At 42.9% G+C, this 57,671-nt stretch carries 60 protein-coding genes and 4 tRNA genes (1 of these 64 running past the window's edge); 19 read left to right on the top strand and 45 right to left on the bottom strand.

Annotation, left to right across the window (positions count from 1 at the left end):
- From rplB to L3J70_01320, 22 genes are all read right to left on the bottom strand, one after another.
- On the bottom strand, window positions 1-652 hold the 5' portion of the coding sequence (rplB, locus tag L3J70_01425) for a 50S ribosomal protein L2 (protein MCF6235031.1). It extends 176 nt beyond the left edge of the window; 652 of the gene's 828 nt are visible here — the first part of the coding sequence; the start codon lies at window positions 650-652; the stop codon falls past the left edge of the window.
- 53 nt (window positions 653-705) lie between these two features.
- Entirely contained in the window at window positions 706-999 is a 294-nt protein-coding gene (gene rplW, locus L3J70_01420) for a 50S ribosomal protein L23 (GenBank protein ID MCF6235030.1), read from the bottom strand.
- Window positions 996-1,568, bottom strand: a complete 573-nt coding sequence (gene rplD / locus L3J70_01415) for a 50S ribosomal protein L4 (GenBank protein MCF6235029.1) — start codon at window positions 1,566-1,568, stop codon at window positions 996-998. Before rplD ends, rplW begins: the two co-directional genes overlap by 4 nt.
- A gap of 60 nt (window positions 1,569-1,628) precedes the next feature.
- Complete coding sequence (gene rplC, locus L3J70_01410; GenBank protein MCF6235028.1) at window positions 1,629-2,273, bottom strand: 50S ribosomal protein L3; 645 nt, start codon at window positions 2,271-2,273, stop codon at window positions 1,629-1,631.
- A 45-nt stretch (window positions 2,274-2,318) separates the two neighbouring features.
- Window positions 2,319-2,630 carry a 30S ribosomal protein S10 gene (gene rpsJ / locus L3J70_01405; GenBank protein MCF6235027.1) on the bottom strand — a complete coding sequence of 104 codons (312 nt, stop codon included), beginning with the start codon at window positions 2,628-2,630 and terminating at the stop codon, window positions 2,319-2,321.
- Between the two features lie 6 nt (window positions 2,631-2,636).
- The gene (gene tuf / locus L3J70_01400; protein ID MCF6235026.1) at window positions 2,637-3,827 is read right to left on the bottom strand and encodes an elongation factor Tu; all 1,191 of its coding nucleotides are present in this window, start codon (window positions 3,825-3,827) and stop codon (window positions 2,637-2,639) included.
- 50 nt (window positions 3,828-3,877) lie between these two features.
- The gene (gene fusA, locus L3J70_01395) at window positions 3,878-5,932 is read right to left on the bottom strand and encodes an elongation factor G (GenBank protein MCF6235025.1); all 2,055 of its coding nucleotides are present in this window, start codon (window positions 5,930-5,932) and stop codon (window positions 3,878-3,880) included.
- Window positions 5,933-5,989: 57 nt separating this feature from the next.
- The gene (rpsG, locus tag L3J70_01390; GenBank protein MCF6235024.1) at window positions 5,990-6,463 is read right to left on the bottom strand and encodes a 30S ribosomal protein S7; all 474 of its coding nucleotides are present in this window, start codon (window positions 6,461-6,463) and stop codon (window positions 5,990-5,992) included.
- A 25-nt stretch (window positions 6,464-6,488) separates the two neighbouring features.
- Window positions 6,489-6,863, bottom strand: a complete 375-nt coding sequence (gene rpsL, locus L3J70_01385) for a 30S ribosomal protein S12 (GenBank protein ID MCF6235023.1) — start codon at window positions 6,861-6,863, stop codon at window positions 6,489-6,491.
- A gap of 278 nt (window positions 6,864-7,141) precedes the next feature.
- Window positions 7,142-11,359 (bottom strand): DNA-directed RNA polymerase subunit beta', encoded by a 4,218-nt coding sequence (gene rpoC / locus L3J70_01380; protein ID MCF6235022.1) that lies wholly within the window; start codon window positions 11,357-11,359, stop codon window positions 7,142-7,144.
- Between the two features lie 130 nt (window positions 11,360-11,489).
- Entirely contained in the window at window positions 11,490-15,569 is a 4,080-nt protein-coding gene (gene rpoB / locus L3J70_01375) for a DNA-directed RNA polymerase subunit beta (protein MCF6235021.1), read from the bottom strand.
- Between the two features lie 137 nt (window positions 15,570-15,706).
- A complete protein-coding gene (gene rplL / locus L3J70_01370) occupies window positions 15,707-16,081 on the bottom strand; it encodes a 50S ribosomal protein L7/L12 (protein MCF6235020.1) in 375 nt (124 codons plus the stop codon).
- A 52-nt stretch (window positions 16,082-16,133) separates the two neighbouring features.
- Window positions 16,134-16,658 carry a 50S ribosomal protein L10 gene (gene rplJ, locus L3J70_01365; protein MCF6235019.1) on the bottom strand — a complete coding sequence of 175 codons (525 nt, stop codon included), beginning with the start codon at window positions 16,656-16,658 and terminating at the stop codon, window positions 16,134-16,136.
- A gap of 324 nt (window positions 16,659-16,982) precedes the next feature.
- Window positions 16,983-17,678, bottom strand: a complete 696-nt coding sequence (rplA, locus tag L3J70_01360; protein ID MCF6235018.1) for a 50S ribosomal protein L1 — start codon at window positions 17,676-17,678, stop codon at window positions 16,983-16,985.
- Entirely contained in the window at window positions 17,678-18,112 is a 435-nt protein-coding gene (gene rplK / locus L3J70_01355) for a 50S ribosomal protein L11 (protein MCF6235017.1), read from the bottom strand. The genes rplA and rplK overlap by 1 nt, the downstream gene beginning before the upstream one ends.
- Window positions 18,113-18,216: 104 nt before the next feature.
- Window positions 18,217-18,750 carry a transcription termination/antitermination protein NusG gene (gene nusG / locus L3J70_01350; GenBank protein MCF6235016.1) on the bottom strand — a complete coding sequence of 178 codons (534 nt, stop codon included), beginning with the start codon at window positions 18,748-18,750 and terminating at the stop codon, window positions 18,217-18,219.
- A 3-nt stretch (window positions 18,751-18,753) separates the two neighbouring features.
- Window positions 18,754-19,101, bottom strand: coding sequence for a preprotein translocase subunit SecE (gene secE, locus L3J70_01345; GenBank protein MCF6235015.1), 348 nt, complete (start codon window positions 19,099-19,101; stop codon window positions 18,754-18,756).
- A gap of 36 nt (window positions 19,102-19,137) precedes the next feature.
- Window positions 19,138-19,213 (bottom strand) — tRNA-Trp (locus L3J70_01340).
- Between the two features lie 61 nt (window positions 19,214-19,274).
- Window positions 19,275-20,465, bottom strand: coding sequence for an elongation factor Tu (tuf, locus tag L3J70_01335; protein ID MCF6235014.1), 1,191 nt, complete (start codon window positions 20,463-20,465; stop codon window positions 19,275-19,277).
- 60 nt (window positions 20,466-20,525) lie between these two features.
- A tRNA-Thr gene (locus tag L3J70_01330) sits at window positions 20,526-20,601 on the bottom strand.
- Window positions 20,602-20,684: 83 nt separating this feature from the next.
- A tRNA-Gly gene (locus L3J70_01325) sits at window positions 20,685-20,758 on the bottom strand.
- A 5-nt stretch (window positions 20,759-20,763) separates the two neighbouring features.
- Window positions 20,764-20,848, bottom strand: a tRNA-Tyr gene (locus L3J70_01320).
- 171 nt (window positions 20,849-21,019) lie between these two features.
- On the opposite strand from L3J70_01320, the gene galE reads away from it, so the two are divergent.
- Window positions 21,020-22,009 carry a UDP-glucose 4-epimerase GalE gene (gene galE / locus L3J70_01315; GenBank protein ID MCF6235013.1) on the top strand — a complete coding sequence of 330 codons (990 nt, stop codon included), beginning with the start codon at window positions 21,020-21,022 and terminating at the stop codon, window positions 22,007-22,009.
- Window positions 22,010-22,049: 40 nt separating this feature from the next.
- Here the strand turns inward: galE and L3J70_01310 are convergent, their stop codons facing one another.
- From L3J70_01310 to L3J70_01290, 5 genes are all read right to left on the bottom strand, one after another.
- Window positions 22,050-23,438 (bottom strand): undecaprenyl-phosphate glucose phosphotransferase, encoded by a 1,389-nt coding sequence (locus L3J70_01310; GenBank protein ID MCF6235012.1) that lies wholly within the window; start codon window positions 23,436-23,438, stop codon window positions 22,050-22,052.
- A 92-nt stretch (window positions 23,439-23,530) separates the two neighbouring features.
- Window positions 23,531-24,292, bottom strand: coding sequence for an MBL fold metallo-hydrolase (locus L3J70_01305; GenBank protein ID MCF6235011.1), 762 nt, complete (start codon window positions 24,290-24,292; stop codon window positions 23,531-23,533).
- 35 nt (window positions 24,293-24,327) lie between these two features.
- Window positions 24,328-24,693 carry a roadblock/LC7 domain-containing protein gene (locus L3J70_01300; GenBank protein MCF6235010.1) on the bottom strand — a complete coding sequence of 122 codons (366 nt, stop codon included), beginning with the start codon at window positions 24,691-24,693 and terminating at the stop codon, window positions 24,328-24,330.
- Window positions 24,694-24,805: 112 nt separating this feature from the next.
- On the bottom strand, window positions 24,806-25,687 hold the full coding sequence (locus tag L3J70_01295) for a c-type cytochrome (GenBank protein ID MCF6235009.1): 882 nt from the start codon (window positions 25,685-25,687) through the stop codon (window positions 24,806-24,808).
- Window positions 25,688-25,689: 2 nt separating this feature from the next.
- Window positions 25,690-26,520 carry a c-type cytochrome gene (locus L3J70_01290; GenBank protein MCF6235008.1) on the bottom strand — a complete coding sequence of 277 codons (831 nt, stop codon included), beginning with the start codon at window positions 26,518-26,520 and terminating at the stop codon, window positions 25,690-25,692.
- A 156-nt stretch (window positions 26,521-26,676) separates the two neighbouring features.
- On the opposite strand from L3J70_01290, the gene L3J70_01285 reads away from it, so the two are divergent.
- Together L3J70_01285 and L3J70_01280 are read left to right on the top strand one after the other, a co-directional pair.
- Complete coding sequence (locus L3J70_01285; protein MCF6235007.1) at window positions 26,677-27,420, top strand: cytochrome c3 family protein; 744 nt, start codon at window positions 26,677-26,679, stop codon at window positions 27,418-27,420.
- The gene (locus L3J70_01280) at window positions 27,420-28,511 is read left to right on the top strand and encodes a 6-bladed beta-propeller (protein MCF6235006.1); all 1,092 of its coding nucleotides are present in this window, start codon (window positions 27,420-27,422) and stop codon (window positions 28,509-28,511) included. Before L3J70_01285 ends, L3J70_01280 begins: the two co-directional genes overlap by 1 nt.
- Window positions 28,512-28,655: 144 nt before the next feature.
- On the opposite strand, the gene L3J70_01275 is transcribed toward L3J70_01280, so the two are convergent.
- The 14 genes from L3J70_01275 to ccmA all read right to left on the bottom strand — a co-directional run bounded on the left by L3J70_01275 (window position 28,656) and on the right by ccmA (window position 41,059).
- Window positions 28,656-30,632: an EAL domain-containing protein gene (locus L3J70_01275; GenBank protein MCF6235005.1), complete on the bottom strand. Its 1,977-nt coding sequence runs from the start codon at window positions 30,630-30,632 to the stop codon at window positions 28,656-28,658.
- Between the two features lie 200 nt (window positions 30,633-30,832).
- Window positions 30,833-32,065 carry a regulator gene (locus L3J70_01270; protein MCF6235004.1) on the bottom strand — a complete coding sequence of 411 codons (1,233 nt, stop codon included), beginning with the start codon at window positions 32,063-32,065 and terminating at the stop codon, window positions 30,833-30,835.
- Entirely contained in the window at window positions 32,062-33,225 is a 1,164-nt protein-coding gene (locus L3J70_01265; GenBank protein ID MCF6235003.1) for a regulator, read from the bottom strand. The genes L3J70_01270 and L3J70_01265 overlap by 4 nt, the downstream gene beginning before the upstream one ends.
- Entirely contained in the window at window positions 33,225-33,542 is a 318-nt protein-coding gene (locus L3J70_01260) for a c-type cytochrome (protein ID MCF6235002.1), read from the bottom strand. The genes L3J70_01265 and L3J70_01260 overlap by 1 nt, the downstream gene beginning before the upstream one ends.
- 15 nt (window positions 33,543-33,557) lie before the next feature.
- Window positions 33,558-34,046 carry a TlpA family protein disulfide reductase gene (locus tag L3J70_01255; GenBank protein MCF6235001.1) on the bottom strand — a complete coding sequence of 163 codons (489 nt, stop codon included), beginning with the start codon at window positions 34,044-34,046 and terminating at the stop codon, window positions 33,558-33,560.
- Window positions 34,047-34,081: 35 nt separating this feature from the next.
- Window positions 34,082-35,347, bottom strand: coding sequence for a c-type cytochrome biogenesis protein CcmI (gene ccmI / locus L3J70_01250; protein ID MCF6235000.1), 1,266 nt, complete (start codon window positions 35,345-35,347; stop codon window positions 34,082-34,084).
- Complete coding sequence (locus L3J70_01245; protein MCF6234999.1) at window positions 35,344-35,835, bottom strand: cytochrome c-type biogenesis protein CcmH; 492 nt, start codon at window positions 35,833-35,835, stop codon at window positions 35,344-35,346. The genes ccmI and L3J70_01245 overlap by 4 nt, the downstream gene beginning before the upstream one ends.
- Window positions 35,832-36,365, bottom strand: coding sequence for a DsbE family thiol:disulfide interchange protein (locus L3J70_01240; GenBank protein ID MCF6234998.1), 534 nt, complete (start codon window positions 36,363-36,365; stop codon window positions 35,832-35,834). Before L3J70_01240 ends, L3J70_01245 begins: the two co-directional genes overlap by 4 nt.
- The gene (locus L3J70_01235; protein MCF6234997.1) at window positions 36,365-38,362 is read right to left on the bottom strand and encodes a heme lyase CcmF/NrfE family subunit; all 1,998 of its coding nucleotides are present in this window, start codon (window positions 38,360-38,362) and stop codon (window positions 36,365-36,367) included. The genes L3J70_01240 and L3J70_01235 overlap by 1 nt, the downstream gene beginning before the upstream one ends.
- On the bottom strand, window positions 38,359-38,805 hold the full coding sequence (gene ccmE, locus L3J70_01230) for a cytochrome c maturation protein CcmE (protein MCF6234996.1): 447 nt from the start codon (window positions 38,803-38,805) through the stop codon (window positions 38,359-38,361). The genes L3J70_01235 and ccmE overlap by 4 nt, the downstream gene beginning before the upstream one ends.
- Entirely contained in the window at window positions 38,795-38,968 is a 174-nt protein-coding gene (gene ccmD, locus L3J70_01225) for a heme exporter protein CcmD (GenBank protein MCF6234995.1), read from the bottom strand. Before ccmD ends, ccmE begins: the two co-directional genes overlap by 11 nt.
- Entirely contained in the window at window positions 38,961-39,716 is a 756-nt protein-coding gene (gene ccmC / locus L3J70_01220) for a heme ABC transporter permease CcmC (protein ID MCF6234994.1), read from the bottom strand. The genes ccmD and ccmC overlap by 8 nt, the downstream gene beginning before the upstream one ends.
- A gap of 53 nt (window positions 39,717-39,769) precedes the next feature.
- Window positions 39,770-40,438: a heme exporter protein CcmB gene (gene ccmB / locus L3J70_01215; GenBank protein MCF6234993.1), complete on the bottom strand. Its 669-nt coding sequence runs from the start codon at window positions 40,436-40,438 to the stop codon at window positions 39,770-39,772.
- A gap of 3 nt (window positions 40,439-40,441) precedes the next feature.
- Window positions 40,442-41,059, bottom strand: a complete 618-nt coding sequence (gene ccmA, locus L3J70_01210) for a cytochrome c biogenesis heme-transporting ATPase CcmA (GenBank protein MCF6234992.1) — start codon at window positions 41,057-41,059, stop codon at window positions 40,442-40,444.
- 138 nt (window positions 41,060-41,197) lie between these two features.
- Here ccmA and L3J70_01205 point away from each other — a divergent pair, with 138 nt between their 5' ends.
- The 3 genes from L3J70_01205 (at window position 41,198) to L3J70_01195 (ending at window position 43,507) form a co-directional block, all read left to right on the top strand.
- On the top strand, window positions 41,198-41,881 hold the full coding sequence (locus tag L3J70_01205; GenBank protein MCF6234991.1) for a YggS family pyridoxal phosphate-dependent enzyme: 684 nt from the start codon (window positions 41,198-41,200) through the stop codon (window positions 41,879-41,881).
- 220 nt (window positions 41,882-42,101) lie between these two features.
- Window positions 42,102-42,929, top strand: coding sequence for a pyrroline-5-carboxylate reductase (gene proC / locus L3J70_01200; protein MCF6234990.1), 828 nt, complete (start codon window positions 42,102-42,104; stop codon window positions 42,927-42,929).
- A gap of 5 nt (window positions 42,930-42,934) precedes the next feature.
- Window positions 42,935-43,507 (top strand): YggT family protein, encoded by a 573-nt coding sequence (locus L3J70_01195; protein ID MCF6234989.1) that lies wholly within the window; start codon window positions 42,935-42,937, stop codon window positions 43,505-43,507.
- A gap of 30 nt (window positions 43,508-43,537) precedes the next feature.
- Here L3J70_01195 and L3J70_01190 read toward each other — a convergent pair whose 3' ends face one another.
- Both L3J70_01190 and L3J70_01185 read right to left on the bottom strand, forming a co-directional pair.
- Window positions 43,538-43,969 (bottom strand): polymer-forming cytoskeletal protein, encoded by a 432-nt coding sequence (locus L3J70_01190; GenBank protein MCF6234988.1) that lies wholly within the window; start codon window positions 43,967-43,969, stop codon window positions 43,538-43,540.
- The gene (locus L3J70_01185) at window positions 43,891-44,805 is read right to left on the bottom strand and encodes a peptidoglycan DD-metalloendopeptidase family protein (protein MCF6234987.1); all 915 of its coding nucleotides are present in this window, start codon (window positions 44,803-44,805) and stop codon (window positions 43,891-43,893) included. The genes L3J70_01190 and L3J70_01185 overlap by 79 nt, the downstream gene beginning before the upstream one ends.
- 228 nt (window positions 44,806-45,033) lie before the next feature.
- On the opposite strand from L3J70_01185, the gene pepN reads away from it, so the two are divergent.
- The 7 genes from pepN (at window position 45,034) to rpoH (ending at window position 52,907) form a co-directional block, all read left to right on the top strand.
- Window positions 45,034-47,688, top strand: a complete 2,655-nt coding sequence (gene pepN / locus L3J70_01180; protein MCF6234986.1) for an aminopeptidase N — start codon at window positions 45,034-45,036, stop codon at window positions 47,686-47,688.
- A 19-nt stretch (window positions 47,689-47,707) separates the two neighbouring features.
- Window positions 47,708-48,544 (top strand): sel1 repeat family protein, encoded by an 837-nt coding sequence (locus L3J70_01175; GenBank protein MCF6234985.1) that lies wholly within the window; start codon window positions 47,708-47,710, stop codon window positions 48,542-48,544.
- 4 nt (window positions 48,545-48,548) lie between these two features.
- Window positions 48,549-48,983 (top strand): YcgN family cysteine cluster protein, encoded by a 435-nt coding sequence (locus L3J70_01170; protein ID MCF6234984.1) that lies wholly within the window; start codon window positions 48,549-48,551, stop codon window positions 48,981-48,983.
- 125 nt (window positions 48,984-49,108) lie between these two features.
- On the top strand, window positions 49,109-50,113 hold the full coding sequence (gene ftsY / locus L3J70_01165; protein ID MCF6234983.1) for a signal recognition particle-docking protein FtsY: 1,005 nt from the start codon (window positions 49,109-49,111) through the stop codon (window positions 50,111-50,113).
- A gap of 6 nt (window positions 50,114-50,119) precedes the next feature.
- Window positions 50,120-50,794, top strand: coding sequence for a cell division ATP-binding protein FtsE (gene ftsE, locus L3J70_01160; protein MCF6234982.1), 675 nt, complete (start codon window positions 50,120-50,122; stop codon window positions 50,792-50,794).
- Window positions 50,791-51,858, top strand: a complete 1,068-nt coding sequence (ftsX, locus tag L3J70_01155) for a permease-like cell division protein FtsX (protein MCF6234981.1) — start codon at window positions 50,791-50,793, stop codon at window positions 51,856-51,858. The genes ftsE and ftsX overlap by 4 nt, the downstream gene beginning before the upstream one ends.
- Before the next feature lie 209 nt (window positions 51,859-52,067).
- Complete coding sequence (gene rpoH / locus L3J70_01150) at window positions 52,068-52,907, top strand: RNA polymerase sigma factor RpoH (protein ID MCF6234980.1); 840 nt, start codon at window positions 52,068-52,070, stop codon at window positions 52,905-52,907.
- Between the two features lie 36 nt (window positions 52,908-52,943).
- Here the strand turns inward: rpoH and bioD are convergent, their stop codons facing one another.
- Entirely contained in the window at window positions 52,944-53,624 is a 681-nt protein-coding gene (gene bioD, locus L3J70_01145) for a dethiobiotin synthase (protein MCF6234979.1), read from the bottom strand.
- 150 nt (window positions 53,625-53,774) lie between these two features.
- On the opposite strand from bioD, the gene L3J70_01140 reads away from it, so the two are divergent.
- The 6 genes from L3J70_01140 to L3J70_01115 all read left to right on the top strand — a co-directional run bounded on the left by L3J70_01140 (window position 53,775) and on the right by L3J70_01115 (window position 57,203).
- Complete coding sequence (locus tag L3J70_01140; GenBank protein ID MCF6234978.1) at window positions 53,775-54,041, top strand: transcriptional regulator; 267 nt, start codon at window positions 53,775-53,777, stop codon at window positions 54,039-54,041.
- Window positions 54,038-54,319 carry a type II toxin-antitoxin system RelE/ParE family toxin gene (locus tag L3J70_01135; protein MCF6234977.1) on the top strand — a complete coding sequence of 94 codons (282 nt, stop codon included), beginning with the start codon at window positions 54,038-54,040 and terminating at the stop codon, window positions 54,317-54,319. The genes L3J70_01140 and L3J70_01135 overlap by 4 nt, the downstream gene beginning before the upstream one ends.
- 264 nt (window positions 54,320-54,583) lie before the next feature.
- Complete coding sequence (locus L3J70_01130) at window positions 54,584-55,012, top strand: GNAT family N-acetyltransferase (GenBank protein ID MCF6234976.1); 429 nt, start codon at window positions 54,584-54,586, stop codon at window positions 55,010-55,012.
- 257 nt (window positions 55,013-55,269) lie between these two features.
- Window positions 55,270-55,647, top strand: coding sequence for a WYL domain-containing protein (locus tag L3J70_01125; GenBank protein MCF6234975.1), 378 nt, complete (start codon window positions 55,270-55,272; stop codon window positions 55,645-55,647).
- Window positions 55,648-55,725: 78 nt separating this feature from the next.
- Window positions 55,726-56,154 carry a hypothetical protein gene (locus L3J70_01120; protein ID MCF6234974.1) on the top strand — a complete coding sequence of 143 codons (429 nt, stop codon included), beginning with the start codon at window positions 55,726-55,728 and terminating at the stop codon, window positions 56,152-56,154.
- A 161-nt stretch (window positions 56,155-56,315) separates the two neighbouring features.
- The gene (locus L3J70_01115; protein ID MCF6234973.1) at window positions 56,316-57,203 is read left to right on the top strand and encodes a hypothetical protein; all 888 of its coding nucleotides are present in this window, start codon (window positions 56,316-56,318) and stop codon (window positions 57,201-57,203) included.
- A gap of 291 nt (window positions 57,204-57,494) precedes the next feature.
- Here the strand turns inward: L3J70_01115 and L3J70_01110 are convergent.
- A partial coding sequence (locus L3J70_01110; protein ID MCF6234972.1) for an IS1 family transposase occupies window positions 57,495-57,671 on the bottom strand: 177 nt, incomplete at its 5' end.

Genomic DNA, 57,671 nt, shown 5'->3' with positions numbered 1-57,671 from the left:
GACGTATACCTTTCCAACGTTTAGCGCCCGCCTTCCCGTAAGAACGCAAGCCATGCTCAGCATTACCCACACTTCCAATCACAGCACGACATTCAATGCGTATTTTACGCATCTCACCTGAGCGTAACCTCAAAGTAGCATGAACACCCTCTTTAGCAACCAGCTGAGCCGATGACCCAGCGCTTCTTGCAATCTGAGCGCCTTTTCCGACTTTCATTTCAACACAGTGAATGACCGTACCCAATGGTATGTTACGCAGGGACAGACAATTTCCTGTTTTAATAGGTGACTCTGATCCCGAAATAACCTCATCACCCACTTTCAATTTATCAGGCGCGACAATATAACGTCTTTCACCATCAACATACAAGAGCAAAGCGATATTTGCTGTACGATTAGGATCATACTCAATTCGCTCTACTTGAGCTGGGACACCGTCTTTAGTTCTTTTGAAGTCAATAATGCGATAGTGGCGCTTATGACCACCACCACGATGACGAACAGTAATGCGCCCCATATTATTGCGCCCACCACTTTTAGAGAGCTTTTCTAAAAGCGGTGCATGCGGTGCTCCTTTATGGAGATCAGGATTAACCACTTTAACAACAAAGCGACGTCCCGCAGATGTTGGTTTTACTTTGACTAGCGCCATTTTAAACTTCCGTAAATTTCAAATTCAACTTCTAAGCAGATATAAAACAAGTCTTATGTTAAAGAAAAATCTATATCCTGGCCTGGTTTAAGCTTAACAAAAGCTTTTTTCCAATTTGCGCGACGTCCTTGAATTGCACCAAAGCGCTTACGCTTGCCTTTTACGTTACTTGTAGATACTGACTCAACATCAACATCAAACAATAAATTTATTGCACGTTTTATTTCTGGTTTTGTTGCTTCTTTGGCTACTTTAAAAACAAAACGATTACTCGATTCTGCACAAATTGTACTTTTTTCTGAAACAACAGGAGCCAAAATAATACTTAACAAACGTTCTTTGTTCATGAGAACTTCTCCTCCACACTCTTCAGCGCACTGGCTGATACAAGAACATGATCAAAACCAATCAATGTTGCTGGTGAAAGTGACCTCACATTAGAGACCAAAACATTAGGAATATTCCTTGATGCCAACTCAAGATCTGCACTTTCGACATCCTGAACTAATAACACTTTACCTAAACCCATGCCTTTTAACTTTTCAATTAAAATCTTGGTTTTAGGTGCTTCAATTAAAAAATTTTCAACAACCTTCAAGCGATCCTGGCGAACCAACTCAGAAAAAATCGAACGAAATGCACGAATATACATTTTACGATTGACTTTCTGACTATAGTCACGCGGAGCAGCTGCAAATGTCACGCCGCCTGAACGCCACAATGGGCTCCGAATTGTTCCAGCTCGTGCACGACCTGTTCCTTTCTGACGAAATGGCTTGGCTCCACCCCCACTTACTTGTGAGCGTGTTTTTTGTGCCACAGTTCCACTTCGACCCGTTGCCAAATACGCAGTAACCACCTGATGCACCAATGGCTCATTGAAACTACTATCAAATACTATATCAGACACAGTCAACGCATCACCTTTTGCGCCACCACCAAAACTATGAATTGTTAATTCCACAGATAACTCCTACTATTTCTTAGCTTTAACTGCTGGCTGAATAAAGAGGTCACCATTCTTAGCTCCAGGAACAGCGCCTTTTACCAAAATAAAGTTTCGATCTACATCAACCTTAACAATCTCAAGATTTTGAATCGTACGTCTAACATTGCCCATGTGACCAGCCATTTTCTTTCCTTTAAATACTCGCCCAGGAGTCTGGCATTGGCCAATGGCACCAGCAGATCTATGAGAAAGCGAGTTACCATGAGTTGCATCACCCATAGCAAAGTTATGACGCTTTATTGTTCCTGCAAAACCCTTACCAATCGTTGTGCCAATCACATCAATCTTTTGACCAACCTCAAATTGTGTCGCATCCAGAGAACCGCCCACTTCAAAATCTGAAACCTCAGACTCATCAATACGAAACTCCCATAAACCACGGCCTGCGGCAACACCTGCTTTTGAATAGTGACCCGCCATTGGTTTTGTGACACGCGAAGCACGTCGCTCCCCTGTTGCCACTTGCAACGCATAATAACCATCATTTTCCAGCGTCTTAATTTGTGTTATTCGATTTAACTCAACACTTACTACCGTCACTGGAGTTGAAGCACCATTCTCAGTAAAAACCCGAGTCATTCCGAGCTTTCGCCCTACCAATCCGATCGCCATCGATCTAATCCTCTACAAACAATTCTGACTATTTTAAACAGTCAATTAATTGAGCTTAATACGAACGTCAACACCCGCAGCCAGATCAAGGCGCATCAGCGCATCAACTGTTTTTTCTGTCGGCTCAACGATATCAATCAAACGCTTATGAGTTCTAATTTCATACTGATCACGTGCATCTTTATTGACATGAGGTGAAATTAAAATTGTAAATTTTTCCTTACGAGTTGGCAAAGGAATAGGGCCCACTACGCGCGCACCTGTTCGCTTAGCCGTCTCCGCAATTTCTGCAGCAGAAAAATCGATCAATCGATGATCAAAAGCACTTAGGCTAATTCTAATTTTTTGGTTTGTCATTATCTATTACTCAATAATTTTTGCAACAACACCCGCACCTACGGTACGTCCACCTTCGCGAATTGCAAATCGCAATCCGTCTTCCATTGCAATCGGAGCAATCAGACTCACTGTCATTTGCACATTATCACCCGGCATGACCATTTCAACTCCTTCTGGAAGATCACAAGCTCCTGTGACATCCGTCGTACGAAAATAGAACTGCGGACGGTAACCATTAAAAAATGGCGTATGACGCCCTCCTTCATCTTTCGACAGAACGTAAACTTCTGCTTCAAATTTCGTATGCGGTGTAATTGACTCTGGCTTAGCCAATACCTGGCCACGCTCGACTTCTTCTCGCTTGGTTCCACGTAAAAGCACACCTACATTGTCACCCGCTCGACCTTCGTCAAGCAACTTGCGGAACATTTCCACTCCAGTACAAGTCGTGTTGACGGTGTCTTTGATACCAACAATAGCAATCTCTTCGCCTACTTTGACAATACCGCGCTCAATTCGACCTGTTACCACTGTGCCTCGACCTGAGATCGAGAACACATCTTCCACTGGCATCAGAAAGTCACCATCAATGGCTCTCTCTGGCTCCGGAAAATAGGTATCCATCGCTTCTACCAGCTTCATTATAGCTGGAACACCGATATCGCTGGTGTCGCCTTCAATTGCTTTCAGTGCTGAGCCGATAATAACCGGGGTGTCATCCCCTGGAAAGTCATAGCTATCCAGAAGTTCACGCACTTCCATTTCAACCAGTTCAAGCAGCTCTTCATCGTCAACCATGTCGGCTTTATTCAGAAACACGACGATATAGGGTACACCGACTTGGCGTGATAACAAAATATGCTCTCGCGTTTGTGGCATTGGACCATCGGCTGCTGAACAGACCAGAATGGCTCCATCCATCTGCGCTGCGCCGGTGATCATGTTTTTTACATAATCAGCATGTCCAGGACAGTCAACATGCGCATAGTGACGATTTGCAGATTCATACTCAACATGGGCGGTCGCAATCGTGATACCACGTGCGCGCTCTTCTGGAGCATTATCTATTTGATCGTAAGCTTTAAACTCACCACCATGCAGCTCTGCTAATACTTTTGTTAATGCCGCTGTCAACGTCGTTTTACCGTGATCTACGTGACCAATCGTACCTACGTTTATATGCGGCTTCGTGCGTTCAAACTTTTCCTTAGACACTGACTGTTACCTCGTTAATATTAATTTTCAACCCTGTTTTCACCTTTGTACTAGGCAAATCTCTCTAAAAATTCGCTGGCGATATTTGCAGGCACCTCGGCGTATTCAGAAAACTTCATACTGTAAGTCGCACGCCCTTGCGTTGCAGAACGTAAAGATGTCGCATACCCAAACATCTCTTTCAAAGGTACTTCTGCTTTAACAATAGTACCTGACGGTGAGTTATCCATCCCTTGAACCAGCCCCCTTCGGCGGTTCAAATCACCCATCACATCCCCCACATAATCCTCGGGACTAACAACCTCAACTTTCATAACTGGCTCCAGAAGCACAGGATTCGCTCGACTAACACCTTCTCTAAACGCCATAGAACCAGCAATTTTAAATGCCATTTCATTTGAGTCTACATCATGAAATGAACCGTCATAGAGCGTAACCTTTATATCAACAACTGGAAAACCGGCGACAACCCCGCCTTCCATCTGCTCCTGCACACCTTTATCCACTGCAGGAATAAATTCTTTAGGCACTGATCCAGCAACAATTTCATTAACAAACTCATACCCAGATCCAGACGGCAATGGCTCTATACGCAACCACACATGACCATATTGACCACGCCCTCCAGACTGACGGACAAACTTACCTTCTTGCTCTACTGACAAACGAACTGTTTCTCGATACGCAACCTGCGGCTCACCAATATTGGCCTCAACCCCAAATTCGCGACGCATCCGATCAACAATTATATCAAGATGCAACTCACCCATTCCTGAAATAATTAGCTGCCCAGACTCTTCATCTGTAGCGACTTTAAAAGTAGGATCCTCTTGGGCTAACTTACCCAGAGCGACCCCCATCTTTTCTTGATCTGCTAGAGTTCTTGGCTCTACTGCGACCGATATTACTGGCACTGGAAAATCCATTTTTTCCAGAATGATCGGCTTTCCTATTTCACATAACGTATCGCCAGTCGCAACACTTTTCAAACCAATTGCAGCGGCAATATCACCTGCACAAACTTCTTTAACATCTTCACGAGTATTGGAGTGCATCTGCACCAACCGTCCAATCCTCTCTTTCTTTCCACGAGTCGCGTTATAAATAGTGTCCCCAGCCTTTATAACACCAGAATAAACACGAAAAAATATCAACGTACCAACAAATGGGTCAGAAGCTATTTTAAAAGCAAGTGCCGAAAAAGGCTCAGCATCAGAGGCTTTACGCACAACTGGCTCATCATCAGAATCTTCAACAACTCCTTCAATTGCCGGTCTATCCACTGGACTCGGCAAATATTCTATACATCCATCCAGAACAGTTTGCACACCTTTATTTTTAAAAGCTGACCCGCACATCACGGGAACCACTTCAGCCTTAAGCGTACGGACTCTCAATCCAGCCTTTATTTCGTCAGCTGACAATCCACCTGTTTCCAGATATTTATCTATCAACGCCTCATCAGCTTCGGCCGCAGCCTCAACCAAACTTTCACGCCACTCCTGACATTCTTCCAGCATCGATTCTGGGATCTCACACTCTCTGAACTTCATACCTTGGGTTGAATCATCCCAATATATGGCCTTCATTTCAATAAGATCAACCACGCCCTCAAATTGATCTTCAGCACCAATCGGCAACTGCGTTGGCAATGGCTTTGCCCCAAGACGCTCTTCAAGCTGCCTAACAACTCGAAAAAAATCTGCACCAGAGCGATCCATCTTATTAACAAAAGCTATTCGCGGAATATTATACTTATTCGCTTGACGCCACACCGTTTCGGACTGAGGCTCGACACCACCCACAGAACAAAAAACAGCTATAACGCCATCAAGCACTCGCAATGAGCGTTCCACCTCGACAGTAAAATCTACATGCCCCGGTGTATCTATAATATTAATTCGATGCGACGAAAACTGCCCCGCCATACCCGACCAATAACAAGTTGTTGCAGCAGAGGTAATCGTAATCCCCCGCTCCTGTTCTTGCTCCATCCAATCCATGGCTGCCGCACCATCATGGACTTCGCCTATTTTGTGAGATACTCCCGTATAGTAGAGAATACGCTCTGTGGTCGTCGTTTTTCCGGCATCAATATGAGCCATAACCCCGACATTCCGATACCTATCAATAGGCGTATTGCGCACCACACAAACACCTTTCTACCAACGGTAGTGTGAAAATGCTTTATTTGCCTCAGCCATTCTATGTGTATCTTCACGCTTTTTGACCGCTGAACCACGACCTTCACAAGCATCAACAATCTCACCTGCCAAACGCAAACGCATTGTTTTTTCATTACGACGCTGAGAAGCATCCACCAACCAACGCATTGCTAGTGCCACACGACGATCAGCACGAACTTCGATCGGAACCTGATAAGTTGCTCCACCTACACGGCGAGATTTAACCTCAACCATAGGACTTATCGCCTCAAGAGCATTATTAAACAAAACAAGCACTTCATCCGTTTTTTTCCGCTCACTTACCACATCAAGCGCACCATAAACAATCTTTTCAGCAACAGACTTCTTACCGTCTTGCATAACGATATTTATAAATTTAGCTAAAACAAGATCACCGAACTTAGGCTCGGGAAGGATCTTACGCTTACCAGCAACTCTTCTTCTTGACATTCCGCTATATATCCAAAAAATTCATTTATGATTTAGGGCGCTTAGCACCGTATTTTGAGCGACCTTGACGACGGTCACTCACACCTGAGGTATCCAAACTCCCTCGAACAGTGTGATAACGAACACCAGGAAGATCTTTTACGCGACCTCCTCGAATCAAAATCACTGAATGCTCTTGAAGATTATGACCTTCACCACCAATATAACTGGTCACTTCCATACCGTTAGTTAAGCGCACACGAGCCACTTTACGCATCGCGGAGTTTGGTTTTTTTGGTGTAGTGGTGTAGACCCTCGTACACACCCCTCGCTTTTGCGGACAACCCTCAAGCGCAGGCACATTACTTTTTACCTTTTTGCGACTCCGAGGCTTGCGAACTAACTGGTTAATTGTTGTCATGAAATCTCCGACCAACTATAAATAGCCAAACGCTCACCTACCCAGACCTCACCTGATAATCCAGCAAATTAACGCCCAACAAACAATGTAAATTTTACGCTGACACCTGCCAACAAAGTCCGCAGATTCTAGTGATCTATTGCGACACTGTCAAGAAGAAATTATAAAATATAACCTCTTTTTATAACTTTCTTTTCAAACAGGCCGCAATAACAAAGAAGCAGCAATTTACTTGAAAGTAAAAATCAAGATAAATTGCTATTTCACAACTATTTAAACTATAACTCTGACGCATTCAAGGCTTGAGTAAGAGCCTCTTCTACTTCAGTCGTTGTAATCTTTCCTGGCGAATCAGACGGGCTACCTTTCCCCTTCAATTGATCCATTCGCTTCTGGCATTCATCATGATGAGCCATACCAGTACCGGCTGGAATCAATCGACCGACAATTACATTTTCTTTCAACCCTTGTAAATCATCCGTTTTACCTCGTACCGCCGCCTCAGTCAAGACCCGCGTTGTCTCTTGGAACGAAGCCGCAGAAATAAAAGACTCGGTTGCCAATGAAGCTTTAGTAATCCCTAACAATAACGTTTGATAGCTGGCTGGACGCTGCCCTTTCTTCAAAAGCTCGTTTGCTTCAAGAACACGCGGCCAATCCATCTGCTCGTCTTTAATAAAGCGGGTATCCCCTTCATCAGAAATTTCAACTTTCCGCAACATTTGACGAACAATACACTCAATATGCTTATCGTTAATCTTAACGCCCTGCAAACGATACACTTCTTGTACTTCATTAATAATATAGGTTGAGACCTCTGAAATCCCAAGCAGTCTCAAAATATCATGAGGGTTTGGAGAGCCATCAACAATAACTTCACCACGTTCAACCGTTTCACCTTCGAAGACAAGCACATGACGCCATTTTGGAATCAACTCTTCATATACTTCACCATCCTTAGGAGTAATCACAAGTCTGCGCTTACCTTTTGTCTCCTTACCAAAACTGAAAGTACCTGAAATTTCTGCCAATACAAACGGCTCTTTTGGCTTACGCGCCTCAAACAAATCGGCAACACGCGGTAAACCACCGGTAATATCACGTGTTTTTGATGTTTCTTGCGGAATACGTGCAATAACATCACCTACACCCACTTCCGCACCGTTATCAATACTAACGATAGCACCGACTGGTAAAAAGTATACTGCAGGAATATTTGTGCCTGCGATACACAAATCTTCACCATTTTCATCAACAAGCTTAACCATTGGGCGCAAATCTTTTGCCATACTGCCACGCTGTTTAGGATCAGAAACTACCAGACTTGAAAGACCTGTTATTTCATCTGTATGCCTTTCAACTGTAACACCATCAACAAAGTCACTGTATTTCAAATATCCAGCAACCTCTGTAATTACAGGGTGTGTATGCGGATCCCATGTTGCAACAACTTGACGTGACTCAACAGTATCACCATCACTAATTGATAAAATCGCACCGTAAGGCACTTTATAACGCTCTTTTTCTCGACCAAACTCATCGACAACAGTTAATTCACCTGAACGAGATACTGCAACATTATCACCACTGGCATGTTTAACCAGCTTAATGTTGTGCAGGTGGCCTATTCCAACAGTTTTAATTTCGATATTGTTATCAGCTGCCGCACGAGATGCCGCACCACCAATATGGAATGTACGCATTGTTAACTGCGTACCTGGTTCACCGATAGATTGTGCGGCAATAACACCCACAGACTCACCGCGATTTACTAAGTGACCACGACCAAGATCACGCCCATAACATTTGGCACAGATCCCATAACGTGTTTCACAAGTAATCGGGGAGCGCACAACAACCTGGTCAACACTTAATGACTCAAGATGATCAACCCACGCCTCATCAAGCAAGGTACCGACCGGCACAGCAACTTCATCTTCTGCACCTGGCGTCATAACGTCTTCTACAACAACACGACCCAACACACGTTCGCGTAATGGCTCAACAACCTCACTCCCTTCAACGAGCGGAGTCATCTGCAAACCATGAACCGTTCCACAATCATCTTCCGAAACAACAAGATCTTGAGCAATATCAACCAGACGGCGCGTTAAATACCCTGAGTTAGCCGTTTTAAGTGCCGTATCGGCCAGACCTTTACGAGCACCATGCGTCGAAATAAAGTATTGCAATACATTCAGACCTTCACGGAAATTTGCAGTAATCGGAGTCTCAATAATTGAACCATCTGGTTTTGCCATCAAGCCACGCATACCTGCTAATTGCCGAATTTGTGCGGCACTACCACGAGCACCTGAATCGGCCATCATATAGATAGAATTAAAGCTGTCTTGCCTAACGTCTTTACCATCTTTGTCAGCAACGATCTCACTACCCAATTTTTCCATCATTGCATTGGCAACTTGATCATTAGTACGCGACCAAATATCAACCACCTTGTTATAGCGCTCACCATTCGTCAGCAAGCCAGACGTATACTGACTTTCAATTTCTTTAACTTCCGTTTCAGCCGCATCAATAATAGATTTTTTTTCCTCTGGCACTTCCATATCGTTAGCACAGACCGAAACACCGGAAAGAGTTGCCTGCCTGAAGCCCATGTACATTAACTGATCAGCAAAAATAACCGTTTCTTTCAGTTCTAATTGGCGATAACAGGTATTAATTAATGCTGAAATATTTTTCTTAGTCATCCTTTGATTAACAAGATCAAAGGAGAGACCTTCAGGAAGAATGGATGACAATATCGCTCGACCTACGGTTGTTTCAATGCGGCGAGTACTTCTTGTTTTATGACCCGATTCATCTATCTGACACTCGGTAATTCGCACCGTTACTTTCGCTTGTGTTTCAACAACCCCTAAATCACGGGCGCGCTGAACTTCATCAACACCACTAAAGATCATTCCTTCACCTTTAGCATTAATGCGTTCTCGAGTCATATAATAAAGACCCAAAACAACATCCTGGCTAGGAACGATAATCGGCTCACCACTGGCAGGAGATAGAATATTATTAGTCGCCATCATCAATGCACGTGCTTCAAGCTGTGCTTCAATAGACAGCGGTACGTGCACGGCCATTTGATCGCCATCAAAGTCTGCATTAAATGCTGTGCAAACCAGGGGGTGCAACTGAATCGCTTTACCTTCAATCAAAATAGGCTCAAATGCTTGAATACCCAAACGATGCAAAGTAGGTGCACGATTAAGCATGACTGGATGCTCACGGATCACATCCTCTAACACGCCCCAAACTTCTGACCCTTCACGCTCAACCATTTTTTTAGCTGCTTTAATCGTTGTCGCCTTACCTAAGCGCTCAAGCTTGCCAAATACAAATGGTTTAAATAATTCCAACGCCATTTTCTTAGGCAAACCACACTGATGTAAGCGCAATGTCGGCCCGACCACAATGACTGAACGACCTGAGTAATCAACACGTTTGCCCAAAAGATTTTGACGAAAACGTCCTTGTTTGCCTTTAATCATATCGGCTAATGATTTTAACGGACGTTTATTAGAACCTGTAATCGCTTTACCTCGACGGCCATTGTCCAATAGTGCATCAACTGATTCTTGCAACATACGCTTTTCATTACGTACGATAATATCAGGAGCATTCAAATCAAGCAGACGTTTCAATCGATTATTACGGTTAATAACCCGACGATACAGATCATTTAAATCTGATGTTGCAAAACGACCTCCATCCAACGGTACCAAAGGGCGCAATTCAGGTGGCAGAATGGGCAGCACCTTCATAATCATCCATTCAGGTTTATTATCTGACTCAGTAAATGCCTCAATCAACTTAAGCCGTTTCCGCATTTTTTTGATCTTGCTTTCCGAACCACTCGCTTCAATCTCTTCACGAAGTATTTCAACTTCCGCCCCAAGGTCTAATGAACGCAAAAGTTCAAGTATAGCTTCAGCTCCCATTCGAGCATCAAACTCATCACCAAACTCTTCAATCGCTTCAAAGTAAGTTTCATCCGACATTAATTGGCCACGCTCTAACGTAGTCATGCCAGGATCAATAACAACAAACCCTTCAAAATAGAGTACGCGCTCAATATCACGCAGAGTCATATCCAATAAAAGACCCATACGCGAAGGCAATGATTTCAAGAACCAGATATGAGCCACTGGACTGGCCAGTTCAATATGCGCCATACGCTCACGACGAACTTTAGTCTGTGTAACTTCTACACCACATTTTTCACAGATAACACCACGGTGTTTTAATCGTTTATATTTACCACACAGACACTCATAGTCTTTTATTGGGCCAAAAATTTTGGCACAAAACAGTCCGTCACGCTCTGGTTTAAAAGTACGGTAATTAATAGTTTCTGGTTTTTTTACCTCACCAAATGACCATGAACGAATCTTTTCTGGTGAAGCCAGACCGATACGAATAAGGTCAAATTCTTCGGGCTGCCCTTGTTGAATTAGCTTAAGTAAGTCTTTCAACGTCGTTTCTCCTGCGCGAGGTTATAAATCTTGTAACTATTCAGCTCACCTGAATAGTTACTAAATCTTTTAATAAATTTGTCTACCTGCCTTCACTATACTAATGAAGGCAGATATTTCACAATAGTCGCTATTTTTGTTCGAGTTCGATATCGATACCAAGCGCTCTGATCTCTTTCAGTAGAACATTAAATGATTCAGGCATGCCCGCTTCCATACGATAATCTCCGTCAACAATATTTTTATACATTTTTGTTCTGCCTGCCACATCATCCGATTTAACCGTCAACATTTCACTCAATGTATAAGCCGCACCGTATGCCTCAAGCGCCCAGACTTCCATTTCACCAAAACGCTGACCACCAAACTGAGCTTTACCACCCAATGGCTGCTGCGTAACCAGACTATATGGCCCTGTAGAGCGCGCATGCATTTTATCATCAACAAGGTGATTAAGTTTTAGCATGTACATATAGCCCACGGTGACCGGTCGATCAAATGCCTCACCTGTACGGCCATCATAAAGTGTCGTTTGACCACTCTCAGGCAAATCTGCCAAATTAAGCATATATTTTATTTCAGTTTCAGCCGCGCCATCGAATACTGGAGTCGCCATTGGAACACCACTACGTAAATTACCGGCAAGTGTCATCACTTCTTTTTTTGTTAATTCGCTCAGATTTTCTTTTTTACCACTTGAGTTATAAATACGATCCAAGAAACTACGTATATCTTCAGGGCTTGATTGCGTATCCAGCATTTTACCAATTTTAGCGCCCAAACCTTTGGCAGCCCACCCAAGATGGGTTTCAAGAATCTGCCCAATATTCATCCGTGATGGTACGCCTAGCGGATTCAAAACGACATCAACAGGTGTCCCATCTTCCATATAAGGCATATCCTCAACTGGAACAATCATGGAAATAACACCTTTATTTCCATGGCGACCCGCCATTTTATCACCTGGTTGAATACGACGTTTCACAGCAAGGTAAACTTTGACCATTTTCAATACGCCTGGAGCCAAGTCGTCTCCTGCACTGATTTTTTTACGCTTTTCTTCATAGCGCTCATCGAAGTTTTTCTGCTCTTGTTTCAACTGTTCATTCAACTGTTCGAGCTGTGTATCCAATGCATCATCACCCACACGGATTTCAAACCACTTGTCACGAGGAAGTTCAGCCAAGCCTTCCAGAGTAATTTTTGTACCTTTTTTAAATCCACGAGGGCCTTTAACTGATTTTTTCCCTAGCAGTATACTTTCCACACGCTGATAGGTATCTTCCTCTACGATACGGAACTGATCAGCCAAATCCTTCTTGATTTTTTTCAATTCAGCAGCTTCATTCGCCAATGCCCGACTGTCTTTCTCAACACCATCACGTGTAAACACACGAACATCAATTACTGAGCCAATTTTACCTGATGGAACACGCAAAGAAGTATCTTTTACATCAGATGCTTTTTCACCAAAAATAGCTCTTAGAAGTTTTTCTTCGGGTGTAAGCTGGGTTTCACCTTTTGGAGTCACTTTTCCAACAAGAATATCACCCGGATTTACTTCTGCACCAATATGAACAATACCCGTCTCATCCAGCTTGGACAGAGCACCTTCACCAACATTAGGGATGTCAGCGGTAATCTCTTCTGAGCCCAGCTTTGTATCACGAGCCATACAGGTCAGCTCTTCAATATGAATCGTTGTAAAACGATCTTCTTGAACGACTCGCTCAGAAATCAAGATAGAATCTTCAAAGTTATACCCATTCCAAGGCATAAAAGCGACGAGCATATTTTGCCCTAAAGCAAGATCGGCCATATCTGTTGATGGCCCATCAGCAAGCACATCACCACGAGCAATGACATCACCTGGATTAACCAAAGGTCTCTGATTAATACAGGTATTCTGATTTGAGCGCTGATATTTAGTCAGCGTATAAATATCGACACCAGCTTCTCCAGCCACCGCTTCTTCATCATTGACACGAACCACAATTCGCCCAGCGTCAACAGAGTCCACCAAACCACCACGCTTAGCTACAACAGTGACACCTGAATCTACAGCAACGGTGCGCTCCATACCCGTACCTACCAGTGGCTTCTCTGCGATCAAGGTAGGAACAGCCTGACGTTGCATGTTGGAACCCATTAGCGCACGATTAGCATCATCGTGTTCCAAAAATGGGATCAGTGATGCCGCTACAGAAACTATTTGACGAGGCGAGACATCCATCAATTGAACTCGATCCGATGTTGCAAAAATAGTTTCATTCTGATGACGACAAGAGATCATATCACTGACTAATTCACCATCATTATTCATCTCAGTACTGGCTTGCGCTATAACGTATTTACCTTCTTCAATTGCTGAAAGGTAACGCACTTCATCCGTTGTTTTGCAATCTTTTACAACCTGATAAGGTGTTTCAAGAAAGCCATATTCATTAGTTCTGGCATATACCGCTAAAGAGTTAATCAGCCCTATATTAGGCCCTTCTGGTGTCTCAATTGGACAGACACGCCCATAATGCGTTGTATGAACATCACGAACCTCAAAACCAGCACGTTCACGAGTTAAACCACCAGGCCCTAATGCAGAAACACGCCGTTTATGAGTGACTTCAGATAGTGGATTATTTTGATCCATAAACTGTGACAGCTGACTTGAGCCAAAAAACTCTTTAATCACAGCCGCGACGGGTTTTGCATTAATAAGTTCTTGTGGCATCAAACCTTCCGATTCAGCCAGACTCAAACGCTCTTTAACCGCACGCTCCACACGAACAAGACCGATGCGAAACTGATTTTCAACCATCTCACCAACACTACGGATTCGTCGATTTCCTAAATGGTCAATATCATCAACAATCCCTTTACCATTTTTGATGTTAATGAGCTCGGAAAGAACCGCAATAATATCTTCATTGGATAAAATTCCAGGCCCACTATCACCTTCACGACCCAATCGACGATTGAACTTCATGCGACCAACCGATGACAAGTCATACCGGTCAGAAGTAAAAAATAGATTTTTGAAAAGATTGACGGCAGCATCTTCAGTTGGTGGATCACCAGGACGCATCATCCGATATATTTCAATTTTGGCTTCCAACTCATTGGTTGCCTGTTCAATACGCAACGTATCTGAAATATATGAACCACGATCAAAGTCATTCGTATAAAGCACTTTGATTGTTTCTACTGTTGACTCTTTAAGTGCGGCCAAAAGCTCCTCTGTTATAACAGCATTAGCGTTGGCAATAATTTCACCGCTCTCCACATCAATAACATCATGCGATATGACTTTTTCGATAACAAATTCATCAGGAACGACAAGTGACGTAATGCCTTCTTTTTCAATTTTTCGTAGATGACGCGATGTGATACGGCGACCTGCCTCAACGACAACTTCACCACTGCTATCTTTAATATCAAATGATAGTGTCTCACCACGTAAACGCTCGACCACTAAATCTAATTTCACAAGTTCATGCGATAGATTAAGAGTATTCGTTTCAAAAAACATACCGAGAATATCTTCCGCAGTGTAACCTAAAGCTCGCAGTAAAATAGATACAGGTAGTTTACGGCGACGGTCAATACGAACAAACACACAATCTTTCGGATCAAACTCAAAATCCAGCCATGAACCCCGATAAGGTATAATACGGGCAGAATAAAGTAATTTTCCTGAAGAGTGTGTCTTCCCTTTATCATGTTCAAAAAACACACCTGGCGAACGATGTAGCTGCGATACAATAACTCGCTCGGTACCATTAATAATAAACGTACCACTATCAGTCATCAGCGGAAGTTCGCCCATATAAACTTCTTGCTCTTTTATATCTTTGACGGTGCGAGAATCACCAGAACCTTCTTTGCCATAGATAACAAGACGAATTTTAACTCGCAATGGCGCAGAATAAACAGCACCACGCATCTGACACTCTTTCACATCAAATGCAGGCTCACAAAGCCTGTAACTTACATATTGCAATTCAGCCGTGCCTGAATAACTTGAAATAGGAAATACCGAACTGAAAGCAGCTTGAAGACCTGTTTTGTCCCTTTTATCAGGTGATGTATCTGCCTGTAAAAATTTACGAAAAGACTCCAGTTGGGTTGCCAATAAAAAGGGCACGTCAAGTACACTTTCATGCACCCCAAAATCATTTCGAATACATTTTTTATCTGTGAAAGAATAGGCCATCAGGTTTCCTCAGCTTGATGTCATGAGTTATCAGAGCAATAACTTTATAAATAAACAAACGGCGAAAGGCCGGTGACTTTAAAAATCACCGACCCTGCTTCAAGGCAGGCAATACCTGCAAAGAAAATCTGTCAAAATCACTTAATTTCGACAGTTGCGCCAGCTTCTTCCAGCTGTTTAACAGTTTCTTCTGCTTCTTCTTTAGCAACACCTTCTTTAATAGTTGCAGGTACACCTTCAACCATTGTTTTAGCTTCTTTCAAGCCTAAACCGGTAATTGCACGAATTGCTTTAATAACAGCAATTTTGTTTCCACCAAAACTTGTCATAACAACATCAAATTCAGTTTTTTCTGCTGCAGCTTCACCACCACCCGCAGCTGGAGCTGCCGCCGCAACTGCAACAGCCGCAGTCACACCAAATTTTTCTTCCATCGCAGAAATAAGTTCTACGACTTCCATTACTGACATATTTGAAATACTTTCTAAAATTTCTTCTGTAGTTACAGCCATTTTTTTCCCCAAAATATTACTATTATTAAAGCGTATAGAACACTTAGATTAATTACGCAGCTTCTTTTTGGTCTTTCAATGCGACCAAAGTTCTCACCAACTTGGTTGGTGTAGCAGCCAAAGTTTGTACCAACTTCTCAACAGGTGCTTTCATTGTAGCCATAAGCTGACTGATTGCTTCATCGCGTGTAGGCAATTTGGCAACCACGCTTAAGTCAGAAACATTAAGTAACTGACCTTGAAGTGCAACAATTTTAACAACCAGTTTGTCATGCTCTTTAGCAAAATCAGAAAGCACTCTTGCTGCTGCACTAGGCTCTTCACTAGAAAATGCCAGCATCAAGGGCCCCGATAATGAGTTCGCTATACAAGCATAGTCCGTACCTTCCACTGCTCGACGAGCCAAGGTGTTTCTGACAATTCGCAAATAAACACCTGCTTCCCGCGCTTTCCCACGAAGCTCGGTGATTTCTGCAACTGTCAAACCTCGATACTCCGCCGCAATCACAGACTGAGCTTTATTTACAACTTCCGCTACTTCCGCAACAATCGTTTTTTTACTTTCGAGTGTTAGCAAACGTCAATCTCCTGTAATGCAAGTGTTGCCTGTCCTACTAAAATTATTCAAGTAATAAACACAAGCTTGACTTGACCATACTTAACTTATTAAAAAATACGAGATACTTACTTGAAGCATCTCACCCATTTCAACTCCAACACCAGAGCCGTTAATTGCACTCTTTCATTGGAGGAGGTATCACGGTGATTTAGTCAAGGCTTTACCTTGGCCGGCATGCACCGCCTGCGTAGGATTGAAACAGATCCAATTTAAGTTTAAAAAAACACCTACGGTCTTTGACGGCTACCGAAACCCGATAGCCCAAAGTCAAACAATAACCTTTTACATCGTAAGTGTTGATAAATCAACACTAAGACCAGGCCCCATTGTTGTAGAAACATTAATTTTTTTAATATAAATCCCTTTTGCGGAGCTAGGCTTTGCTTTAATCAAGTCAGAAAGTAACGCTTCAAGATTTTCTTTTAAGTGCTGAACATCAAAACCAACCTTACCTAGTGAGCAATGAATAATTCCTGCTTTATCTGCACGATAGCGCACTTGACCTGACTTGGCATTTTTTACTGCCGCCGCCACATTAGGCGTTACAGTACCCACTTTAGGGTTAGGCATGAGACCACGCGGGCCTAGTATTTGACCTAGCTGACCGACAACTCGCATAGCATCAGGTGAAGCAATAACGACATCAAAATCCATTTGGCCACTTTTAACAGCTTCAGCTAAATCGTCCATACCAACGATATCAGCACCCGCTTCTTTCGCAGCGTCAACATTTGCACCTTGAGCAAACACAGCAACCCGAACTGTTTTACCTGTACCATGAGGCAATACAGTAGAGCTACGCACAACCTGATCTGATTTCCGCGGATCAACTCCAAGATTAACACTTACATCAACAGACTCGACAAACTTCACAGACGAGAGATCTTTTAATAACTTAAAAGCATCTTCAATAGAGTATGCTTTTTCAGCATCAACACGCTCACCATAAGATTTGATACGTTTAGTTAATTTTGCCATTACTTAACCCCCTCCGTCTCAATCCCCATACTGCGCGCACTGCCTGCAATAATTCTAACCGCAGCATCCAAATCTTGTGCATTCAAGTCTGGCATTTTTGTATTTGCAATCTCTTCCAATTGTTGACGTGTCACCTTACCAACCTTTTCCGTATGAGGTGTCTTGCTACCACTCTTAATGCCCGCTGCTTTTTTCAATAATATAGAGGCCGGTGGTGTTTTAGTGATAAATGTAAAGCTTCTATCACCATAGACTGTGATAACAACGGGAATGGGCATACCCGCTTCCAAACCTTGAGTCTTAGCATTAAATGCTTTACAAAACTCCATGATATTTACACCATGCTGACCTAATGCAGGACCTACGGGGGGGCTCGGGTTTGCTTGACCCGCCTTAACCTGCAGCTTAATATAAGCTTGTACTTTCTTAGCCATCAATCACTCCTAAAATGGGTTCAAACGCCTGACACAGGCTCCCCAAAACAAAAATCTCGACAGCCATCACACGACTCCCGAGCTAAAGCCAGTATAAAAATAAACTAACCTTTTTCTACCTGCCCAAATTCCAACTCAACAGGTGTAGAGCGACCAAAAATTGATACGGCAACCCGAAGCTTGTTTTTTTCGTAATCAACCTCTTCAACCACACCATTAAAGTCCGCAAATGGCCCCTCAAGAACGCGCACAACCTCTCCCGCCTCAAACAATACTTTAGGCTTCGGTTGCTCAACACTATCCTGAACACGCTGCAATATATTGTTTGCTTCTTTTTCAGTGATAGGAACAGGCCGGTCTCCTGTACCACCAACAAACCCCATAACACGAGGAATATCTCGCACTAAATGCCACGTATCATCATTCATCTCCATCTGAACAAGCACGTAACCAGGAAAAAATTTTCGTTCACTCTTACGTTTTTGCCCTGAACGCATTTCAACAACTTCTTCAGTAGGAACAAGAATCTCACCAAAGCTGGATTCCAGACCGCTCAGGCTCAAACGCTCCTTGAGCGAACGAACTACATGCTTTTCATAACCAGAATAGGCATGTATTACATACCATCGTAAAGACATAGCCTAGCTCCCTTGACCAGTTAACTGCTTAACCGCCCACAGTAAAAATGAGTCAAACGCCCATAACATCAACCCAACCAAGATCACCATAATCATAACAATCAGTGTTGTCTGACGAGTTTCTTTCATACTCGGCCACACAACTTTAGCTGCTTCCATTTTAGCATCACCAATAAACCCCCAAGCCATCCGACCAAGGTTTGTTTGGAAAAATACTGCAAAAGCCACTCCAATCATTACAATCAACCCTACTACACGAAGCAATAGTGATTGATCACCAAAATAATAAAAGAGACTCACACCACCAAAAACTACCAATATAGCGATGAATATTTTAATCTTATCTGCCATCTAATCGTCTACTAATAATTTCCATAGAAATAAAAATGGCAGGCCAGGAGGGAATCGAACCCCCAACCTGCGGTTTTGGAGACCGCTGCTCTGCCAATTGAGCTACTGGCCTATAAAGTATAGAGGAGCAGAAACAATCCACCCCTCTATTGTTACACTGTCAAGCAAAAAACCTACTCAATAATTTTTGCAACAACACCCGCACCTACGGTACGTCCACCTTCGCGAATTGCAAATCGCAATCCGTCTTCCATTGCAATCGGAGCAATCAGACTCACTGTCATTTGCACATTATCACCCGGCATGACCATTTCAACTCCTTCTGGAAGATCACAAGCTCCTGTGACATCCGTCGTACGAAAATAGAACTGCGGACGGTAACCATTAAAAAATGGCGTATGACGCCCTCCTTCATCTTTCGACAGAACGTAAACTTCTGCTTCAAATTTCGTATGCGGTGTAATTGACTCTGGCTTAGCCAATACCTGGCCACGCTCGACTTCTTCTCGCTTGGTTCCACGTAAAAGCACACCTACATTGTCACCCGCTCGACCTTCGTCAAGCAACTTGCGGAACATTTCCACTCCAGTACAAGTCGTGTTGACGGTGTCTTTGATACCAACAATAGCAATCTCTTCGCCTACTTTGACAATACCGCGCTCAATTCGACCTGTTACCACTGTGCCTCGACCTGAGATCGAGAACACATCTTCCACTGGCATCAGAAAGTCACCATCAATGGCTCTCTCTGGCTCCGGAAAATAGGTATCCATCGCTTCTACCAGCTTCATTATAGCTGGAACACCGATATCGCTGGTGTCGCCTTCAATTGCTTTCAGTGCTGAGCCGATAATAACCGGGGTGTCATCCCCTGGAAAGTCATAGCTATCCAGAAGTTCACGCACTTCCATTTCAACCAGTTCAAGCAGCTCTTCATCGTCAACCATGTCGGCTTTATTCAGAAACACGACGATATAGGGTACACCGACTTGGCGTGATAACAAAATATGCTCTCGCGTTTGTGGCATTGGACCATCGGCTGCTGAACAGACCAGAATGGCTCCATCCATCTGCGCTGCGCCGGTGATCATGTTTTTTACATAATCAGCATGTCCAGGACAGTCAACATGCGCATAGTGACGATTTGCAGATTCATACTCAACATGGGCGGTCGCAATCGTGATACCACGTGCGCGCTCTTCTGGAGCATTATCTATTTGATCGTAAGCTTTAAACTCACCACCATGCAGCTCTGCTAATACTTTTGTTAATGCCGCTGTCAACGTCGTTTTACCGTGATCTACGTGACCAATCGTACCTACGTTTATATGCGGCTTCGTGCGTTCAAACTTTTCCTTAGACACTTTAAGCGCCCCCATAAATTTAAAGTTGATGTCAAAAGACCAAAACCAACCAAATAAGGCTGGAGCCCATAATCGGAATTGAACCGATGACCTCTTCCCTACCAAGGAAGTGCTCTACCGACTGAGCTATATGGGCAAACCTACATTCAAATAACAACAAATCATACATAAATGCGGCGACAAATGTGCCACGTATACTACCTTCCAAACACTCTAAATTGGAGCGGGTGATGGGAGTCGAACCCACGCCATCAGCTTGGAAGGCTGAGGTTCTACCATTGAACTACACCCGCATATTTGGTGGAGGGGGGAGGATTCGAACCTCCGAAGGCGGAGCCGTCAGATTTACAGTCTGATCCCTTTGGCCACTCGGGAACCCCTCCAGCAGCAAGCGGGGCATTTTGCTTAATATCACAACAGCTGTCAATAGTTAATTTTATTTTTTAACATACAATGCGCCACCCTCGACCAACAAACAACTTTTCTGATAAGAATCTACAGTGTTAGAATAGGGTAACATACGATAAAACACCAAGAAATTAAAAGGGATATACATGAACCAAAAGAAGATCTTAGTTACAGGCGGTGCAGGTTATATTGGCAGCCACGCAGTCCGACAGTTAGGTGAAGCGGGATACAACGTTATTATTCTAGACAATCTTTACACTGGTTTTAAGGAGTCCGTATTATGCGGTGAGCTTATTGTTGGCAGTTGCGGCGACAAAGCCCTTGTCTCAAAAATTTTGGAAACACACCAAATAGACACCGTCATGCACTTTGCTGCAAACACCATTGTGCCTGAATCTGTATCAGACCCACTCAAGTATTATGGCAACAACACCTGTTGCACCCGTAACCTACTGGAGTGTTGCGCCAAAGCAAGTGTTAAAAACTTTGTGTTTTCTTCTACAGCGGCAGTGTATGGCATTCCCGATAACTCATACATTACTGAAGAGACACCAACAAACCCAATCAACCCTTACGGCACATCCAAACTAATGAGTGAGTGGATGCTGCGTGATTTAGCTGCTGCCAGTAATTTGCGTTGCGTTATTTTACGTTACTTCAATGTCGCTGGCTCTGATCCGCAATGCCGCATCGGGCAATCTACAAAAAACGCCACGCTCTTGATCAAGGTTGCTGTTGAAGCCGCAATTGGAGTTCGCGATAAAATTTCTGTCTTTGGCACAGACTACCCAACTGAGGATGGCACTGGAATACGTGACTACATTCACGTAGAAGACTTGGCTTCTGCTCACCTAAAAGCACTCGATTATTTAAAATCAGGCGGTGATTCTATTACTCTAAACTGTGGCTATGGCCATGGCTACAGTGTTAGACAAGTACTGAACACCGTTGAAAAAGTCAGCCAAACCAAATTGAATATTTGTGAGGAACCACGCAGAGCAGGCGATCCACCGGCATTGATAGCAACTGCTGAAAAAGTGAGAAGCTTACTTAACTGGCAACCACAACACGACAATCTGGAATTTATTGTAAAAACTTCACTTGCCTGGGAACGCAAGCTACACAAACTGGCGTAATCAAAAAATATCTGGCGCACCCCCACGCGAGGTGCGCTAATCAATACGCATTTTTATTGATAAAACCTTTAAAAATAGTCAAGAAAATTATCTTTAAATCAAACCATACAGACCAACGTCTAATATAGGCTAAATCATACTCGACTCGCCGTTGCATTTTATCCAACGTATCGGTCTCTCCACGCCAGCCTTCTATTTGCGCTAAACCCGTAATTCCCGGCCTGACTTTGTGACGCAACATGTATCCTGAAATCAATTTGCGGTATTGCTCATTATGTACAACAGCATGTGGCCGCGGACCCACTATAGACATTCGCCCCTGCAAAACATTAATAAACTGCGGTAATTCATCAAGCGATGTACGCCTCAAAAAAGCACCGAAAGGATATATTCGACTGTCGTGTTTTTTAGCTTGAACCAAGTGATCACTGTTTTCACTCACTGTCATCGTACGAAATTTCCACACCTCTATTTTATCGCCACGCAATCCATATCGATTCTGTTTAAAAATAATACTTCCGGGTGATGAATACTTGATTCCAATTGCAATCAGAAGCATTGGCAACGCAATTAAAACCAAAATAATAGTCGCCAAAATAAAATCTTCGATGCGTTTCACTACGCCATCAACGCCATAAAATGGTGTTTCAAAAATACTAATCGCCGGCAAACTTCCAACATTACTCCAGCGTGATTTCATCAAGTCAGACATAAAAAAATCAGGCACTAAATAAACAGATGCCGTCGTGTCCGACAACCCCCCGACAAGCTTCTTGATGCGCTCCTCTGCCTTCATCGGCAATGCAATGTAAATCACATCAACACCGCCTTCTCGTGCTAATTTAAGCAAAGCATCAAAGTTACCTATAATAGGTAGTGGATCATTAACGAGTGGACGAGAACCCACAGGACTCCTGTCATCAAAGAAACCGATAGGCTTCAAACCCATCCACGGTCCATTAATAATTGATCGAGCTAACTGCGCGCCCAGCTCTCTGGCACCGACAATCGCAACACTACGAGTATATTTTCCACCACGATAAAGATAGCCAAGAATTTGCTTTAAGATGATACGCCATACAACCAATACAAGTGGCGTAATCAAAAACCATGTCATCATAATTAGACGCGAATAAGTTTCTGATGTCTTTGTTGCATAACCGAGCAACAATAACCCGAGGACGACCATCAACCACACAACCCAGATCTTTACCGCTTGCTGCCTCAGGGAGGTGATACTCCACGAGCTATACAGGTTATGCAGATGAGAAAACAGAACAAACAGCCCCACTGCTGACAACAAAGTAATGGAATAAAACTCATCCCAGCGCCCGTCATAAATAAGAGATGACAACCATAAACTGACACCAACCAATCCAATATCAAACAATCGTGATGCATTCACAACTGCCATTCCATATTGCTGCATAAAATTTTCCTAAATCAAGATTAATAACTTAAAGGAACGGTCACGAAATAACTTATGCATTATGACTTGAATAAGTTATTTCCTGCTCGCTCCTAAACAGAACTAGGCACTTTATAAATACCCCCATTAATATCAAGCCCACACTGCAACTGATCACACCAATCAATAAATTGATTAACCATAGTTTTTCCTTCAAAATACGCCCCATGCTGAGGCGCTATCATCTCTATATCAAGGCTTCGAACCATTTTAGCCCACGCTTTCATAGCCACATTACTCGTCATATAGCGCCGATGAAAACCTTCCATATACTGAACATGATCATCAAAATCAGAAACTTTGTAATAATCCATGCCGAGTGATGCCCCTAAGTCACCACTATACAAAATTTTGGATACTGAATCATATACATGAAAATTACCACAAGAATGCAGGTAGTGTGCGGGTAAAAAAATCAACTCTGCCCCTCCCATATTAAGGCGCATTCCTTCATCAGGGATCCCGTTGAGCTGGTTAATCACGAACTTATCAACTCCAAAATGAGGAATAAAACGCATCCATATTTCAGGCGCATATGCAGTCGCACGCGTTGTCATCAACCAACCATTTGCCGCTGCAACAATATCGGGATCTTGGTGAGAAAAAAATAGATAAGTTATTGGCACACCTGATAACTGTTTTTTCGCCTCAGACAGTGCTTTAGCAAACACTTTATGCCCACCAGGATCAAGAATGATCGACTCATTACCGTGAATAATAAGGTGCTGATTTGCCTGAACAGCCTCACCACGCCCAAAATCTTCCAATAAAATGTTTTTATGTTGCCCACTTTCAAACAATACCTTTGATGACATGAAGAACGCCCTCTAATTTACTTCACTAGTTGAATTTAAAGCACTTCTCGAAGTTCTTTTAGCGCACGCTTCATAAAGTAGAATACAGCGCCCAGTTTCACATCTTCATCCGTCAGCACAAGTAACATTGCACCATCTGCAACACTTGAAACAATCAAATGTCCATTTTCACCACGAATCATTAGCTGCTCTACATTACCCAGATTTAACTCCGCACTTGAACTAATACCAATACTCAAAAGCACTGAATTCATACCCGCAACCCGATCGGCTTCAAATTCATTTGGCAACATACTGACAATAGCCAAACCATCTCCAGAAACTAACGCACTCCCTCTGATACTGGGATTTCTATACTTTAGCTCTTTCAATATGTTTTCTACTCTCCCTTCAAAGTTCATAATCTCTCCCTATACTATTAGAAAACTATAATTTACATAGTTTTTATACAGACAAAAAAACAACACCGCTACCATCTAACAAATAACCACCAAACTATAAAACTAATCCAATTCAGTGAAAAGCACGACGAATATAAACCATCAAAGTTTCAATCTGCTCATCAGTTAATACATTTTTCCAAGCAGGCATTGTTGTATTTGGTACACCTTCTCGAATCATATTAAACAAAACCAAATCCGAAACGGATTCAACATCATCACTGGTCAAATCACGTGGCCGAGACTCTAAAAAGCTACCAATCCAGTTTACTCCTTTTCCATCACCGCCATGACAAAAAGCACAATTTTCAACAAAAAGTGATTGCCCCTGCCGCTCCTTCACTGTTAAATCTGGAATTTGAGGAGAGAGATCATGTGCAGAGAATGGGCTGGCACCTAACACATCATCAACTAAAGACACTGCATCTTTGTGAGAATATTTACCACGAGGATATGAAACAGAACGAGACTGCCACTTAACCTCTTTGTTATTCACATAAGCCCGATCATGACAGGTCACACACCCCGACATAAATAACCGCTTCCCTTCCACTTGCTCTTCAGTTAAATGCTCCCATGGCGTATCGAGCAAAATTTCACCTCGAACAAAAGGAAAAGCAACCGCATAACGCTCATGCTCTCCCCAGCCATTTTCATCTATATGGTAATAGGTATTAATTTGCTTATTTTCCATAAATGCTGCAGTAATAAACTTAACCACTGCCATTATCTCCTGATCGCTCAACAAATAACTAAAACCATTCATAGCAGTTCCCAGTTTGCCATTTTTTACAACATCAAACATTGACTGTGCACTCATTTCACCAGACTGCATTGCTGTAAAGTCACGAGGCTCTGGTTTCAAATAAGTCGTCGCTAATGTTTTTGCATTACCACTGTAACCATGACAAAAATAACAGCGTAAATTATAAATTTCTCGCCCTTGAGCTAACAAATCTAATGCGTTATCACTTTTTTTTTTCCTTCATCAACATGACTCTCAACGGGGTCAATAAAGGTTTGAAAAACGTACTCTGCTACATCGACTATTTCCTGATTGGTAAAAACGCGCGCCCATGAAGGCATTACGGTTCCATTCTTACCTTCAGCGATACCTTTATATAAAGCGGGGCGATTCAATATTTGACGTGACTCAGTAGATAAAAAATTACGCGGAAGTGGCTGACTCGCTGACTTTCGATCACCCAGTCCATCGCCATCCACACCATGACATGCCGCGCAATTCCCCAGATAGAGATGACGTCCAGTAATCACCTCACCAACAAAACTATCATCAAAAGGAAGTTGCATATCAACAGCTTTCTGTATCTCGCGTGTAGACTGATGCGCCCCTGCTACATGAGGGTGATTGTTTTCAGACTGTGGTCTCATGAATTCACTGCGAATAAAATCAACTACGGCAATCACATCAGAGATAGATAAATCACCCAAATAAGAGACCATGGCACTCCCTTCTCGCCCAGCGATCACTGCCTGCAACATTCGTTCACGAGTTAATTCAGTCACCGCTAACGGAGATGTGAAGTCACGAGGCGATGGATTCAACGTATTGCGCGTCCATTTTGAACCCACCCCTTTATCACCATGACATACAGAACAGTTATCCGCATAAATTTTCTGGCCACGAGCCAAGTCCGATGTACTTTTCATTACAGCCGTCGCCACCGCTTTTTTTACAGCCGCCTCCGCACCACCCTCTTCTGCACACACAGCAGATGAAGCTGTAAAAATCCCTGCAATAAAAATTACTCTCAAAGTTTGCCTCATAAAAGTCCGATAGATCACTCTTGATAGCCCCTTGAATTTAGTCGAGTCAAATACTCCATTGTGGCGTAAAATCCTTATTTGCGCTACTCTAAAAAGAGCGAATACCCAAACAATTATTTTTTTCATAACAGATCTGTCAGAAGGCTGCTTAATAACATGCATAAAAAGCTAATTCAGGAATGTTTTTTATTCACTGTTTTTGCTGGATTGTGGTGCTCATCAGCGTATAGTGATGCAATCCTTGGTTCAAAACATGACTTTACAGGACTAAATGCTCGCGCGGGTGTTGAAGCGATGTCTGGCCTTGCTTTTTCTGATTACGGCTCATCTTGTATTTACTGCCACTTACCTGAAGACAAGGTAAACGAGGATACTTCTGAAGCTGGCGGTATTCCTGGCTGGAATCGATTAACCCCAGCAACAGACAGCTATGAGCTATACGACAGCTTAATGCTCGATAACAAGGTTCGCACGCCCAGCCCAATCAGCCTGCTTTGCCTCTCTTGCCATGACGGCACCATGGCCGTTGATATGACACTATTTCAACCAAACGGCTGGAATAGCAGTGAAGATGCTGCGCTACATATGGCCATCAATGATTCAAATGATTTGAATAGCTGCGGCAAATGCCATAATGGCCAGGCAGCACACAACATCGCGGTTAAACAAATTGGTCCCGAGCTGGCCAACGACCACCCCATTTCAATAGAGTATGCAGGACTAAACCATAAAGATCCTGACTTTTGGCCAATAGAAAATCCGAATGGATTCGATAACGGCGTGAAACTTTATGATGGTAAAGTGGAGTGTGCCACTTGCCATAATGTACATAACCCAGATGTTGCCCTATTACTGCGCACCAGTACTGACCGACTTTGCGAAACCTGCCATATCAAATAATGACTCACTCATACAGAACCTACATACTGATACTATTAAGTTGCATCACATTAATCATCGCTGCCTGCTCAACCACACCAGAGCAACCCAAGGCATCTGCGCCTATTGTTTTTCCGCCAGCGCCCGATCAACCTCGCTTCATTTATGAACGAACCTTGATTTACAGCAGCGATGTCGAACAATTAAGCTCACTGGAGCGCTTCAAATCTTTTGCGACTGGCACCTCTCTTAAAGTAAAAGGACTGGTTAAACCCTACGGCGTATCGGTTCACCAAGGGCGAGTTTTTGTTACAGACACGGTTCAACGTACTGTATTTGTATTCGACATTCCTGAAGGGCGGTTTTTTACAATCGGAACTGAATCACCCGGTGAATTGATCAAGCCAATTGGCATTGACACCTCTGAGTCGGGAGAGGTTTTTGTTTGTGATATCAGTGCTCGCCATATCAGAGTCTATGATCGTGACGGGCGCTATTTGCGCACCATTGGCAACAGCCAGTTGTTACAGCGCCCAGTCAGTGTTGCTGTTGCCAATAATCTCACCTATGTTGTAGACAATGGTGGCATCACATCAAGGAATCACCAGATCGTGATATTTGATACAACGACTGGAGAACACATCAAAACAATCAGCAAGCGCGGCTCTGATCAAGGAGAACTCAACCTGCCATTACAAGCAGCAACAGCGCCTGATGGCTCAATTTATGTCGTTGACGGTGGTAATTTTCGGGTTCAACAATTTGACTCTAATGGAAATGTACTGCAATCTTTCGGCTCTGTTGGGAGAATGCCAGGGCAATTTGCACGACCTAAAGGCATCGCAACTGATGCTGCTGGCAACATATATGTTGTTGATACAGCCTTTGGTAATTTCCAGATATTCAACAGCCAAGGAGAACTACTCATGTTCATCGGTGAGCGTAGCCAGGCAGGCTCTCCAGGTAAGTATATGTTACCCGCAGATATTGATGTGGATGAAGATGGACGTATCTATATCGTAGATCAATTTTTCAGAAAGGTTGATGTTTTCAGGCCCGCCACACTCGATAAAAACCAAGGGTATGCGACCTTCTCTGTCGATCCAAAATAAACCTTTATACCTAAAATCAGTAGCCGTTCAGAGTCCTTCTGAAATTCATCAGTTCAAGGCGAAAAATTTGAGTTTACAAGTGCAGATGATCATTTTTTAATGCAGAAATTGCGAGTTTCAGAAGGGCTCTGAACGGCTACAAAATCATGTCACCACAGGGCATAACTGCTTAGAGGTCGAGAGATTTTCAATCAACCAGCGCTCTAGTATCTTGGCAGGAAAAGGGGGGCAAATATAATTACCTTGCAACTCTTCACAACCAAAATCAGTTAACATTTCACAAGTTTCTCTGTTTTCAACACCCTCAGCAACCACTGACAACCCCATATTATGCGCCAAATCAATCATTGAACGCACTAAGGTTACATCATCAGCATCTTTAGCCACTCCGAGAATAAATGATTTATCAATTTTCAGCTCGTTTACAGGCAATTGTTTTAAATAAGCTAAAGATGAATAGCCCGTACCAAAATCATCAACTGATAAACGGATTCCTAAATCACTGAAAGATGCAAGGGTTTTAAGAGCACGTTCTGGCTCAAGCATGATTGATGTTTCAGTAATTTCAAAACTGAGTAACTGCTGTTCTCTGCACTCTTTATCTAGGAGCTGCTCAACAGCCTGTGAAAACCCAGTCTCCTGCAAATTAATGACTGATATATTAACCGCAACACTTAAGTCAAAACCTTTCTTGCGCCATTCCCGGCACTGCGCCAATGCCTCCTTAATGACCCACAAAGTTATTTCACCAATCAAGCCTGTACGTTCGGCAAGAGGAATAAAGTGATCGGGAGAAATCAGGCCATTTTTAGGATGCATCCAACGCAACAAAACCTCTAGCTTAGATGCCTCTCCACTTTTTGCGTTAACTTTAGGCTGATAATACAGTTGTAGCTGATCATTTCGAACGGCATGGCGTAATTGTCCAAATAGTGCCAAATTTTGAAGGCTATGAGCATCTTCCTCAGGATCATAGACAGCATAATTATCTTGACTGCGCTTTGCGCAGTACATTGCAACTTCTGCTCTACGCAATAAGTCAGCAGCACTTTCATCACCATGCTCAGGGTAAAGTGTAATTCCTATGCTGACCCCAACATGCAAAGCTAAACCTTCTTGCTCATCAACAACAAAAGGTAGATCAAGCACTTCATAAAGCTTTAGCGCGACTTCAATCGCAGCCTCACGATCAAAACCATGCAATAAAATTGCAAATTCGTCTCCACCTAAGCGGGAAATCATATCTGCTTCACTTAAAGTTTTTTGCAATAACCCTGCAACTTTTTTTAGCAAAATATCACCGATTTGATGACCAAGCGTATCATTAATGTCTTTAAACCGATCCAGATCCATTAGTAACAGTGCAAATCGTGAATCATCACGACGCGCATCAGCAATTGCTTTATAAAGGTAGTCACCAAACAAAACACGATTGGCCAACCCAGTCAAACCATCATGTAATGCCTGATACTCTAAAATTGCAGTCTGATTTTTTTTCTCTGTAATATCGCACAATGTCGCAACAAAATAGCGATGATGGTCTAGATTTATTTCATTGAGAAAAATTTCTACCGGAAAAGTCGATGCATCTTTACGCCGCCCTATAAGCTCACGCTCCACACCGACCATCGGCACAGCTCCATTTACAAGGTATTTTTCAACATAGTGATCGTGAGATTGAGCAAAGAGCTCAGGCACTAATACATTAATCGAACGACCTACCAACTCATTTGATTGGTAACCAAACATTTTGTATACCACTAAATTTACAGATTCAATAACACCCTGCTCATCTGTCACCACGATAGAGTCTGCCACACTATCCATAATGCCGCGAATATGATTCTCTTTTCGAACCAGCTCTCGCTTCATTCGATTAAACTCAGCATCGTCTACTCGAGTTTCAGGTAAAGCCGCGCTGCGACCCCCTCCTCCGACACGCATCAATAAGTTTCTTAGCGGTGCCACAGAACTGATTACGCCGTATTGAAACGCGACCCATAAGAAACACCCAAGGATAATCAATTTTAACTGCCAGTCGATCCACAAGCCACTTAGCAGCATAAGAAATGCCAGCACGAAAGCAACCATGAATACAATACGAATGCCCAGACTATTCATTTAAGTCTCCCTACATTCGACCTGATGATTATTGATTTTGTATCATACGTCAATAAGCATTGATTACACCAAACCACATCCATCTTGTTCCGGCTCCAATCAGTCCTGACTTAAAAATTCACTTGGCTACTCACATTAACACCAAACCTCACCAGAGTTTTATGACAGAGATCTCAATATGACAATCAATAGTTTTATATTTACTTGTTTTTTATCCGTTCCATTCCAGACAAAGTTAAATGCGTGACCCCCCCAAAACTTCCCACCCATAAACTTCCATCTGCAGCCTCGCTCATTGAAAAAACATTATCTGCATACAGGCCATCCGCCGTTGTCAGCACAGAAAAGCTTTCTGATTTCTTATTAAACTGCGCCAAACCTTTACTGGTTCCAATCCACAGCTGTTCACTCTTATCAATATGAAGCATAAATACATGATTGGCAGGCAAACCATCTCGGGTTGTGTAGTTTTTCCAATGTTTGCCATCGAAGCGTGCCAATCCTCCGCCCCAGGTACCACACCAGACAATACCGCTCGAGTCGACGACCAGTGAAATAATGTAGTTTGGATTATATGCCACCTCCACATCACTCAAACCTTGCTCAACTTTTTGCTGCGCATGATGTGTTGATACTTTTCCTGGGTCATTAGTGAACTGAATTGAATCTTTTACAATATCGTACGAAGCACCCAGCCCATCTTTGTGTTTCCAGTTTTGCCATTTGCCATCATGATATCGAGCCAAACCATCTTCGGTCGCAAACCAGATTTCACCATTCTTTCCTTCCTGAATGCCATACACCCATAAATTAGGCAGACCCCCTTGTGTATTTTCTACTGTATAAGTTTCCCAGCTTTTTGAATCATCCATTTGACCCTTTTTGATTCGATTAGCACCTGACCAGGTCGCAATCCATATATCACCGTTAGATACTTGTTTAACATCATAAACAAACTGATCACCTAACCCTTGGGGCACACTATAATTTTTCCATTTCTCCAACACAGTGTTATAAACAGACAGCCCACCACCATACGTTCCTACAAATAAGTGATGATCTATTTTTCTCAGGTAGAAAATACCATTGGACAAAAGACCTTCTATTTTATTATCAAAAATTTTGTAACTATCGTTGCTCGTATCATAACGAATAACCCCCCCAGATGTTCCTATCCAGACAACATCGCCATCAACCAAAATGGTTTTAACATTACTGTTACCCACTTCAAACTGGGTAAACTGGTTTTTTTCAGGGTGAGCCGCTGGCTCACTCTTTGAAGCCACATCATGAGAAGTCGATATTGATACTTTGTCTGCAACAGTAGCAGGCGGCTCAACTTTACTTTTACCAACACAATAAGCACCGATCATTAATAAAAATGTTACAAATATAACAAGTACAAAAATTTTGGTTTCCTGTTTACTATTCATTTATTTTCATCCATTTTTCTCCCAATCCGTACTACGCCGCCCTTAGTGCCCGCCCATATTTCACCATCAGGTGTTGAAATCACGCTATAGACGCTATTCCCCAAGAGCCCATTATGTCGATTAAAAGTCTGCCACGTTTGCCCATCAAATCTTGACAAGCCTTTATTCGTTCCAAACCAGAAGACTCCACTCTTATCTTGAGCAATACTGTATACAATATTACCCGCTAAACCATCGTTCTCGGTCAGGTTTTTCCAGCCCCTGCCATCGTAATAGGAAACGCCGCCGCCCCATGTACCCGCCCAAACAGTCTCATCAGCAGCCACCATGACACAAAATACATAACTTGGGTTATATGTGGCTCGGCCTTCTGACAATATATTCAGGTCATGGCGTGAACGTGTTCCAAGACCTGTGTTAATACTGATCGGTAAATTTGATTCATTGGATGCGCCGACACCATCCGCATGCGTAAATGAAGACCACTGATCCCCATCCAACATGGAAACGCCCCCTTCAGTCGCAAACCAGACGCGCTGTTTTTGATCAATTGCAACGCCATAAACCCACTCATTCACCAACTCTTTAACATAAGTTTCCAACTTTCCAGTCGATGCTTTCAAGAGATTTGCACCCGCCCATGTGCCTATCCATAAATCACCATTAGCCATTTCATCAAAAGCATAAATCCAATAATCGGCCAAACCATGCATTGGAAAATAGGTTTTCCACTCCCCGTCACGATAACGCGACATTCCGCCACCATTGGTACCAAACCATTTATAACCCTGACTGTCGATATCAATTGCAAAAACATACTCATTTGCAAGCCCATCATCACGCGTCAGTGTTTTTACAAGAGACCGATTTTCCAAATCAATATCCAGCACACCGACAGATGAACCGACCCACAAATGATTGTTCGATGACTCGACCGCTAAAGCACGCACATAAACATTCTCGCCTACACCGAAAGTATCTAGCACAGCATGACTGTTTTTTGCCTTTACAGTCGAAGCAACGGCTTTTAAAGGCATACTTTTTTGTTCGTCATTTGAAGAAGCTGGAGCTTGAGATACTTTTACTTCACTATCATCAGAAGAGCTGCAGCCCGCAAGCATCAATACAAGCAGACCTGAAAATATTATTCGAAACGGCATTAACGTAAAGTTCTCATATAAGCAATAACATCCAGTAACTTTTTATCTGAAAGGCGACCTTGGTAGGCTGGCATCATGCCCACACCACGTTGCAATAATTTCAACAACTCAATATCAGATTTAAACAGCCCTTCTCCACGCGAAAAATCAGCCACCCCAGGTATGTTGCTCACACCCCGTGAGCCATGGCAATTAGAGCAGTGTTGTTGATATATTTTACCGCCTTTTATCGAATCGGCTGCATAGACATCGCCACTGCCCCCTGAAACAGATAAAAAAAGACAAAGGACGACCCATAAAGACAAGGTTAAATTCATTGACTTACCCTCAAATTAAATTGAAATAGTACCACTACTAAAAGCACGCTTCAGCTTTTCAACAACGACTGCATTATCCCACTCTCGCTCACCATAGACCACTTGCATGACTTTTCCTTGTGGTGATATCAGATAGGTCACAGGGTAAGAGATCACCTCTAGAACTTGTCCTGCAATTTCCACTTCCTTGTCGATAAAGCTATTCATTTTAAAACCCACATCAATCAAATACTCTCTGACTACATGCTCATCACTATCCACTGAAAGAAATTTCACGGCAAAGCGATTTTCATCAAGGGCTTCTCCAAGTCGCTCTAAAGATGGTAATTCACGCCGACATGGTGGGCACCAAGTTGCCCAAACATTCAATATAACCAGCTTTCCTTCATACTCAGAAAAGGAGCTTGTACTGCCTTCTAAATCTACAAACTCAACCGCTGGAAAATCATAACCAGCAACAACCCCACCAAGCGCGACCTCTTCTTTTTGGCCGCAGCCAATCATATTTAAAACAATAACAAGAAACAGACATCGAAGAGTCAGGGGATCACCTTATTAATTACGATATTAATACCATCAACACCGACAGCCACCGCATTACTGCTCCCCTCAAGATCACCTGAAGCAGGTACAGCGTCACCACTTTTTGAAATACGTGCAACAATCTCGACTTTTTGATGATTAGACAGGCGTGCTGAAGGCATCAATGACATTGTATCATCCAGTCGAAAATCAATAGGTAAGTCTGTGAGTGGCTTTCTAAAAACAGCAACGGGCACACGTGATCCATCGACAGGTTTTGCGAAAACAAACAGCACCGAATTTTCACCCATTAATTTTTCCAATTCAGAAGAAATTGTCACGGAGCCTTCTATAAAAGCGCCTCCCACCACTGGAGCGGCTTGGGCTTGTGTTTCACTGGGTTGAACCTGGCCACCATTTTTTACAATATATTGCTCAGCTTGAGCAATACTGCCTGCAATAGAGTTCGCACCTTGCGAACCTGGAGCCATTAAAGCTTCAAGTTTACGCCAGTATTGCACTGCGCCCTGAAAATCACCTTGATCAAACGCACCTGTTCCCATTAGCCACAAACCTTTCTGATGGTTAGGGTTAATTTCCAAAGCACGTTGCACTAGGCTCATCGGCGAACCTTCCAAACTTTCATTATTAGCCATTGCCAGCGCATCAGCATAATCCACCAGCAAATTAGGATCAGTCGGTGAAAGTTTAGTCGCCTCTGCAAATGCAAATGATGCGCGATCGTAACGCTGTAACGCACTATAAGAACGAGCCAACATCACCCAACCATCCAGATCATTTGGATTTTCTTTTAATTTTTCAGCAAGACCCGTCACCATTACTTCAATTTGATCGGCGGTCACACTATGGTCCCCTTCAGCCGATTCACCAACGACTTTCTGTGACTGCGGCTCCATTCCATCGGGATTGCCTATGAATTGATACAGATAAATAGCTAGAATAGGCACCGCCACTGCTAAAATAATCGCTGTTTTTTTCGATGGCTGATTATTTTCAGCAATGGCAACCTCATCACTTTGCTCAACGTCATCCAGCAAACGACTTTCCAGTTCGTTACGAGCCGTCTGTTTTTCTGATTCAGTTAATACACCTTGCTCCAAGTCTGCTTCCAGCTCAGTCATCTGATCTTTATAAACAGAGATATTAAGTGCTCGTCTTTCCAAACCCACTTTATCAGGGCTAGAACGAAGCAAAGGAAGCACAGTAAACAGTAACGCGACAACAACTAAAAGTGTTGCAATAAAACCAAACAACCACATCATTTTTTATCTTCCTCTTCATTCAGCAACGCTTGTGCTCGCTGTTGATCCTGTTCGGACAACGGTGTCGTGACTGTCGCTTGCTTGCGCCGATTACGTAAACTATAAAACAATAACACCGCCCCCAAAACTAAAAATAGTGCGGGGCCAAACCATAAGAGAAACGTTGTTACATTTAGGGGCGGATTGTAACGTACAAAGTTCCCATAACGATCAACCAGATAGTCAACAATTTGTTGGTCACTCCACCCCTCCTTCATCTTATTACGTACTTCATCACGCATATCAACCGCTAAATCAGCATCAGAGTCAGCGATTGTTTGATTTTGACAAACCAAACAACGCAACTCTTCAGATAGCGCCATAACACGCACCTCCAAGACAGGATCATCAACCAGAGGCGTTGCCTCTTTTGCAAAAGCGACTGAAGACCATAAAAAACAAAAAGAGAGCACGAACGAGCAACTCATTAAGATACGCTGCTTTGTCATAAAGAGAGCTCCTGTACCATCGGTTTAATTATTTGTTCGATATCATCAGGCACAACTGGCCCGATAAATTTATGACGAATAATACCTTCTTTATCAACAAGATAAGTTTCTGGCACACCATACACCCCATAATCAAAGCCCACTTTCCCTTCAGGATCCTGCCCACTCAGCACATATGGATTACCAAACTCACGCAACCAACGAATACCATCTTGCTGCGTATCTTTATAGTTCAATCCATAAATTGGTAAAATATTTTGCCGTTGCAACTCCATCAAAACAGGATGTTCTTGTCGGCACGACACGCACCAAGATGCCCACACATTCAAAAGCCACACCTTACCGAGCATCTCTTCTTTAGAAAATCGAGCCTCAGAGTTATGCAGTTGTGGCATATCAAAATCGGGGGCAGCCTTATTCACAAGTGGTGAAGGAACTTCACGTGGATTTAACGACAAGCCTTTAAATAAAAAAACAACGACACCTAAGAATAGAGCCAGAGGAAGCAGGTATCGCATTGAAGACTTCATTAACTTTTCACTCCTTCAGCCATACCCATTTCTGGCACAACAACCTTTTTTTTGTTTTTGCGTTGAGCCAGCCGGTATCGGCGATCACTCACCGCCAAGAGGCCACCCAGTCCCATCAAAAAACAACCCATCCACAACCAGCTGATAAAAGGTTTGTAATAGACTCGTACAGCCCAAGCCGTTCCGCCTAATGAATCACCCATAGAGACATAAAGATCCCTAAAAATACTTGAATCAATGGCAGCTTCCGTCATCGGCATTGTTTGAACATTATAAATACGCTTTTCAGGATGCAACATAGTCAATACCTCTCCATTCTCACTCACTTGAATTAAGCCGCGACTCGCACTGTAATTCGGCCCTTCAATATTTTCGATACCTTCAAACTTAAACTCATACCCTCCCATTGTGAGCGTATCACCTATATCCATGCGTACATCCTTCTCAATCTCATAACCTGAAACCAAGGTTATACCAATGACACCAATGGCCACACCAATATGAGCTAATACCATACCGAGATAAGAGGCTGTTAAGCTACGAAATCCAGCAACAAAACTACGATTCCCAGAGCGCCCAACAATACGTTGCCATAGACCGTAAAACGTTGTTGTAATCACCCAGATTGCAACCAACAACCCCAAACAGACCATGATTGAAAAGTGCCCCATCATAAAAGGGATCACAATAGAGAGCAGCAAGCTCAAAATAAACACCCAGCGCAAGCGAATCATCAACTCAGCCAGGTTGTCATGTTTCCAGCGTACCAGTGAACCTAAACCGCATAGAAAAACCAGTGGTAGCATTAATGGCACAAACACTGCGTCAAAATAGGGAGGGCCAACTGATATTTTTCCTAAATTCAATGCATCTAATAGTAGTGGGTACAGTGTTCCTAACAGCACCATTCCTGCCACAACAACCAACAACACATTATTTGTCAACAACATGGTTTCGCGTGACGACCAATGAAAAGCTCCCCCCATACCTACTTTAGGAGCACGCCAAGCATAAAGTGCTAACGAAGTTCCAATGACAGTAACAAGAAATCCAAGAATGAAAACACCGCGTTCAGGATCGGTTGCGAACGCATGCACAGAAGTTAGCACGCCAGAACGTACCAAAAAAGCTCCCAACAGACTCAAGGAGAATGTAAGAATCGCTAACAAAATAGTCCAGTTTCTAAAGCAGCCTCGTTTTTCAGTGACCGCCAGTGAATGGATTAATGCAGTCCCCACCAACCAAGGCATGAATGAAGAGTTTTCAACAGGATCCCAGAACCACCAGCCGCCCCAACCTAGCTCGTAATAGGCCCACCAACTGCCCAAACCAACACCAAAAGTCAGAAAAACCCACGCAATGGTTGTCCAAGGGCGAGACCAACGCGCCCAGGATGCATCCAGTTTTCCACCGAGAAGCGCAGCGATAGCAAAGGAAAATGCGACAGAAAAACCGACATAGCCCATATAGAGCATAGGAGGGTGAAAGATCAGACCAGGGTCTTGTAACAATGGATTCAGATCACGACCATCCAATGCGGCAGGCAGCAAGCGCTCAAATGGATTGGATGTCAACAATACAAACAGCAAAAAACCCACGCTAAGAAGACCCATAACACCTAACACGCGCGCGACCATTTCCTCAGGTAAGCTACGACTGAACATGCTGACAGCTAAAGCCCAGGCAGCCAATAGCAAAGCCCACAGTAACAACGACCCTTCATGACCGCCCCAAACGGCTGCAATACGATACTGCAGAGGCAACTGTGAATTAGAGTTCATTGCCGCATATAAAACAGAAAAATCATTAACAATAAAAGCATACGTCAGACAGACAAACGCAATGGAAACCATCAAAAATTGCCCTAATACAGTCGATCGTCCCAAATTCATCCAGACCCTTCGACCCGTTGCCGCACCAATTAATGGCAATGTCCCCTGAATCAAAGCCAGACAAAGCGCCAATATTAATGCAAAGTTTCCAATTTCAGGAATCATAAGTCATTACTCTCCAGTTTTTTCTTGCTTTCTTCCAGTGCATCCGCAACCTCAGGAGGCATGTAGGTTTCATCATGCTTTGCAAGTACTTCATCTGCATAAAATAGACCACCCTCACCTAATTTACCTTGCGTAATCACACCCTGCCCCTCTTCAAACAGGTCAGGTAAAATACCGGTATAACTGATCATGATGCTATTTGCATTATCCGTTACACTAAAATGCACCGTTAGACCTTCACCAGTCTGCTGGACACTGCCGACTTCAACAATACCACCCAAACGAAACACACTATCCTTTGGTGCACTTCCCGCAGCCACTTCGGTCGGTGAAAAAAAGTAGGATAAATTTGAATCAAGCGCTTTAAATACCAGTGTTGCCGCAACAGCTAAACCAGCTAAACCAGCCAACACAAAGATCAAACGTTTATGCCTATTTTTCATTTTTCACCTCTACCTCTAAACGAATCATACGACCTAACCTTTGAAAAATAGTTCGCTTACGCTGGCGTACAGCGACTACTTCTATCAATACACATAATGCAAATACACCAAACGATCCCCACACATAAAAGGCATAACCGCCCATCGCAAAAAATTCAGTCATGCTGTTTTCCTCCAACCAACTCTTTCACCCAGGTTGTATTACGCTCACGTTCAAGCACAATGCAACGTGCCCGTGCATAGACCACTGCAATTGTGTAAGCCCAACATGCCAGCGTCATTACAATCAATGTCCAGAACATGATTAAAGCCATTGTCGGCGCAGCATTCAAGCTGATGGATGCCCCTTGATGCAGCGTATTCCACCACTTCACAGAGTAATAAATAATCGGAATATTCACCACACCAACCAATATAAGCAAAGCACCCGCCCGATCCGCGCGGCGCGAATCACTAATTGATGACTGTAATGCCATAAAACCAATATAAAGAAACAATAGAATCAGCTCAGAAGTCAAACGCGCATCCCATACCCACCAAGTCCCCCACATCGGTTTTCCCCAAAGGGCACCGCTCCATAACGCGATAAAAGTAAACATCGCCCCTGTCGGTGCCAACGCAGTCACCATCATGTATGACACTCGCGTGTTCATAACAAGGCCGACTGCCGCCCAACAGGCCATTACGAGATAAATGAACATTGACATCCAGGCTGCAGGCACATGAATAAAAATAATACGATAACCTTCGCCTTGCCGAAAGTCGGTGGGTGCGACAAAAAAGCTAAGATAAAGCCCTGCCACCCCCAATACAACAGCAAGCAGCGCAGCCCATGGAACAATGCGCCCAGCCAACACATAAAAGTTAGAAGGCGCTGAATATTTAAACCAATTTATTGAGCCTGAAGCCATACTTTATCCAAAAAAACTAATATAGAGTGCTTAAAAACCAAAAAGTGCCATACTTATTCCATCGAAATTCGCAAAGCAGCCGCTGCAGCCAAAGGCGCAAAACATAAAGCCATGATCAAAATAGCACCTAACAAATAAATATGCCCCTCTGCACCAAGACCTGAAACACTCGCTTCAACGGCACCTGCACCGAAGATTAACACAGGAATATAGAGAGGCAACACCAGCAATGAAACAAGCACTCCACCTCCACGCACACCCAATGTCAGTGCTGCACCAATCGCCCCAATCAGACTTAAAACGGGAGTTCCCAGCAACAATGTCAACAAAAGAACTGTGATGCCTTCACTAGAAAGATCATATTGAACACCTAATAAAGGCGCAATTAATACCAGAGGCAAACCCGTCACCAACCAGTGCGCGATCACTTTACCTAACACCAAAAGAAACAGTGGCTGAGGAGTCAACATCATCTGCTCAAGTGAGCCATCAGCATAGTCATTTGCAAACAATCGCTCAAGCGCCAACATTGAAGCCAAGAGCGCAGCAACCCACATAATTCCTGGGGCAATCAGACGCAAAATATCAGCATCAGGCCCAACACCTAAAGGAAACAGGCTGACAACAATAATAAAAAAGAAAAGAGTCGTAAAAATATCTGAGCGACGACGCAGAGCCAACAATAAATCACGTCGAATCACACACTGGAATGCAGCAAACATCTGTTATGACCCCAGCTGAAGTTGACGAGTTTGGCCGGAAGTAAGCCGAACATCTTGATGCGTCGTCAAAACCACCAGACCGCCACTCCCCAAATGTGAGCTAATCACTCCTTGCAAGTGATCAACAGCCGCCTTATCCAAAGCGGTAAAAGGTTCGTCCAATATCCATAGTAGAGATTTGCTGAGTAGTAGGCGTGCAAGTGCAACGCGTTTTTTTTGCCCTTGGGAGAGCATTCCGGTCGGCAGATCTTCATAGCCCGACAAACCCATCTCTTTAAGTGCGCCCCACTCTCGGTTTTTATCGGAGTCTACACCGTCCATAATGGATAACACATGCAGGTTTTCAACACCCGTCAAATCATCTTTAATGCCATTATTATGGCCAAAATAGGCCACGTCCTTACGATATTCATCACCAAGAGAGTGAATGCTCTTTTCACCCCAAAGTATTTCACCTTGAGAAGGGGTTAACAAACCACAAAGTGTACGCAGCAACGTTGTTTTACCACTGCCATTATGCCCATGAACATGCAATAGCTCGCCAGCTTCCAAAGAAAAATCGAGCGATGAAAACAGCTGACGGTCACCACGAACACACTCCAGCCCAGTCACTTTCAACATTAAAACCACACATCCCAAATTCAATTTGGCGTAATTATACATCACGCGGACAATTTGCGCCCATGGAACCACGCACGAAATAACTTGAACAATTATGATCGACAAAAAAAGCAACGAATGATATAAACAAGCTAATCTATGAATACGATTACAGCTCGCCTAAATCAGGTCAGACAACGCATTAATGTCGCAGAAAAGCGCTACAACCGCCCTCTTGGCTCGGTTTCTTTACTCGCCATAAGTAAAACCAAGCCCACCAGCGCAGTATTGACAGCATTTAATGCGGGGCAGCGCCTCTTTGGTGAGAGCTATTTGCAAGATGCCTTACCGAAGATTCGAGCACTTGCAAATTACGATATCGAATGGCACTTCACTGGCCCGATCCAATCAAATAAAACCCGAGCCATTGCGACTCATTTTTCCTGGGTGCACAGTGTTGATCGCATTAAAATCGCACAACGCCTTAATGATCAGCGCCCTACAGAGTTAAAACCTCTCAATATCTGTTTACAGATTAATATGAGCCATGAAAAAAGCAAGTCCGGCATACACCCTGAAGAGTTATTTCCAATGGTCGAAGCATTATCACTCATGCCAAACATACGGTTGCGTGGTTTAATGGCTATCCCAGAGGCCACAAAAAATAGAGAGAATCAACGCAAATCTTTTCGCCAACTAAAAAGCTTGCAACAGACGCTCATTAAAAACGGCTATTTACTCGACACGCTCTCAATGGGCATGTCTGGAAATTTTGAAGCCGCAATCGCAGAGGGCGCAACAATTGTTCGTATTGGTACAGCCCTGTTTGGCCGTCGAGATTAAAAACAAAAAAATTAATAGCACTCACTGCAACAAACTTGTATCTTTAAGATCAAGAATGCAATAACATCCAAAATTGTCACATGATTATGGCATGCCCTTGGGGGCAAGCGCGTTCAAACAGACGACACATCGCCATGCTATACCACCCTCTTGAACAACGCATGAGAAAGGTACAAAAACAGGCCTATCTTGAATACATAAAACTCACAACCCTTAGCTTATGAAAAATATAAAAATTACATTTATTGGCGGCGGCAACATGGCTTGCAGCCTGATTGGTGGCTTACTTAGCGATGGCTACTCTCCAAAAAAAATATATGTTTCAGATCCGGATAATGAGCGGATTGCTGCGCTTCATGTCAACTTCCCAGGAATCAACACCACAAACTCAAATGAAACCGCCGCCCAGCACGCTGATATTGTTGTATTTGCTGTAAAACCACAGATATTCAAATCTGCTGCACAAACGCTTGAAAAAACTCTAAGCACATCAAAAGCACTTATTGTATCAATTGCTGCTGGCATTAAAGAAGCTGATATAAACAAATGGCTTGGCAATCACCACCCAATCGTCAGAGCGATGCCCAACACGCCAGCATTCGTTCAAAGTGGTGCGACAGCACTTTACGCCAACACCCATACTTCGACAGAGCAACGCAACCAGGCGGAATCAATTATGCGTGCCGTCGGCTTGACTTTATGGGTTGACAATGAAGAGCAGATGAATGCAGTCACTGCAGTATCCGGCAGTGGCCCTGCTTATTTTTTTCTTATCATGGAAGCCATAGAAAAATCAGGAGTCAACCTTGGATTAACTCAGGAAACAGCACGCTTACTCACGCTACAGACAGCATTCGGTGCAGCAAAAATGGCACTGGAAAGTGACGAAAACTGTGAAACATTACGTGCACATGTCACCTCACCAGGCGGCACAACAGAGCAAGCAATAAATACATTAATTGACGGAGAAATTTTTGCCGTGTTTGATAACGCTCTTAAAGCAGCCCACACACGATCCATTGAGCTCGCAAAAATACTAGGAGATTAAATTCAGTGGAATACCTTTCAAACTCAGGTGTTTTTTTAATTCACACCCTATTCGGGCTTTATATTCTAATCATCATGCTACGCTTTCTGCTTCAATGCGTACGCGCTGATTTTTACAACCCATTTTCACAGTTTTTGGTCAAAGCAACCAATCCACCGCTGTTGCCATTAAGGCGCATAGTACCTGGGTTTCTAGGGGTTGATATGGCCGCTGTTGTTTTAGCTTATCTGCTCACAATCGCTGAAATAGCACTGACAAGCACACTAGGGCACGGCGTAATTCCAGCGATCACTGGCCTATCTATTATGGCTTTTGCCGATTTACTATCGCTGACCATCAATATTTTTCTATTTGCCATTTTAATACAGGTTGTTCTGAGCTGGGTCAGCCCACAAACAAACAACCCGATAACAGGTCTGCTCTACAGCTTGACAGAGCCTATTATGGGGCGAGCGCGTCGCATCATTCCGCCAATATCAGGTCTGGACCTTTCACCGATTGTAGCCATTATTTTTCTGCAACTACTTAAAATGCTCTTAGTGGCACCCATCTCTGATATTGGAAGATCACTGAGTTAAAAAACTGCTCAGAATATTTCGTGTGCGTGCCTAAATCGCTTTTAGCTTTTTCTCCGCGACCACTGAACTATCTTTTAATTTGGCTAGATTTTCCCTTAGTGATACTTCATCAGACTTTATCAGTGCTTCTCCTTCGAAGATCCCACCTTTTTCAATCGTAAAGTCTTTGGCAACGACTTTAGCAGCCACCTTTCCTGAAGCGAGTATCTCTACAGTCTCGGCTGTTAATGTTCCATTTAATTGCCCACTGACGATAATCGAATTCGCATGAAATTCTCCCGCTGCAACACCATCCTTGCCAATCGTAATGACACCGTTTGATCGAACAGTCCCGTCAAACTCCCCATCTAAATGAAGGTTGCACTCAATATTGATCTCACCTTTTATTTTTGTGCCGTTTGCAATAACTGTTGCGGCAACTGAAACATTGGTCGTGTGATTGCTTGAACTAAAGATGGCCATTTTATGTACTTCTCCTTGGAAAAAATGGATTCATAAGATTGCATATCCCATTGAATAAAGCTCATGGGATCAGCTCGCCTTTGAATATACCTAATTTCATAATGAAGGTGAGGAGCACTGCTTTTCCCGCTATTCCCACTCAGTGCAACCAAATCACCTTTTTGAATGAAATCACCCTGCTTAACTTCGAATCCGTTCAAATGCCCATAAAATGTCTTAAACCCATAATTATGGCTAATAATAAGTAGCTTTCCATAACCACTCTGTTTATGAGGCGCAGCGTATTCCACCACCCCATCAGCTGTTGAAAAAACTTCCGTATTCATTTTTGCGCGTAAATCAACACCACCGTGCTTCTCTTCGACACCTGAAAGAGGGTGAATTCTTTTACCAAAATGGCTCGTGACGATCGTCTCACCCAAAGGAGAACCACTCGGTATATTTTGAAATACAACCGCTTTTTCCGCAGATGTCAGGCTAGCCAATTCAATACGGCTTGCAACATCAAGATGCCCTTGATACTTGAGCCCAACCATCTCTTCAATATCGTCCAACTTCAAACTCAACACATCCAGCTCTTCAGCTTTATCAGCAACATTAAGCTTCAGACCTGTATTTTCATTCAATAACTGTGCAACTTCCTGCTGAATTTCAACTTTTTTATCTTCCATAGCAGACACTTCACTCTGCAAAACCAAAATCATCGTTATGCCAATCGCAATCACGACAAAAAGAAATGAAGCCAAGTATAAAGCCAGCTTTTGAGCAATTTTATGCGTAGTGTAGTGTTTAGACCCATTAACGTCTGTAATGGTTATTGTTAATCTATCTTTCATATGCTTATTATTATACTTTGAACTCAATTGCTTGACCGACAGATACTAGATCTACCGACCGCTATCAAACACCCTGCGGAGCCCCGTTGCATAACTCTACTCTAAAACAGGATAAAAATCATGGGCAATGTCACATTAAAGTTTATTTTTATACAATAACTATTTTCGACCATTACAGATTAAAACTGATAGAGTAACCAAAAGTTGATGACGATCAAGGGATAAAGAATGACGAATAGAAAACCCCACACCACTTACCTCAAAGACTATAAGCAACCTGACTACCTCATTCATTCAGTTCACCTTCATTTTGATCTCAAAGAACATTCCACAAGAGTGACATCCAAACTCACTCTAACGCGTAATGGCGAACATCAACGGTCACTACAACTCATGGGTCAGACGATGGAGTTATGTCGCATCATATTAGATGATCAACCCTTAGAATCAAATAGATACCAAATAGATAACGGGCAGCTAACCATTACACAGCTACCGGATACATTCACCCTTGAAATAGAGACCTCAATTCAGCCTCAAAACAACACATCCCTTGAAGGCCTATATAAATCAAACGGTATGTTTTGCACCCAATGTGAAGCTGAGGGTTTCCGTAAAATCACTTACTTCCTGGATCGTCCCGATGTCATGGCGGTTTATACAACAACCATTGTGGCAGATAAAAAGCGCTACCCCGTTCTGCTATCAAATGGCAACAAAACAGATCATGGTGAATTAGAAAATGGTCGTCACTGGGCAACATGGCATGACCCATTTCCAAAACCCTGCTATCTATTTGCGATGGTCGCAGGTGACCTCGTCAAGATCGAAGACCAATTCACCACTTGCTCAGGCCGAGTGATTGATCTGCATATTTTTGTTGAAGCGCACGATGCCGACAAGTGCGATCACGCCATGCAATCATTAAAAAATTCGATGAAATGGGATGAAGAAACTTTTGGTCTTGAATACGATCTTGATATCTACATGATTGTCGCCGTGGGTCACTTCAATATGGGTGCAATGGAAAATAAAGGACTCAATATATTTAATACCAAATGCATTTTAGCCAAACCCGAAACTGCCACTGATAACGATTATGAACGCATTGAAGCGGTCATTGCACATGAATATTTTCACAACTGGACAGGTAATCGAGTCACCTGTCGTGACTGGTTTCAGCTCAGCCTTAAAGAAGGCCTAACTGTTTTTCGTGACCAGCAATTCTCTGCTGACATGGGCTGCCGAGCTGTCAAGCGCATCAACGATGTACGGATGTTACGTTTATGGCAATTTACTGAAGATGCCGGACCAATGGCACACCCAGTACGCCCCAGCTCATACATAGAGATCAGTAATTTTTATACGATGACCATCTATGAAAAAGGCTCTGAGTTGATTCGCATGATGCACACACTGCTGGGCAAACAAAAATTTCGCCAAGGAATTGACCTCTACTTTGAACGCCACGATGGCCAGGCTGTGACGATAGAAAATTTTGTAACAGCAATGGAAGATGCCAGCAGCATTGATCTTGAGCATTTTAAGCGGTGGTATGAAATTTCCGGCACACCACAGCTCGATATAACAAGCGACTATGATGCTACCGCGCAGAAGTTTACGTTAAACATCAAACAATCTTGCCCTGACACCCCCGGTCAAAACAATAAACCCCCTTTACATATTCCCGTTGCTGTCGGTTTACTGGACAAAGATGGCAATGACTTACCCCTTCAACTAGAAAGTGATAATGATAATAAAACATCACCCCAAACGACTCGATTATTAGAGCTGCATGACCATGAAAATCAGTTTCACTTTATAAATATTCCAGAGCACCCCACCCCATCACTACTCCGAGGATTCTCCGCTCCTGTCAAACTCAATAGCAACTTAAGCGATGAAGATCTCATATTTTTGCTGACACATGACCAAGACACCTTCAATCGCTGGGAGGCTGGCCAACAGCTTTTTACCAAAACAATTTTAAATCTGATCGAACAATATAATAGTAGTCAAGCGCTCACACTGCCTGAAGGCTTGATTGATGCCATTGCCAAAACAATCAATAATGAGACTCTTGATAAAGCACTCATTACTGAGATCATCACACTGCCCTCAGAAACCTATCTGGGCGAGCAGATGGCCACCATTGATGTCGATGCAATTCATCACTGCCGTCAGTTTTTAAAGCAGACATTGGCTCGTGAGCTGAAAGATACACTGCTTTCCATCTATCAAAACAACAGTGACGACGGCTCCTATAAAAACGACACACAAGCCATTTCTCAGCGAAAAATCAAAAATTGTGCTCTTGATTATTTAATGCAGTCAGGTGACAAAAAAATCATCAAACTTTGTTGTCAGCAATTTTCTCAGGCAAAAAACATGACTGATGCGATTGCCGCACTCAGTGCGCTTACTCAGCGTGACTGCCCAGAACGAAAAATTGCACTCAATACATTTTTTATCAAATGGCGTAATGAAGCACTCGTACTGGATAAATGGTTCACACTTCAAGCCGTTTCAAGCCTGAAAAATACTTTTAATAATATTCTACGCTTAATGACCCATGCAGCATTCGACATCAAAAACCCTAACAGAGTTCGATCATTGATCAGCGCATTTTGCAATAGCAACCCAATTCACTTTCATCGTGCTGACGGCCAAGGCTACCAATTCCTTGCCGATAAAGTGATTGAATTGAATAACATCAATCCTCAAATTGCGGCACGACTGCTGGGGGCATTGACTCGCTGGCATCGATACGATAAAAACCGCCAAGCTTTGATGAAAATAGAATTAGAAAGAGTAATCAAGACCGATAACCTTTCCAAAGATGTTTATGAAATCGCCAGTAAAAGCCTGAATATATCACCTTAAGAATACAAAAGGATACCGCATGAAATTTAAACGGACACTCGCCCTGACAGCACTATTGATTGCAGGGCAATATACATTTGCAGCGCCACCACCCGATGCAGACCCCGTTACAGCGGATCGACAAAAATTAATACAAACACTGGAAAGGCAAGTGAAAGCAGGCAACCAACATGCCCATACCGAACTTGGAATTCAATATCTGTTTGGTGATTTTATCAAGGCCGATCCAAAACGTGCATTGCAACTACTCAGTGTATCCGCAGATCAGGGCGATGCCCGAGCACAAACAGCCCTCGCCCATATGTACAGTCAAGGCATTGGTGTGACTAAAAATATGAAGTCAAGCCTTGACTTGTATAAAAAAGCAGCTCAAACAGGCTATGCGATTGCACAAAGCAAATTAGGATATATATACAAAGAAGGGCTCGGAGTTCAGGCGCAGCCAACTGAAGCTGCAAAATGGTTACAAAAAGCCGCACAGCAAAAAGATACATATGCCCAAGCCAACTTAGCTCACCTTTTTGAAACAGGAACAGGCCTGCCCCAAGACTATGAAAAAGCAGCCCACTGGTATTTACAGGCCGCTCAAAATAATCATATTGGTGCACAAAACAGGCTGGCCGCACTCTATCAAAATGGGCAGGGTGTCACTAAAAATATAAAGACAGCCTATATGTGGTACACCATCGCTGCGGTCTGGAATGACAGTGAACATCAAGGCTTACAAGAAGGTGACCCTAGAATAAAGTTGAGTGCTCTGCTCAAACAAAATGAGATTGATGAAGCCACCAAAAATGCTGAAGAGTGGTGGATGAAGCACTACAAAGTACAGGATGGCGAACAACCATTACACTAACTTCATGAACAATTTTTGGCAAAGCAAAGCTCTCACAGAACTTTCAACTGAAGAGTGGGAGTCACTTTGTGATGGCTGTGGCTTATGCTGTCTGCACAAGCTGGAAGACCATGAAACAGGGGATGTTTTTTACACTCGCGTCGCCTGCAAACTACTTGATACAGAGCGGTGCCACTGCAAACATTATGAAACACGCACCCAACATGTTGCCGACTGCTTGACCTTAACAGCAAACAACATTGCCGACCACCCTTGGCTTCCAGAGAGCTGCGCCTATCGTTTGCTGTTTGAAAGCAAGCCTCTTCCCGCATGGCACCCTCTCATTTCAAAGAGCTCAGCATCCGTTCATGAAGCTGGAATATCTGTTTCAGGCAAGGCTGTTTCGGAAGCCGATATTCACCCTGATGATATCGAATCTTTTATACTCTACCCTGACTAATAAAAAGAGATCAGTTTTTACATTGGATGCGTATTCTTGCCCATATTTATCTATAAAATGATAGGATAGAGCCTATTTAATTACATCCGACTAAATAAAACAATGCACAGTGAGACTCAAAAAATATGTTTGGTTTCATAAAGAATAAATCGACTGATAAAATACCCGAACTTCCCCCTGAACAAGCAATACAAGTTGTACAGGAAAAACCTGAAAAAAGTGGTTTATGGTCGCGCCTTAAAGGTGGCTTAACCCGCACACGTTCAGGGCTCACTGACAGCCTTTCCAGTTTAGTGCTGGGTAAAAAAACGATTGATGATGAGTTATTTGAAGAGATTGAAGATTTATTACTGAGCGCGGATGTTGGCATTGATGCGACGGGCGCGATCATTGATGAACTCACAAAACGGCTGGCTCGTAAGCAACTCAAAGATCCTGAATCGCTCATGATTGCACTGCGTGAAAACATGCAGAGCCTTCTTGAACCGAGCAGCCAACCCCTCGTGATTCCAAAAACGGGCAAACCATTTGTCATTCTAATGACCGGCATTAATGGTGCAGGAAAAACCACCACAATTGGCAAGCTGGCAAAACGTTTTCAGGCTCAGGGGCTTTCTGTAATGCTCTCCGCAGGTGATACTTTTCGTGCGGCGGCCGTTGAGCAGTTACAAGTTTGGGGGGAACGCAATGATATTCCTGTCATTGCGGGTGCAACAGATCCCGCTGCCGTCGCATTTGATGGGTTACAAGCAGCCCAGGCACGCAATATTGATGTACTGATTGCTGATACGGCTGGACGGCTGCACACTCAATCCAACCTCATGGAGGAGTTGAAAAAAATCAAGCGCGTCATGGGCAAAATAGACCCAGCCGCACCACACGAAGTCATGTTGATTATTGATGCTGGAACAGGCCAAAACGCACTTGCACAAGCTGAGCAATTTAATAGCGCGATCGGGCTGACTGGAATCACTTTAACCAAATTGGATGGCACAGCAAAAGGGGGGATTATTTTTGCAATCGCCAAGAAAACAGGCTTACCCATCCGCTTTATTGGTATCGGTGAAAGTATTGATGATTTACGTGAATTTAATGCGGCAGAATTTGTAGATGCCCTGTTTGAAAAATAACGCACAATGATTCAATTTGATAATGTCAGTAAACGCTACACCAGCGGCCATATTGCCCTGGAAAATATCAGTTTCCAGCTTGATACAGGAGAGATGGCTTTTCTAACAGGTCATTCTGGTGCAGGAAAATCGACTATCATGAAGCTGATCGCCCTGATTGAACGTGCCAGCGGCGGGCAAATTATGGTTAATAACAAGAATCTATCACGCATCAGCCGTCGTGGAATTGCTCATCACCGGCGAGATATTGGTGTTATTTTTCAAAACCACAAACTGCTTTATGACCGCACTGTGTTCGATAATGTTGCCTTACCACTCATCGTCGCAGGCCAACATCAACACGATATCACCAGCCGAGTCAGAGGCGCACTCGACAAAGTTGGACTCCTGAGCAAAGAAAAACTTTATCCGATTACACTTTCAGGTGGTGAACAGCAACGTGTCGGCATCGCACGCGCAGTGGTTCACAAACCCCCCGTTTTACTCGCGGATGAACCCACAGGCAACCTCGACCCAGAACTTTCAAAAGAGATCATGAACCTGTTTCAACAATTCAACCAAGTGGGCGTTTCCGTATTGATCGCCACCCATGATCTTGAATTAGTCAAGCAGATGAAACAACGTGTATTAACTCTGGAGCATGGCAAGCTGATCTATAATTCACAGGTTGCAGCAGAATGATCAAAAAAAGCTCACAAAATAGAACGCACCGAAAAAACAGCCCAGAGCGTCGCAACACAAAAGTGCAAAAGCAAGGAAAAAATCAGCACAACCTTCGTGAACGCCGCTCAAACAGCACATCAATTACCCAAGTTATAAAAAAAGCATCATTATTACCCTGGTTACTCCGTCACCTTCAAGTCTTTTTTTATACACTGGGGCAAATATGCCGCCAACCATTCGCCAGCTTGCTGACTGCCGCAGTCATTGGCATCGCTCTCGCATTACCCACAGGCTTTTATGTATTACTAAAAAATGTACAACAAGTCAGCTCATCCATGGATGATGTCACCCAAATATCACTTTTCCTAAAAAAACAGATCAATGAAAAGCAGGCTCAGCAACTCTCCAGCCGCCTTCAAAAAATGCAAGAGATTGAATCAATAGAGCATATTTCTCCACAAGAAGCACTCCAAGAGTTTCGTCAATATGCAGGTTTCAATACTGCACTTGAAGTGCTGGATGAAAACCCGTTACCCAGTGTGTTGGTCATTAATCCGATTGATCGCTTTGCCACACCTGAAGTCATAGGTTCGCTGCTAGAGCAACTGGAAACAGCACCCGAAGTTGAAAGCGTACGGCTTGATATGCAATGGATTAAACGCTTGAATGCTCTATTGGAAACCAGCCAGCGAGGCGTTTTGATACTTGCCGCACTACTGGCAATGTCTGTTCCTCTTGTTGTTGGAAATACAATACGCCTCGCAATCAACAATCGCCGTGACGAAATTGAAATCACCAAACTCATTGGCGCAACAGACGCTTTTATTCGTCGCCCCTTTCTTTATAGTGGGCTTTGGTATGGTTTATCAGGAGGCATTATTGCCTGGTTACTGGTCACAAGTTCCTTCGGGCTGCTCAGCGCCCCTGTCGAGCGCCTGTCACTGCTTTATGACAGCGCATTTATACTTCATGCTCTGGATTTTACAACCTCACTCAAACTACTTATTATCAGTGCACTACTGGGGTGGCTTGGTTCATGGCTGGCAGTTGGCCGCCATTTACGAGAAATTGAACCTAGCTAAAAACTGAACTTTACCCAAGAATGTGCACTCTTACTGTTCGAGTGTTAACATATAAATATAATAAATTTAAAGACGAATCTTATTAAAGCCGTCAAGATTAACCCATTATTTTTCAAGCCTGAAATGTTCAAAGAGTGTTACAGAAGCTGTTTTTTGAACACACCCTATTAGAATTAGTGAAAAAGGAATACCATTCTGTGAACCAATATATGCCAATGACACAACCCCTTTCAGCAGATAGCCTGGATGCCTATTTAAGAAAAATATCTCACATTCAAGTGCTCAGTTCTGAAGAAGAAAAAGTACTGGCGTTACGTTTACAAAAAGATAACGATCTGGAAGCGGCGCGTCGCCTGATTATGTCTCACCTGCGCTTCGTTGCACATATTGCTCGCAGCTATAGTGGTTACGGGCTGTCTCAAGCAGACTTAATCCAGGAAGGGAATATTGGTTTGATGAAGGCCGTTAAGCGCTTTGACCCCAGCATGGATGTACGCTTGATCTCTTTTGCCGTGCACTGGATTCGTGCTGAAATTCATGAGTTCATATTACGAAACTGGCGTATTGTAAAAGTTGCGACCACTAAAGCACAGCGCAAACTGTTCTTTAATTTACGCAAGTCAAAAAAGCGTTTAGGTTGGTTTAATCAGGAAGAGATTAATACAGTGGCTAAAGACCTAGGGGTTTCACCTGAGGTTGTTGTCGAAATGGAATCTCGTATGAGTGGACAGGACACTTCATTTGATCCCTCAACCAACGATAACGAAGACACTCACACAGCACCCGCCTCTTACCTACAAGACAGCTCACAAGAGCCTGCCGCTCTGCTTGAGCATGATGACTGGAAGTCACACCATACAGATAAACTGTATCGTGCTCTCAGTAAGCTGGATGAGCGTAGCCGTGATATTTTAGGTCGGCGCTGGTTAACTGATCAAAAAACAACACTGCAAGAGCTGTCTGAGAAATACCAAGTATCCGCTGAGCGCATTCGACAGCTGGAAAAAAATGCGATGAAAAAAATCAGGCTAAATATGCTGGAAGCATAATTCAAACCGCAGACAGCAACCAGTGATTGCTGTCTTCTACCCTTTTTGTAAAATCGCCACATCCAGGCAATCAGCAACACACTCAACATTCAACTGATCCATCCAGGGCACAACACCCAGCAAAGGAGCTTTGATACGCTGCCTGATGGCTTCAATATTTTCATTAAATCTCAAAGAACTTTCTTCAATACTGTTAGCCACCCAGCCCACGACATTTAACCCATCACGAATAATCGCTTCATAACTCAAAAGCGCATGATTAATACAGCCCAAACGAATACCAACAACCAATATCACTGGCAATGCCAATGTATGCGCTAGATCAGCCACTGTCTCCTGATCATTCAAGGGCACTTTCCACCCACCGACCCCCTCAACCACTACATAATCTGCCTGAGATTCAAGACAACGATAATGTTGCATTATTTTTTCGCAAGAAATAACCTCACCAACATCAGATGCCGCCAAATGAGGCGCTATTGCAGGGACAAAAGCAAAAGGATTTACATTCTCATAGAGAAACTTTTGTGAAGCCTGCTCCATTAATAAGCCTGCATCCTCGTTACGCAAGCCCTCAGGCAATGGTTTACACCCAGATGCAACGGGCTTCATTCCAGCCACACACCGCCCTTGTTTTTTGAGTGCCACCATCAACCCTGCACTCACCCATGTTTTTCCAATGTCAGTATCCGTACCTGTTACAAAAACCCCAGTCATAAACAGACTCCAAAATCTATATCATACACTCTTATAATTATTAAAAGTGCTCCAGCGGATTCACGACGTTATAAGCTCATGCCAAACATTGAGCTTCCATAAACATCAAGATACAATGTAATACAAATCATTACTAATATAGGTGAAGTCATGGGTGTTACAAGTATTAGATTGCAACCTGAAATAGAAAGTCCTCTTGAAAATTTGTCTGTAAAGCTAGATAGAAGTAAAAATTACCTAATAAATCAGGCCATTAAAGAGTTCATAGAACGTAAAAGCACTGGTGAGCAGCGATGGGCTGAAACCCTTGGTGCTATTGAGTCAGTGAAAACAGGCAAATTAGTCGAAGAAGCGAGTGTAAATAAGTGGCTTGAGAGTTGGGGAACAACGAATGAGCTTAAGCCACCAAAAACATGAAAATCACATACACGCCTGAAGCTATTAGAGACTTGATTCGCTTGAGAGAGTTTATAGAGAATAAAAATCCACAAGCAGCACAACGAGTTGCCGAAACCATAAGGAACAAAATACAACAACTAAAAACTTTTCCGCTTATGGGTGTTGAAGTTGAAGAGGCTCCTGACCCTGAAATGATTCGAGATCTGATTATGGGTCATTATATTGTGCGTTATTTAGTGCATTCCAACGAAGTGCATATTCTGCGAATATGGCATCACAAAGAAAGGCGCTTATAACAAAATTCTCCAACGGGTGTGCTAAAACGTCCATCAGGAAACATGATGCAAGTGAAGATTCGACCCGCGCGAAACAAAGACATCCCTTTCCTTGGTTGGGTGATGTTTACGGCTGCGCGCTCTCACCTCGCCGAGTCGCCTTGGAGCGTGATTTTCCATGAACCCGAAGCACGAACCCGAATATTGTTGGAGCGCATGTCTCAAATCCCAGCCCTGCCTTGGTCCTACGTTTCAAAGTTCTGGATTGCCGAGGTGGACGGGGTGGTGGCTGCTGCCATGTGTGGGTTCGCACCATTAACTGAGAGCTCCCCCGTTTTGGCTGAGTTGGAGCTTGATGTTGCGAAACAAGAGTTCAACTACTCCGAAACACGTCTGGCCGGAATCCGCAACCGCCTCACGATTGCAGCGTTAGGGTTTCCTGAAGATCTACCCGATACCTGGGGAATTGAAAACGTTGCCGTCCTGCCGAAATTTCGTGGCAAAGGGTTGCTTGATCGCCTGTTTGAGCACACCCTTGAAGAGGGGCGGAAGAGAGGCTTTAAACGGACGCAGACCCTGTGTTTGATTGGTAATGAGCCAGGTCAGAAAGCATTTGAACGCAACGGATTCAAGGTGCTGGCCCAGAAGACAAGCCCAGCGTTTAATGAGCTGTTTGGAACTCTCGGTGCTAAACTGCTTGTTCAGGATTTATGACCAGGTTCGGCCGCGACAGCTCTAATCTGCCTGTGCGACAGTGAACTCTGACAGATTCCGTATAGTTCAACTGTTAGAAGCTTGGCAAAATTTAAAGCCAAAAGATTGCCTCTCACCAAAGGGTCGGTAAAAATAAAGGACTGTACAGATTTATACGATCTCAGAGATTATGGCTCTATGTGATTTGTAGTGGGTAGCTGTCATAATCTACGACGTACTCAGATTCTAAGGAAAGGACTCCGCCTAAGAAAATTGATTTGACAGGAGCAGATATTCAATTCGATTATAAAAATAAAGAGAATGTAAAAACGACAAGGATAGTGAACGTTAGTACAGCTTGGGAGGATGCTGGCTTAGTTTATTTTAAAGGGCATTGTAGGCTTCGGAATGAACCTAGAACTTTTAGGCTAGTTGGTGTTTCTGGAAACATGATTAACACTACAACTGGTGAGAGTATTGATCCTAGAGAAATAAAACATATAAATGAGTTCCGAAAGTTTATAGAACCAACGCCAGTAGTACGTCGAGTAGAAAATATCGGTTCTTCTGACCCAAAGAACAAGAAATCTAATTTTGGTATTTTAGTCTTGGGTTTAGTTTTAGAGTTGGTTTTGGTAGTGGTTTTTATTATTTAGTTGCATGCGTGAAGTCGCTTCTAAAAATGCTCCATTGGACGTGGCAAAGCGTCATGAGCATGGTGTTAGGCAAAAAATATGAATTTATACGCTTTAGCCATTGGAATTGTTATCGCAATTTATCTGGTAATCAGATTTCGAAAAATGAGATTAGAGAATAAAAAATGGGCGTATTCAGTAGTTCTCGCAACATTTCCTGTGTACTACTGGGTGTTTGCTGTATATGCTTCAGATTATGATGCTTTAGCAATCGAAGTAATTATTGGTTTCGTTTTTTTCGCAATAGCCTACATGGCATATAAGTTAAATAGTTTTATGGGGCTGTTACTTTTGGCTATTGGTTACATTGCTCATGCAGTATATGACGTAGCACATAATTCATTTTTTTATAACCTTGGCACACCTCAATGGTGGCCTGAACTTTGTGGAGCCGTTGATATTTTAATTGGCCTATACTTGGTTTTTTTTGCTGCTTCAATGAGGCAAAGGAAAGCTAAAATTTCCTAATAATGAGATCATGCAGAAAAGAAAAAACTCAATAAATAGGCTATAAGTAGTTTTATCAAAAAAGCCTAACAAAATTCTCCATTGGCGTTATGCATCTTAAAGTTAAATGTCTCCGACAAAGCCGGCGGTTTACCTTCTTAATTATTACAAGGAATAAAAACATGTTCAAAAAAATACCTTGCTTAGTGGCTATTTTATTTTTAACTGCTTGTGGAGGAGGAGGCTCTTCCTCGGAACCTACCACTAACACATCTCATGAGGAATCTTCTGTTGGTAAGTATGCAGAAAATATTTCTTATGCCACAACCGAAATCGTAAAAAGAGCAATAGCATCTGAAACATCACCGATATCATTGAGAAGTTCAAGGACAAGTGGTCAGAACGATGAAAAAATTGAGATGCAACGAATGGGTTTAGAGTCTATTCGAGCAGTTGAAACAGAAACAGAAATTGGTGACTGTGGAGGGCTATTGACTACAAGTACCACTGTGACAAGGCCTGATAATGAAGAGCAAATATTTCCTTTTTCAACCAAAGTTACATTAGACTACCAAGACTATTGCACAGGTGAGAATGGGAATAATATAATATTCAACGGTACTTTTTTGTATGATTTGAGCTACCCATCAGATAGTGAGTATTCATTCATATATAGATACAATATAAGTTACCAGTCAAATATACCTTTCTATCCTTCGGGCATAATTTCTGAAAATGAAACTTGCATTAAAGAAAAAGATAAACAAGCAGTGTGCACATCATCATCGTTATATGAAGACTCTAATGGTGAAGAGTATGTTTTTTCAGAAGCCGAAATTGAAGGTTCGGCAAGTTCGGGTTATAGCGTGTTAGGCATAATTTCGGATGAAAATAATAATCGTTACGATGTTAATGTTTCAAATTTTACACAATGCGATAATGGAAATGTCCAAACAGGAATAATTGAGATAAAGCTGGATGATGGCAAAATTATTCATATAAGTTTTCCAAATTGCAGTGAATGTATTATTACTTATCAGGGGAGAGCCGAAATATTTCCTCAAAATTAATTTTATAAAATTTATATAAAAGCGGGTTGTTGATATGTAGCCTTTGGCAATCCGCTGGATTCACGATGTTGTGCAAAATTTTATATAGGTACTGTTTGTTTTTCAGTCCATAGTCGTTAAGTCATATGGAATAAAAGTAATCAGCAGATAGAAAAAAACTAATTTTGGCATGTTTATAAGTCAAATGTACTTGTGCTATTAATTGGAAAAGTATAAATCGGTGATCAGGAATGTATGTCAATTTATCATTTACCCAACTATTGAAAAAATGGTGGTGGATCGAATTTGTCGTTAAGCATGAATGTCCACACCGAATTCGATTTTGTTAATCAATAAACCAGTGACAATATCATGCATTTTTTCTGACTTTGAAAAACAAATTGTTTTTCGTGTCAGTCGCTTAATCCATGTTCTTAAGTTTAAATTCTTACGTTCAATCTTTTGAGTATTACGTTTTCCCACTTCGTG

It is taken from the genome of Gammaproteobacteria bacterium (assembly GCA_021648145.1).
In the GTDB taxonomy this organism is placed as follows: domain Bacteria; phylum Pseudomonadota; class Gammaproteobacteria; order JAADGQ01; family JAADGQ01; genus S141-38.
The sequence above is the reverse complement of the archived record's forward strand: the minus strand, read 5'-3'. Positions and strand labels throughout refer to the sequence as shown.

Excerpts from the sequence above, each read along its gene's own strand:
- L3J70_01305 (MCF6235011.1), bottom strand. The coding sequence starts at position 24,292 with ATGTCATCAAAGGTATTGTTTGAAAGTGGGCAACATAAAAACATTTTA.
- L3J70_01175 (MCF6234985.1), top strand. The coding sequence starts at position 47,708 with ATGAAATTTAAACGGACACTCGCCCTGACAGCACTATTGATTGCAGGG.
- ccmC (MCF6234994.1), bottom strand. The coding sequence starts at position 39,716 with ATGGCTTCAGGCTCAATAAATTGGTTTAAATATTCAGCGCCTTCTAAC.
- L3J70_01185 (MCF6234987.1), bottom strand. The coding sequence starts at position 44,805 with ATGAAAGATAGATTAACAATAACCATTACAGACGTTAATGGGTCTAAA.
- L3J70_01270 (MCF6235004.1), bottom strand. The coding sequence starts at position 32,065 with ATGAATAGTAAACAGGAAACCAAAATTTTTGTACTTGTTATATTTGTA.
- rplK (MCF6235017.1), bottom strand. The coding sequence starts at position 18,112 with ATGGCTAAGAAAGTACAAGCTTATATTAAGCTGCAGGTTAAGGCGGGT.
- L3J70_01120 (MCF6234974.1), top strand. The coding sequence starts at position 55,726 with ATGAATTTATACGCTTTAGCCATTGGAATTGTTATCGCAATTTATCTG.
- L3J70_01280 (MCF6235006.1), top strand. The coding sequence starts at position 27,420 with ATGACTCACTCATACAGAACCTACATACTGATACTATTAAGTTGCATC.
- L3J70_01260 (MCF6235002.1), bottom strand. The coding sequence starts at position 33,542 with ATGAATTTAACCTTGTCTTTATGGGTCGTCCTTTGTCTTTTTTTATCT.
- galE (MCF6235013.1), top strand. The coding sequence starts at position 21,020 with ATGAACCAAAAGAAGATCTTAGTTACAGGCGGTGCAGGTTATATTGGC.
- L3J70_01300 (MCF6235010.1), bottom strand. The coding sequence starts at position 24,693 with ATGAACTTTGAAGGGAGAGTAGAAAACATATTGAAAGAGCTAAAGTAT.
- rplL (MCF6235020.1), bottom strand. The coding sequence starts at position 16,081 with ATGGCTGTAACTACAGAAGAAATTTTAGAAAGTATTTCAAATATGTCA.
- L3J70_01115 (MCF6234973.1), top strand. The coding sequence starts at position 56,316 with ATGTTCAAAAAAATACCTTGCTTAGTGGCTATTTTATTTTTAACTGCT.
- rpsL (MCF6235023.1), bottom strand. The coding sequence starts at position 6,863 with ATGACAACAATTAACCAGTTAGTTCGCAAGCCTCGGAGTCGCAAAAAG.
- nusG (MCF6235016.1), bottom strand. The coding sequence starts at position 18,750 with ATGTCTTTACGATGGTATGTAATACATGCCTATTCTGGTTATGAAAAG.
- rpoH (MCF6234980.1), top strand. The coding sequence starts at position 52,068 with ATGCCAATGACACAACCCCTTTCAGCAGATAGCCTGGATGCCTATTTA.
- L3J70_01265 (MCF6235003.1), bottom strand. The coding sequence starts at position 33,225 with ATGCCGTTTCGAATAATATTTTCAGGTCTGCTTGTATTGATGCTTGCG.
- L3J70_01140 (MCF6234978.1), top strand. The coding sequence starts at position 53,775 with ATGGGTGTTACAAGTATTAGATTGCAACCTGAAATAGAAAGTCCTCTT.
- rpsG (MCF6235024.1), bottom strand. The coding sequence starts at position 6,463 with ATGTCAAGAAGAAGAGTTGCTGGTAAGCGTAAGATCCTTCCCGAGCCT.
- ccmA (MCF6234992.1), bottom strand. The coding sequence starts at position 41,059 with ATGTTGAAAGTGACTGGGCTGGAGTGTGTTCGTGGTGACCGTCAGCTG.
- L3J70_01255 (MCF6235001.1), bottom strand. The coding sequence starts at position 34,046 with ATGATTGGCTGCGGCCAAAAAGAAGAGGTCGCGCTTGGTGGGGTTGTT.
- L3J70_01235 (MCF6234997.1), bottom strand. The coding sequence starts at position 38,362 with ATGATTCCTGAAATTGGAAACTTTGCATTAATATTGGCGCTTTGTCTG.
- rpsJ (MCF6235027.1), bottom strand. The coding sequence starts at position 2,630 with ATGACAAACCAAAAAATTAGAATTAGCCTAAGTGCTTTTGATCATCGA.
- L3J70_01290 (MCF6235008.1), bottom strand. The coding sequence starts at position 26,520 with ATGAGGCAAACTTTGAGAGTAATTTTTATTGCAGGGATTTTTACAGCT.
- ccmE (MCF6234996.1), bottom strand. The coding sequence starts at position 38,805 with ATGAAAAATAGGCATAAACGTTTGATCTTTGTGTTGGCTGGTTTAGCT.
- rpoB (MCF6235021.1), bottom strand. The coding sequence starts at position 15,569 with ATGGCCTATTCTTTCACAGATAAAAAATGTATTCGAAATGATTTTGGG.
- L3J70_01205 (MCF6234991.1), top strand. The coding sequence starts at position 41,198 with ATGAATACGATTACAGCTCGCCTAAATCAGGTCAGACAACGCATTAAT.
- L3J70_01190 (MCF6234988.1), bottom strand. The coding sequence starts at position 43,969 with ATGGCCATCTTTAGTTCAAGCAATCACACGACCAATGTTTCAGTTGCC.
- rplW (MCF6235030.1), bottom strand. The coding sequence starts at position 999 with ATGAACAAAGAACGTTTGTTAAGTATTATTTTGGCTCCTGTTGTTTCA.
- secE (MCF6235015.1), bottom strand. The coding sequence starts at position 19,101 with ATGGCAGATAAGATTAAAATATTCATCGCTATATTGGTAGTTTTTGGT.
- L3J70_01285 (MCF6235007.1), top strand. The coding sequence starts at position 26,677 with ATGCATAAAAAGCTAATTCAGGAATGTTTTTTATTCACTGTTTTTGCT.
- ftsY (MCF6234983.1), top strand. The coding sequence starts at position 49,109 with ATGTTTGGTTTCATAAAGAATAAATCGACTGATAAAATACCCGAACTT.
- L3J70_01135 (MCF6234977.1), top strand. The coding sequence starts at position 54,038 with ATGAAAATCACATACACGCCTGAAGCTATTAGAGACTTGATTCGCTTG.
- rplC (MCF6235028.1), bottom strand. The coding sequence starts at position 2,273 with ATGGCGATCGGATTGGTAGGGCGAAAGCTCGGAATGACTCGGGTTTTT.
- fusA (MCF6235025.1), bottom strand. The coding sequence starts at position 5,932 with ATGGCTCATATTGATGCCGGAAAAACGACGACCACAGAGCGTATTCTC.
- ccmD (MCF6234995.1), bottom strand. The coding sequence starts at position 38,968 with ATGACTGAATTTTTTGCGATGGGCGGTTATGCCTTTTATGTGTGGGGA.
- ccmB (MCF6234993.1), bottom strand. The coding sequence starts at position 40,438 with ATGTTTGCTGCATTCCAGTGTGTGATTCGACGTGATTTATTGTTGGCT.
- ftsX (MCF6234981.1), top strand. The coding sequence starts at position 50,791 with ATGATCAAAAAAAGCTCACAAAATAGAACGCACCGAAAAAACAGCCCA.
- L3J70_01240 (MCF6234998.1), bottom strand. The coding sequence starts at position 36,365 with ATGAAGTCTTCAATGCGATACCTGCTTCCTCTGGCTCTATTCTTAGGT.
- L3J70_01310 (MCF6235012.1), bottom strand. The coding sequence starts at position 23,438 with ATGCAGCAATATGGAATGGCAGTTGTGAATGCATCACGATTGTTTGAT.
- L3J70_01170 (MCF6234984.1), top strand. The coding sequence starts at position 48,549 with ATGAACAATTTTTGGCAAAGCAAAGCTCTCACAGAACTTTCAACTGAA.
- rplA (MCF6235018.1), bottom strand. The coding sequence starts at position 17,678 with ATGGCAAAATTAACTAAACGTATCAAATCTTATGGTGAGCGTGTTGAT.
- L3J70_01275 (MCF6235005.1), bottom strand. The coding sequence starts at position 30,632 with ATGAATAGTCTGGGCATTCGTATTGTATTCATGGTTGCTTTCGTGCTG.
- bioD (MCF6234979.1), bottom strand. The coding sequence starts at position 53,624 with ATGACTGGGGTTTTTGTAACAGGTACGGATACTGACATTGGAAAAACA.
- L3J70_01245 (MCF6234999.1), bottom strand. The coding sequence starts at position 35,835 with ATGACAAAGCAGCGTATCTTAATGAGTTGCTCGTTCGTGCTCTCTTTT.
- ftsE (MCF6234982.1), top strand. The coding sequence starts at position 50,120 with ATGATTCAATTTGATAATGTCAGTAAACGCTACACCAGCGGCCATATT.
- pepN (MCF6234986.1), top strand. The coding sequence starts at position 45,034 with ATGACGAATAGAAAACCCCACACCACTTACCTCAAAGACTATAAGCAA.
- proC (MCF6234990.1), top strand. The coding sequence starts at position 42,102 with ATGAAAAATATAAAAATTACATTTATTGGCGGCGGCAACATGGCTTGC.
- ccmI (MCF6235000.1), bottom strand. The coding sequence starts at position 35,347 with ATGATGTGGTTGTTTGGTTTTATTGCAACACTTTTAGTTGTTGTCGCG.